The 57,671-nt window shown below is 66.7% G+C and carries 47 protein-coding genes (2 of these 47 running past the window's edge); 29 read left to right on the plus strand and 18 right to left on the minus strand.

Features of this window, described 5'->3' with window-relative positions; genetic code table 11:
• The 8 genes from ASG11_RS16230 to ASG11_RS16265 all read right to left on the minus strand — a co-directional run.
• Positions 1 to 464: the 5' portion of a hypothetical protein gene (locus ASG11_RS16230; protein ID WP_055782449.1), read on the minus strand. It extends 193 nt beyond the left edge of the window; 464 of the gene's 657 nt are visible here — the first part of the coding sequence; its start codon is at positions 462 to 464; its stop codon lies off the left edge, out of view.
• A 153-nt stretch (positions 465 to 617) separates the two neighbouring features.
• Positions 618 to 1,793, minus strand: a complete 1,176-nt coding sequence (locus ASG11_RS16235; protein ID WP_055782452.1) for a hypothetical protein — start codon at positions 1,791 to 1,793, stop codon at positions 618 to 620.
• 167 nt (positions 1,794 to 1,960) lie between these two features.
• Complete coding sequence (locus ASG11_RS16240) at positions 1,961 to 2,899, minus strand: CsgG/HfaB family protein (RefSeq protein ID WP_236697554.1); 939 nt, start codon at positions 2,897 to 2,899, stop codon at positions 1,961 to 1,963.
• Between the two features lie 65 nt (positions 2,900 to 2,964).
• Entirely contained in the window at positions 2,965 to 3,369 is a 405-nt protein-coding gene (locus ASG11_RS16245; RefSeq protein ID WP_055782457.1) for a curli assembly protein CsgF, read from the minus strand.
• Positions 3,370 to 3,820: 451 nt separating this feature from the next.
• Complete coding sequence (locus ASG11_RS16250; RefSeq protein ID WP_156363842.1) at positions 3,821 to 4,903, minus strand: helix-turn-helix transcriptional regulator; 1,083 nt, start codon at positions 4,901 to 4,903, stop codon at positions 3,821 to 3,823.
• Positions 4,904 to 5,272: 369 nt separating this feature from the next.
• On the minus strand, positions 5,273 to 6,595 hold the full coding sequence (locus ASG11_RS16255) for an acetyl-CoA hydrolase/transferase family protein (protein ID WP_055782463.1): 1,323 nt from the start codon (positions 6,593 to 6,595) through the stop codon (positions 5,273 to 5,275).
• 152 nt (positions 6,596 to 6,747) lie between these two features.
• Positions 6,748 to 7,761 (minus strand): alpha/beta hydrolase fold domain-containing protein, encoded by a 1,014-nt coding sequence (locus ASG11_RS16260; protein WP_156363843.1) that lies wholly within the window; start codon positions 7,759 to 7,761, stop codon positions 6,748 to 6,750.
• Positions 7,758 to 8,978, minus strand: coding sequence for an MFS transporter (locus ASG11_RS16265; protein ID WP_055782469.1), 1,221 nt, complete (start codon positions 8,976 to 8,978; stop codon positions 7,758 to 7,760). The genes ASG11_RS16260 and ASG11_RS16265 overlap by 4 nt, the downstream gene beginning before the upstream one ends.
• 71 nt (positions 8,979 to 9,049) lie before the next feature.
• On the opposite strand from ASG11_RS16265, the gene ASG11_RS16270 reads away from it, so the two are divergent.
• From ASG11_RS16270 to ASG11_RS16290, 5 genes are all read left to right on the plus strand, one after another.
• Positions 9,050 to 9,955 (plus strand): alpha/beta hydrolase, encoded by a 906-nt coding sequence (locus ASG11_RS16270; protein WP_055782472.1) that lies wholly within the window; start codon positions 9,050 to 9,052, stop codon positions 9,953 to 9,955.
• A 179-nt stretch (positions 9,956 to 10,134) separates the two neighbouring features.
• A complete protein-coding gene (locus ASG11_RS16275) occupies positions 10,135 to 12,441 on the plus strand; it encodes a TonB-dependent receptor (protein WP_055782475.1) in 2,307 nt (768 codons plus the stop codon).
• The gene (locus ASG11_RS16280; RefSeq protein WP_055782478.1) at positions 12,438 to 13,388 is read left to right on the plus strand and encodes an alpha/beta hydrolase; all 951 of its coding nucleotides are present in this window, start codon (positions 12,438 to 12,440) and stop codon (positions 13,386 to 13,388) included. Before ASG11_RS16275 ends, ASG11_RS16280 begins: the two co-directional genes overlap by 4 nt.
• Positions 13,385 to 14,932, plus strand: coding sequence for an alpha,alpha-trehalase TreF (gene treF / locus ASG11_RS16285; protein WP_156363844.1), 1,548 nt, complete (start codon positions 13,385 to 13,387; stop codon positions 14,930 to 14,932). The genes ASG11_RS16280 and treF overlap by 4 nt, the downstream gene beginning before the upstream one ends.
• Complete coding sequence (locus tag ASG11_RS16290; RefSeq protein ID WP_082472893.1) at positions 14,929 to 15,882, plus strand: alpha/beta hydrolase; 954 nt, start codon at positions 14,929 to 14,931, stop codon at positions 15,880 to 15,882. Before treF ends, ASG11_RS16290 begins: the two co-directional genes overlap by 4 nt.
• Here ASG11_RS16290 and ASG11_RS16295 read toward each other — a convergent pair whose 3' ends face one another.
• Entirely contained in the window at positions 15,883 to 16,851 is a 969-nt protein-coding gene (locus ASG11_RS16295; RefSeq protein WP_168371756.1) for a substrate-binding domain-containing protein, read from the minus strand.
• Between the two features lie 238 nt (positions 16,852 to 17,089).
• Between ASG11_RS16295 and ASG11_RS16300 the strand changes: the two genes are divergently transcribed.
• From ASG11_RS16300 to ASG11_RS16310, 3 genes are all read left to right on the plus strand, one after another.
• A complete protein-coding gene (locus ASG11_RS16300; protein WP_055782487.1) occupies positions 17,090 to 17,320 on the plus strand; it encodes a hypothetical protein in 231 nt (76 codons plus the stop codon).
• 62 nt (positions 17,321 to 17,382) lie between these two features.
• Entirely contained in the window at positions 17,383 to 17,727 is a 345-nt protein-coding gene (locus ASG11_RS16305; RefSeq protein WP_055782490.1) for a hypothetical protein, read from the plus strand.
• Positions 17,728 to 17,797: 70 nt separating this feature from the next.
• Complete coding sequence (locus tag ASG11_RS16310; protein ID WP_236697555.1) at positions 17,798 to 18,211, plus strand: hypothetical protein; 414 nt, start codon at positions 17,798 to 17,800, stop codon at positions 18,209 to 18,211.
• 42 nt (positions 18,212 to 18,253) lie between these two features.
• Here the strand turns inward: ASG11_RS16310 and ASG11_RS16315 are convergent, their stop codons facing one another.
• Positions 18,254 to 18,568: a hypothetical protein gene (locus ASG11_RS16315; RefSeq protein WP_055782494.1), complete on the minus strand. Its 315-nt coding sequence runs from the start codon at positions 18,566 to 18,568 to the stop codon at positions 18,254 to 18,256.
• Between the two features lie 57 nt (positions 18,569 to 18,625).
• Entirely contained in the window at positions 18,626 to 19,147 is a 522-nt protein-coding gene (locus ASG11_RS16320; protein WP_055782497.1) for a DUF1993 domain-containing protein, read from the minus strand.
• Between the two features lie 170 nt (positions 19,148 to 19,317).
• Here ASG11_RS16320 and ASG11_RS16325 point away from each other — a divergent pair, with 170 nt between their 5' ends.
• From ASG11_RS16325 to ASG11_RS16335, 3 genes are all read left to right on the plus strand, one after another.
• Positions 19,318 to 20,709, plus strand: a complete 1,392-nt coding sequence (locus ASG11_RS16325; RefSeq protein WP_055782500.1) for a M20/M25/M40 family metallo-hydrolase — start codon at positions 19,318 to 19,320, stop codon at positions 20,707 to 20,709.
• A 1-nt stretch (position 20,710) separates the two neighbouring features.
• Positions 20,711 to 21,907: an aromatic ring-hydroxylating oxygenase subunit alpha gene (locus ASG11_RS16330; RefSeq protein ID WP_055782504.1), complete on the plus strand. Its 1,197-nt coding sequence runs from the start codon at positions 20,711 to 20,713 to the stop codon at positions 21,905 to 21,907.
• 171 nt (positions 21,908 to 22,078) lie between these two features.
• The gene (locus tag ASG11_RS16335) at positions 22,079 to 23,686 is read left to right on the plus strand and encodes a phytoene desaturase family protein (RefSeq protein ID WP_055782507.1); all 1,608 of its coding nucleotides are present in this window, start codon (positions 22,079 to 22,081) and stop codon (positions 23,684 to 23,686) included.
• 121 nt (positions 23,687 to 23,807) lie between these two features.
• Here the strand turns inward: ASG11_RS16335 and ASG11_RS16340 are convergent, their stop codons facing one another.
• Entirely contained in the window at positions 23,808 to 25,109 is a 1,302-nt protein-coding gene (locus ASG11_RS16340; RefSeq protein ID WP_055782510.1) for an APC family permease, read from the minus strand.
• Positions 25,110 to 25,183: 74 nt separating this feature from the next.
• Between ASG11_RS16340 and ASG11_RS16345 the strand changes: the two genes are divergently transcribed.
• Complete coding sequence (locus ASG11_RS16345; protein WP_201781361.1) at positions 25,184 to 26,779, plus strand: tetratricopeptide repeat-containing sulfotransferase family protein; 1,596 nt, start codon at positions 25,184 to 25,186, stop codon at positions 26,777 to 26,779.
• A 121-nt stretch (positions 26,780 to 26,900) separates the two neighbouring features.
• Positions 26,901 to 29,393: a TonB-dependent receptor gene (locus ASG11_RS16350; protein ID WP_055782514.1), complete on the plus strand. Its 2,493-nt coding sequence runs from the start codon at positions 26,901 to 26,903 to the stop codon at positions 29,391 to 29,393.
• 121 nt (positions 29,394 to 29,514) lie between these two features.
• Here the strand turns inward: ASG11_RS16350 and ASG11_RS16355 are convergent, their stop codons facing one another.
• A complete protein-coding gene (locus ASG11_RS16355) occupies positions 29,515 to 30,426 on the minus strand; it encodes a crotonase/enoyl-CoA hydratase family protein (protein ID WP_055782516.1) in 912 nt (303 codons plus the stop codon).
• Positions 30,427 to 30,877: 451 nt separating this feature from the next.
• Between ASG11_RS16355 and ASG11_RS16360 the strand changes: the two genes are divergently transcribed.
• Both ASG11_RS16360 and ASG11_RS16365 read left to right on the plus strand, forming a co-directional pair.
• The gene (locus tag ASG11_RS16360) at positions 30,878 to 33,391 is read left to right on the plus strand and encodes a DegT/DnrJ/EryC1/StrS family aminotransferase (RefSeq protein WP_055782520.1); all 2,514 of its coding nucleotides are present in this window, start codon (positions 30,878 to 30,880) and stop codon (positions 33,389 to 33,391) included.
• Positions 33,388 to 34,437, plus strand: a complete 1,050-nt coding sequence (locus ASG11_RS16365; RefSeq protein WP_236697556.1) for a glycosyltransferase family 2 protein — start codon at positions 33,388 to 33,390, stop codon at positions 34,435 to 34,437. Before ASG11_RS16360 ends, ASG11_RS16365 begins: the two co-directional genes overlap by 4 nt.
• 146 nt (positions 34,438 to 34,583) lie before the next feature.
• On the opposite strand, the gene ASG11_RS16370 is transcribed toward ASG11_RS16365, so the two are convergent.
• Complete coding sequence (locus ASG11_RS16370; protein ID WP_055782523.1) at positions 34,584 to 35,198, minus strand: hypothetical protein; 615 nt, start codon at positions 35,196 to 35,198, stop codon at positions 34,584 to 34,586.
• 260 nt (positions 35,199 to 35,458) lie between these two features.
• Between ASG11_RS16370 and ASG11_RS16375 the strand changes: the two genes are divergently transcribed.
• The 3 genes from ASG11_RS16375 (at position 35,459) to ASG11_RS19050 (ending at position 37,920) form a co-directional block, all read left to right on the plus strand.
• Positions 35,459 to 36,130 carry a response regulator gene (locus ASG11_RS16375; RefSeq protein WP_055782527.1) on the plus strand — a complete coding sequence of 224 codons (672 nt, stop codon included), beginning with the start codon at positions 35,459 to 35,461 and terminating at the stop codon, positions 36,128 to 36,130.
• Entirely contained in the window at positions 36,127 to 37,521 is a 1,395-nt protein-coding gene (locus ASG11_RS16380; protein ID WP_055782530.1) for a sensor histidine kinase, read from the plus strand. Before ASG11_RS16375 ends, ASG11_RS16380 begins: the two co-directional genes overlap by 4 nt.
• A gap of 249 nt (positions 37,522 to 37,770) precedes the next feature.
• Positions 37,771 to 37,920: a hypothetical protein gene (locus tag ASG11_RS19050; RefSeq protein WP_168371757.1), complete on the plus strand. Its 150-nt coding sequence runs from the start codon at positions 37,771 to 37,773 to the stop codon at positions 37,918 to 37,920.
• A gap of 171 nt (positions 37,921 to 38,091) precedes the next feature.
• On the opposite strand, the gene ASG11_RS16385 is transcribed toward ASG11_RS19050, so the two are convergent.
• A complete protein-coding gene (locus tag ASG11_RS16385) occupies positions 38,092 to 39,642 on the minus strand; it encodes a PAS domain-containing sensor histidine kinase (protein ID WP_082472894.1) in 1,551 nt (516 codons plus the stop codon).
• Between the two features lie 148 nt (positions 39,643 to 39,790).
• Between ASG11_RS16385 and ASG11_RS16390 the strand changes: the two genes are divergently transcribed.
• The 5 genes from ASG11_RS16390 (at position 39,791) to ASG11_RS16410 (ending at position 46,981) form a co-directional block, all read left to right on the plus strand.
• Complete coding sequence (locus ASG11_RS16390) at positions 39,791 to 40,408, plus strand: TetR/AcrR family transcriptional regulator (RefSeq protein WP_055782536.1); 618 nt, start codon at positions 39,791 to 39,793, stop codon at positions 40,406 to 40,408.
• Positions 40,409 to 40,723: 315 nt separating this feature from the next.
• Positions 40,724 to 41,110, plus strand: a complete 387-nt coding sequence (locus ASG11_RS16395) for a hypothetical protein (protein ID WP_055782539.1) — start codon at positions 40,724 to 40,726, stop codon at positions 41,108 to 41,110.
• Entirely contained in the window at positions 41,107 to 42,369 is a 1,263-nt protein-coding gene (locus ASG11_RS16400) for an efflux RND transporter periplasmic adaptor subunit (RefSeq protein WP_055782543.1), read from the plus strand. The genes ASG11_RS16395 and ASG11_RS16400 overlap by 4 nt, the downstream gene beginning before the upstream one ends.
• 25 nt (positions 42,370 to 42,394) lie before the next feature.
• A complete protein-coding gene (locus ASG11_RS16405; RefSeq protein ID WP_055782548.1) occupies positions 42,395 to 45,571 on the plus strand; it encodes an efflux RND transporter permease subunit in 3,177 nt (1,058 codons plus the stop codon).
• A 12-nt stretch (positions 45,572 to 45,583) separates the two neighbouring features.
• Positions 45,584 to 46,981, plus strand: coding sequence for an efflux transporter outer membrane subunit (locus tag ASG11_RS16410; RefSeq protein ID WP_055782550.1), 1,398 nt, complete (start codon positions 45,584 to 45,586; stop codon positions 46,979 to 46,981).
• A gap of 141 nt (positions 46,982 to 47,122) precedes the next feature.
• Here the strand turns inward: ASG11_RS16410 and msrB are convergent, their stop codons facing one another.
• Complete coding sequence (gene msrB / locus ASG11_RS16415) at positions 47,123 to 47,572, minus strand: peptide-methionine (R)-S-oxide reductase MsrB (RefSeq protein ID WP_055782553.1); 450 nt, start codon at positions 47,570 to 47,572, stop codon at positions 47,123 to 47,125.
• A 149-nt stretch (positions 47,573 to 47,721) separates the two neighbouring features.
• Here msrB and ASG11_RS16420 point away from each other — a divergent pair, with 149 nt between their 5' ends.
• The 5 genes from ASG11_RS16420 (at position 47,722) to ASG11_RS16440 (ending at position 52,878) form a co-directional block, all read left to right on the plus strand.
• Entirely contained in the window at positions 47,722 to 48,081 is a 360-nt protein-coding gene (locus tag ASG11_RS16420) for a thiol-disulfide oxidoreductase DCC family protein (RefSeq protein ID WP_055782558.1), read from the plus strand.
• The gene (locus tag ASG11_RS16425; protein WP_055782561.1) at positions 48,078 to 48,572 is read left to right on the plus strand and encodes a DUF427 domain-containing protein; all 495 of its coding nucleotides are present in this window, start codon (positions 48,078 to 48,080) and stop codon (positions 48,570 to 48,572) included. The genes ASG11_RS16420 and ASG11_RS16425 overlap by 4 nt, the downstream gene beginning before the upstream one ends.
• A gap of 4 nt (positions 48,573 to 48,576) precedes the next feature.
• Positions 48,577 to 49,914 carry an ABC1 kinase family protein gene (locus tag ASG11_RS16430; protein ID WP_055782564.1) on the plus strand — a complete coding sequence of 446 codons (1,338 nt, stop codon included), beginning with the start codon at positions 48,577 to 48,579 and terminating at the stop codon, positions 49,912 to 49,914.
• Positions 49,915 to 49,992: 78 nt separating this feature from the next.
• A complete protein-coding gene (locus ASG11_RS16435; protein WP_168371758.1) occupies positions 49,993 to 51,534 on the plus strand; it encodes a carboxylesterase/lipase family protein in 1,542 nt (513 codons plus the stop codon).
• A 24-nt stretch (positions 51,535 to 51,558) separates the two neighbouring features.
• A complete protein-coding gene (locus ASG11_RS16440; protein WP_055782570.1) occupies positions 51,559 to 52,878 on the plus strand; it encodes a glycoside hydrolase family 1 protein in 1,320 nt (439 codons plus the stop codon).
• Between the two features lie 51 nt (positions 52,879 to 52,929).
• Here the strand turns inward: ASG11_RS16440 and ASG11_RS16445 are convergent, their stop codons facing one another.
• Both ASG11_RS16445 and ASG11_RS16450 read right to left on the minus strand, forming a co-directional pair.
• Positions 52,930 to 55,995: a TonB-dependent receptor domain-containing protein gene (locus tag ASG11_RS16445; protein WP_236697557.1), complete on the minus strand. Its 3,066-nt coding sequence runs from the start codon at positions 55,993 to 55,995 to the stop codon at positions 52,930 to 52,932.
• Positions 55,996 to 56,059: 64 nt separating this feature from the next.
• A complete protein-coding gene (locus tag ASG11_RS16450; protein ID WP_055782572.1) occupies positions 56,060 to 57,157 on the minus strand; it encodes an alpha/beta hydrolase in 1,098 nt (365 codons plus the stop codon).
• Between the two features lie 180 nt (positions 57,158 to 57,337).
• On the opposite strand from ASG11_RS16450, the gene ASG11_RS16455 reads away from it, so the two are divergent.
• Positions 57,338 to 57,671: the 5' end (the start) of a shikimate dehydrogenase gene (locus tag ASG11_RS16455; protein WP_201781362.1), read on the plus strand. It continues 536 nt past the right edge of the window; the window shows 334 of its 870 coding nt (coding positions 1-334); its start codon is at positions 57,338 to 57,340; its stop codon lies beyond the right edge, outside the window.

Below are 57,671 nucleotides of genomic sequence, written 5' to 3' on the forward strand. Positions count from 1 at the left end.
CCGACGTTGTGCGATCCGCTTTGATACGCGGTGAGCGAAGAATCGCCCCCCGACTGGCTCAAGTCCAGCGCGTTGTCCGCGCCGATCTGATAGGCGAGAACGGCGTTATTGCCCATCCCGCGTTGATCGAGCATCGTCCGGTTACCGGAGCCGGCCTGATAGAGCGCAGCCTCGGTCTGCACGCCCTGCTGATCGATCCGGGCGCTATTGTTCGCGCCCGACTGATCGACCGTCACGCGCAATTGCGCGCCGTTCTGTGTGACCAAAGCCTGGTTGCCGCTGCCGCTTTGCCGAACGACCGCGTTCTGGGTTGGCGCGGATTGCGAGACCGATGCCGCGTTCCCGGTGCCGTTCTGCTCGATCGACACCTTCGCGATCGGGCCGATCTGCTGAACGAAGGCGGGGTCGGTTTCCGGGCCGGCAACGGCCAGCAGCCCAAGCGCTACGAAAATGACGGGGGACATGGTCCTAACTCCCTGTACGGCGGCGCGGGGGCAGCGTTCCGGATCGAACGACTACGGAGACTGGAGCGGTCGAAGGTTCGCATCTGCGGAAAACGGCACTTCGAAAAAAAAGGATCGGGGAGGACCGAAGCCCTCCCCGACGTTTCGCAAAGCTCAATGGCTCTGCGTGACGCTCGACGTGTTGCCCGTTCCGGTCTGCGCGACATGCGCCCAGGTGTTGGCGTAATACTGACCAACTGCGGACGTGTTGTACGAGCCGGACTGCGTGACATCGGCCACATTGCTGTCGGCCGTCTGGTTGAGCGACGACGTGTTGTTGAAGCCTGCCTGAATGATCGTGCCCGTGCCGTTGGTGCCCGACTGGTTCACGTTGGACAGGCCATAGCCGCCCGATTGCTGCGTCTTGGCCTGATTGGTCTGGCCGCTTTGCGTGACATAAGACTGATTAGAAACGCCAGTTTGTACTACATATGCTGCGTTAAGTGCGGTCGACTGGTTGATGCTGGCAATGCCACCCGTCGAGCTCGTCTGGTAGATGCCGGCCGCTTGTAAAGAACCCGACTGCGATACGGCCGCATTGTTGTATGAGCCACTATCCTGATGGATGAAAGCATCGGCATTGGTCGCACTCTGGCCGACGTTGGCAGTGCTGTTCTGTTCATAGCCGATTTGGACGATAGCGGCGCGTTCGCCAGCATTTACCTGATTCACTGTCGCGCGATTGTAGGCGCCTTCGGCTTGTACGATGTAACTTGCGCTCTCCCCGAACCCGTCGCTGGGGCTGTTTATGCCCGTGGTCGAAACCGCCACTTCTATCTGCGATTGGTTAAGGCTCGCGAGCGAGCCGGCAAGCGCGTTGCCGCCGGAAACCGACCCGGCACCGTTAACCGCACCGATGTTACCGCTATGCGACGGCGTGCTGGTTCCCGACTGCGATGTGCTGGCGGTGTTCTGCGTTCCGGTCTGATATGTGAACGCATCGTTGTTGGCACCCGACTGGCTGGTCGTCGAGGTGTTGTTGGCAGACTGCAGGGTGAGCGCGCGCTGCCCTGCGCCGCTCTGCGATACGGAGGCGGTGCTGTTGTTTGCGTTGTTGCCGTTAAAACCCTGGACGATCACGCTGGTGTTCTGCGCGGCACCGTCGGTATGATCTTGATTGGTCGACGCCGCGTTGTTGTCGCCCGTCTGATCCACGGAAGAGGCAGCAGCGGCATTCCCTTGAGTCACGTTGACCGGAAAGTGGGGATAGTTCGGATTGGTCTGCGCCGACGCAGAGTTCGCGGCCAGGAATGCGGCCGCCGAGATCGTGGCTAGGATTGCAGTTTTCATTGGTATTCCCCTGATTGGAGTTTCGCCTGCTTAAAAACGGTGATCGTCCCAAAGAACTTTCGTTCTTGATCGCCGCTATTCCGGAAATCCTTCACACGGATTTCGAGAATCTCTTTTCGCATGAGCAATCAAAATCACTTTGATTCCTCTGCCATCGAACCGAAGCTTCATTTCTGTGCTCCCGCCGACTTCCGAACATCGGACGGATTTGTTCCGAGCACCGGCGTTTGCATTGCAACGGACGCAACTGGTTTGGCGGACGCCGCTTTCGTCTGGCGAGCGCGCTCGCGCTCGGCCTCCACCGCCGCCGGCGAAATCACGCCGTCCCGTTCCTGACGATATCGCCAGAGGAGCGGCCAGCCTGCCTTCTGATCCTGGAACGACCAGAGTTTGAGATCCACACCGTCCATCACCAGGGCGTAGACCGCCTTCTCGATCGCCTGGCGGAGAGCGAGCTGCCCCGGCTCGTTCGTGGTGTAGCCCAATTCGCCCTGAAGGATCTTGTCCGATGCGACGTACGCGAAGACGTTGAGATTCACCGCAACGGACGTGATCGTCTTCGACGTCGTCACCGTCGTGAGGATTTCACCGGTCTTGACCGAAACGGCGCGCAGATAGACCGTGACCGTATCCTGCTTGTATTTGCCATCGACGCCGATGCCGAGAATATTGGCCCCGGCGCCACTCGTCAGGGTGTTGGTATCGTAACTGATCACCCCGCCTTCGAGTAATACGCCGGCGAAGAGCAACGCAGGCAGCGCCTGGGGATTGACGTTCAATTCCCCCAGATACCGGGCGCGCATCTCGGTGATGATCTGGCGTTCGTTCAGCAGGTCCTTGAGCGACTCCCGTTCGACTACCGTAAACCACTTTCGCTCCCCCGCATCTTGCAGCGCCTTGACGAGAATCGAGGTGCCGCCCTGCGTGATCGCGCGCGACAAGGTCTGCCCGTTCTCGACCTTCTCGAACTTGCCGGTCTGATCGGTGAAGCCATAGACGGCCACGGAGATCGCGCGGGACGGCAATGGCAGTTCGTTGAGCGCGACCTGCGTCGGGGTTTTCGCCGGAAAGATCGGCGATCGCGTCATTGCGGCGCGCGGCGCCATCGATGCGCAACCGGACAACGCGACAGCCAGCAAGGCTGCGACCAGCGTTCGAACCTGCATGACGGCTACTTGCCGGCCGGCGTGGCGACGAAGGTCGGGACGACGATCTGGGTCGAGACACCGTTCGGATCGACGATCACGATCGTGATGTCGGTCAGCCCGCGCGTGAAATTGACGGTGGTGCCGCCGAACGAGATCGTGCCCGATTGCTGCGGATTGTTGCCGAAGATCGCGTTGGAAACCTGTTGCGCGACCCCGGCCAGGATCGTGCTTTGCAATTGCGCGGCGAATTGTTGCGCCTGGGTGGGCGGTGTCGTCGTCGACGATTTCGGCAGGAACTGGTTCTGCGCGTTCGCAATCGCGAGCAATTGCGACGAATTGAACGGATTGCCGCCGAACGCCGGGTTGATCGGCGTGTAGACGAGTTGCTGCGCCGAGGCGCTGCCGGGTGCCCATGCCGCGATGCCCATGGCCAGGACGATCGGGCCCGCGCTGCGTGGCCACGATCGGACACCAGCATCCCCCACCATATTCCTGAACATTGCCCCTGCCCCCACCTAGACGTTCGGTTTCGACCGATCCGATTGATGAACGAATCGTTAACGCAGTGATGGCGGGAGTCGCATCCCCAATTTTGGGGAGAACCTAAGACTGTTTCATCGCCCAGCTCGGCAATGTCTCGTTTTTGGACGCCATTACTAACAACTTCGTAATTGACGCGACGATCTTGTCTGCAGGGTCATCGACCGCAGTAACATATTTCGGACCATTTCATTTTATTTCACGACCTACCCAAAATTGGGGATCGGAATTTTCCCATCTTCTATTAGAGCAATCCTTGCGACCCACGGTCTTTTCCGAAGACCGAACTGGCCCCTGGATCGCCACTCGGTGGTCCCGGGGCCGTTTTTTCCGGTCGAGTCATGGCGACAGATTCGAGAACAACGAGACCAGCGACGATTGCCGCGTCGATCCCGTCTTGAGATAGATCTGCTTCAGATGCGACCTTACGGTGTTCAGCGACAGCTGGGATGACGTCGCGATGCCCGCGGGAGAGCATCCATCGGTCAACTGGCGCGCGATCCTGGCCTCGGTCGGGGTAAGATCGAACATCGCCTGCAAAAGGGCGTAGTCGGGGAGCGCCCGCCGCTGCGGATCGGCGATCACCACGATCGCTGCCGATCCCGAAAAGACGTCGCGCGCAGCGCCGGCGATCGGCATCAGATGCAGCACCAGGGAACCGGAGCGATCCGCATTGGGAAAGGGCAGCGATCTCCCGCGGCGATGCGCGCCCAACTCGTCGAGCGCATCGGCCAGAAGCCGGTCTGCGTTCGGATCACGCAACTTCAATCGGTTGCGGCTGCTGCCGACCTGATCGCCCAGGTCGCGTTCGAACAGACGGTTGGCGTCTTGCACGCGCCCGCGTCCGTCGAGCAACGCTGCGCCGGTGCCGATCACTTCCAGCGCATTCATCGCCCCTCGCCGTCGCTCGCCGATCATCCGGGTGCTGAGCTGAACCGCGCGCGCCAGGTGCGGGCGCAATCGATCTAGCGTATCGACGGCTCCCTGCGCCGCCTCGGGCGACCGAAACGCTTCGATCGAGACGATCAGGTCTTCCTCCGCCAGCCCGTCGATCATGGTTGCCGCGCCCGACTGGAATCCGCGAGGCGACAGGAAGTCGCGAAACATCGGCAGCGTGTCGATCTCGTCCTGAGTGTGCAGATCGAGATCGGTGAGGAAGCCCGCATGCGGCTCACGCGCGATATAGCGTGAGATGCGCGTATTCTCCGCCGGCCATCCCTGGGCGATGAAGTCCGCCGCGACAGGCTCGATCTGCTCGGAACAGATGTAGCGGAAATCGTCGGTTCGGGTGCTCAACAACATCCCCCCGCGCGCGCCTACCTCGCGACCGACCAGATCGAGCGCGTGCGGCCACCGTTCGGGCACGACGCCCGCTTCGTACACCGCATCGATGATCCCCTCGAACCCCAACCCACTTTTCACGCCCGCAAACTCCGATGCGATGCCAATTCCGTGGCAGGCACGGCCCCGTCTCCAGCCCCATTTTCGACTGTCTGCTCGCGTGCGCGGACGTCCGTGCTCGACACGTCGATAAGTGATTGAGCTTTGATCGCGGTCGGAGAATCAGCAAGTCGCAAGCCGTTGCATACCGATGCATTTCGCAGCGGGCGGCCACGATCCGGTCTCGTCGGTTACGATCGGCCGGTCAGCCTGCTCCGATCTCGGCGGGGAACACTCCGAAGCCGCTAAATGGCGGGCTCGGCGGATGGCGGGGTTACGACTGCGGTGGCGCTGGCATGCAGACCTGATGCCGCACACTTACCTGGCTGGCCTTCGATCCGATCCCGTGGATCAGATAACGCGATGCCGCGCATGCATCGCCCGTTCGAGCGCTTCCCGGTGCTGGGGTGCCGCCAGGGCGATCAGGCCGCGCGCGCGTTCGACGAGCGTCTTTCCTTTCAGATCGATCCAGCCATGCTCGGTTACCACGATATGGGTATCGTTGCGCGGCGTCGTGACCGGGCCGTCGAGCACGGGCACGATCCGGGAGACGGTCCCGTTGGCGGCCGTCGCGTGGCATGCGATGATCGACCGGCCGCCGCGCGAGGCATAGGCACCCCGCACGAAATCGAGCTGTCCGCCCGCTGCGCTGTACTGCGATCCACCGATGCTTTCGGAATTGCAGGCGCCGTCCAGATCGATCTGCAGGGTCGCGTTGACCGATACCATCCTGTCGTTCCGGGCGATCACCGCCGGGTCGTTGACGTAATCCACCGGCCGCGCTTCGATCAGCGGGTGGTTGTCCATGAAATCGTAGAGCCGCCGATCGCCCATCGCGAAAGTGAACACGCTGCGGCCGGAATCGATCTGTTTGCGACTGTTGTCGACCACGCCGGATCGCATGAGATCGGCAAGCCCCGGGGTGAGCAATTCAGTGTGGATCCCGAGGTGACGATGCGACCCGAGCGCGGCGCATACCGCCTGCGGGACCGCACCGATGCCCATCTGGAGGCAATCGCCGTCCTCGATGAGCCCGGCGATGATCGCGGCGATTTTCAGGTCCGCCGCTTTCGGAACAGCGGAGGGCAGTTCCAGCAACGGCACGTCGTGTTCGACGACCGCCGCGACGTCGCCGACATGGATCCGGCAATCGCCGGATACCCGCGGCATGTGCCGGTTGACCTCCAGGATGACCCGCGCGCCGCTGCGCGCCACGGACATTGCATAATCGGTGTTCGTGCCGAGGCTGAAATGCCCCGTCTCGTCCATCGGTGCGACCGTTGTGAGCAGGACGTCGACACGCACCTGCTCGCACAGGACACGGGGGACCTGATGGAACGGCGTAGGCAGCAATTCGACACACGGCCGGTCGCCGCCATGAGCGTCGAGCGTCCGCTCCACCGCACTGTGAAACAGGCTGACCGGGCGGATGCGGTCGCATAGACCGGGTTGCAGCACGGTGTCGCCGGCGATGCGGGTCGACAGAAGATAATAGAGCGACAGCCGGTCGATCTCCCCGCGCGCCGCGCGATCGGCGAGCGCTCCCAGCAATGCGGGGGGCTGCGACACGCCGAGCCCCATCGCGATCCTGGATCCGTCTGGGATCAGGGCGACCGCCTCGTCCGCCGAGGTACGAATGGCCGCAAGACGACCCGAAAAAGAGCTTTTCGACACGGATCCTCCTGTTGTCGCTGGCCACCGCGCTTACACGATCGCGTTCAATGGCCTATCCCAGGCCCGGGGCACAGCCCGCGTAATCCCGAGGCCCCTTCTCTTTTGGCGGCGCGGCGCGGTCCCCTGGGCCATAGCTGATCTCGTGCCACCCCTCATCGTGCCCCGAGCCGTTGCTTCAGGAAGTTCGCGATCAGCGCATTGGCCTGATCGGTCTCCGGTATCGCCATATATGCCCAGAAGGCGTGCGGCAGACCGTCGAACACGACGAGCCGCGCGTCCACGCCGCGCTCGACCAGAGCACGGCCGAAGATCGCGGTGCCGCTCAGCAATATGTCGCGCGTACTGCTGATGAGTAATGTCGGCGGGAAGCGCGACACGTCGCCATATTGCGGCGACAGGATCGGGTCCTTCGGGTCGGCGGTGCCGATATAGGGCGCGATCTCCGCCGCGAGCGTCGTCTTGCCCGTCGGGAGCGGCATCCAGGATTCCGAATCGCCGGCCTTGCTCATGTCGGCGCTGCCCGAGAAGAAACCGAGCGCGGCGGGCAGCGGCCGGCCGAGACCGATCAGCTTGGCGATCAGCTGCCCGCCAAGGACCGCGCCCGCAGACGTGCCGTAGACCGCGATCCGGCTCGCCTTGCGATCCTTTTCGAGCGCCGCGTAGACCGCGAGAGCATCGTCGAGCGCGGCCGGATAGGGGTGCTCGGGTGCCAAACGGTAGAGCACCGCGACGACCGGTAGTCCGGTCAGCGCAGCGATCGGGATCGTCTCGGTCAGCGACCCCGAATCGAGCTGAAAACCGCCTCCATGGAGGTTGAGCAGCACGGGCCCCTTGCCGAGCGCGGTCACTCCCTTGGGATAGATGATACGGACGGGCACGCCGGCCATCGTCGCCGTTTCGACGCGAACGCCATACCGCTTGAGCAACGGCGTCCCCATCGCGTCCTGCATCGCGCCGATCGCCTGCCGCTGCAGCGCAACCGGCGGCGTCGGATTGGGGACCGGGGACGCGGCCATCGCCTTGGCCATTGCCCGACCCTCGGGGCTGAGCGTTTCGGGCAGCGGCCAGGTCATGATGTTGCGGGCAGGTTCGGTCTGGGCGAGCGCAGCGGTGCCGGATGCGCAGGCGAGCAGGCCCAAGAGGCGGGCGATCGTGGTTCTTGTCACAAGGCAGCTCCGACAGAGAGGGGATGAGGATCGAGATCGTGCGTGCGGCTCGGCCAGGCGAGCGGGATGGCGAGGACCGCGAGCACGGCCATCACGAGATAGGCGGACGCCGTCCCGTAGGACCACAGCAATCCCGAGCCGGCGGTGGATGCGGCGAGCACGACGCCGAACAGCACCGCGTTCAGCCCCTGCGCTGCGGCGCTGGTCTGCACCGGTACGCGCGCCGCGATGACCAGCATGATGCCGAGGATCGCGCCGGTCGCGGTGACCCCCTGCAGCAATTGCGTGGCGAAAAGGGCGGTGAGACCCGGCCCGGTCGCCATGACGACCCAGCGCAGGGCGGCGGCGGCGGCGGCGATGCACAGCAGCAAATTGGGGTCGCGTCGTCCGAGCAGCTTCGCGCCGAACCAGAAGGCGACGATCTCGGCGCTGACCGCCACCGCCTGCAACACACCGATATTGGCGGTCGATATGCCCTGCGCCGCCCACTGGATCGCACCGAAGCTCGTCAATACGCCGTGGCTGCCCATGATCAGCGACGCGGCGATCATCGCACGCATCAGCTTCGCATCCGCGACCACGTCGCGCCAGGAACCGCGCGCACCTTCGTCGGCGCGCGACAACGTGCGATCGGGCGGCAGCAGCGGCGCCACGCCGGCGGGGAGCAGCAGCAGCAGCGCGCACACCAACGGCAGCGCCTCGATCCCGATCAGGCCGAACGCCCAGCCACCGCCGATGTTCGACACGACGACCGCGATCGAGCCCCATACCCGCATCCGGCCGAAATCGAGTTGCCGCGCCCGCACGGCCATCACCGCATAGGCGTCGGTCAACACCGGCAACTGGTCCCACATGATCGAGAAGATCAGGATGATCGCGATCCGCCCGGCATGGCCCGGCTGCCCGAGCAGCAGCGCGACCAACGCCGCTGACAGCAACGCCGTGACGGTGATCGCGTCGCGAACCCGACCATTCTTGCCCGCCCATGCCGAAAATGGCGCGACGGTAAGCAGTCGCAGGATCAACGGGATCGCCATCAGCACGCCGATCTCGCTCGGTGCCGCGCCCATCTTGGTCAACCATAACGGCATGAAGGCGAAGAAGCCGTAATGGAAATATAAAGCGAGATAGAGGCCGGAAACGCCGAGCGTCAGCCGACGCGCGGCCGGATCGGTGCCGACTTCGGAAAGCCCCGTCGGCGGAAGGATTTCGGTCATGTCACATCCTCGCCATTGCATTGCGCGTCACAGTGATTGATATCGATACCATAAAATTTGGGAGGAATGCCATGCTCGATACCGACATCGCGGCTTTGATCGGGACGCCCGCACCACTGCCGCCGCTCACACCCGAGATGATCCCCCTGATCCGCGCCGGGATGGCCGACGCCGGACGCGGGCTGCCCGGCGTCAGCCTCGCCGACGTGCGCGATCTCGACGCGGATGGCGTGGCGGTGCGGCTGTATCGGCCGGACGGCGACGCGGTGTTGCCACTGCTGGTGTTCGTCCACGGCGGTGGCTGGATGCTCGGCGATCTCGAAACGCACGATGCGATGTATCGCCATCTCGCCGACCGCAGCGGCTGCGCGCTCCTCGCCGTCGATTATGCCCTCGCGCCCGAGCATCCCTTTCCCGCGGGATTGGACGACGTAACCACCGCCTTCGCCTGGGCGCGGCGCGAGGCGCGCGCACTCGGCTGCGATCCGACTCGCGTCGCGCTGGGCGGTGAAAGCGCCGGCGCCAATCTGAGTGCCGCGCTGACGCTGCGCCTGCGTGATCTCGGCCACGCGCAGCCCCTTTTCCAGCTGCTCGTCCATCCCGCAACCGATCTGTCGCTGCCGTTGCCGTCCTTGGACGACATCGCCGTCCCCGGCCTGACACGCGACTATCTCGAAATCTGCCGCGCGATGTATGCCGGTGACGCCGACTATCGCATTCCGTTGATATCGCCCTTGCATGCCGCGCGGCACGACGGCCTGGCGCCTGCGATCGTGTTGACGATGTCCGAGGATCCGCTGCGCGACGACGGCGAGGCCTATGCCGCAGCACTCGTCCGGGACGGTGTCGAAACGCTGGCGTGCCGGCTGCCGGGCCTGCCGCATGGTTTCATGTTCCTGCCCGCGACGATACCCGCAGTGTCGCGCGCCTTCGACACCATGGCGCGCCTCGTGCGCCGCTACATGGCGGCGGCCTGATATCGACCGGTCGTGATCGATCACGCGCATCCTCCCTGCTACCGATATCAACTCTATCGTTGCCTGCCATCATACGCTTGAGCAATCAGACTGCAAGTCGGATTGACATCGATACCATTCATTTGTAGCAGGCATTATCGACCGGCGGCAATCCGGCTCATTTGTAAGGGAGGATCATCATGCGTTCAGCACTCGCCATCGCGCTCGCCGTCGGCAGCAGCCTCGTGCCCGTCGGCGCGTTTGCGCAGACCGCGCCCGGCACCCCGCCCGAGACGACCGGCGGGCCGACGGCCGACACGCTTGGCGGCCTCGAAGACATCGTCGTCACCGCCCGCCGCCGCGAGGAGAATCTGCAGAACGTTCCGCTCGCGGTGACCGCCTTTTCGTCCGAGGCGCTGCAGCAGAAGGCGATCACCGACCGCACCTCGCTCGCCGATAATACGCCGTCGCTGTTCACGATCAACGGCGGCTACCCGCGCGAATTCGCCTTCTTCGCGCTTCGCGGACAGGGGCCGGCCTTCGGATCGACACCGGGCGTCGTCAATTATTTCGCCGAAGTGCCCAACTCGATCAACGTCGACGGGCGCGTCGGCACCTATTACGATCTCGCGAACGTCCAGGTCCTGGCCGGGCCGCAGGGCACCTTGTTCGGCAAGAACGCGACCGGCGGCAATATCCTGTTCGAACCGGCCAAGCCCGTGAACCGCGTCGAGGGATATGTCCGTGGCGAATACGGAAATTACAATGACCGCCGCATCGAAGGCGCGATCAACGTGCCGATCGTCGACGACACGGTCCTGCTGCGCGTCGCGGGCGAGATCGGACGTCGCGACGGCTACACCAAGGATGTCGGACCGAATTTCGCCGGCAAGGACTATGACAACCTGCGCTACGAAAGCGTCCGCGTCGGCCTGACGCTGAAGCCGGCCGAGGGGGTCGAGATCTATACCGTCGGGCGCTATTATCATTCCGACACCAATGGCGGCGGCACGGTGCTCGGCGCATTCAATCCTGCGGCGGGGTTCGACGGCACCGCGTTCGGCCTGGGCTTCATTCCGGTGGTGGGGTTCTTCCCGGCCGTCGCCACGGCGGTCGCCGAGCAACAGGCGCGCGGGCCGCGGCGCGTCGCCTATGATCTCAACCAGTTCTCCAAGACGGAATATTGGCAGGTGATCAACCAGGCCTCGATCGAGCTGAGCGACACGATCAAGCTGCGCAACATCATCAGCTATTCGCAGTTCCGCAACCGGTACGGCTATGATTACGACGCGACCGTCTTCCCGCTCGCCGGGCAAAGCTCGACCGCGTACCCGACCAACGCGCCGAACTATTTCACCGAGGAACTGCAACTGCAGGGCAGCGCGTTCGACAAGGCGGTCGATTTCTCGGTCGGCGGCTATCTCGATCGGCAAAGCTGGCACGATCCCGCCGGGATCGAGCAATTCTACCAATTCCCGGTCGGCACGCTGCTGCCGCCCGCCTCGGCCTTCTTCACGCAGACCAACCGCAGCAAGGCGGTGTTCGGTCAGGCGACGGTCGATCTCGGCCGGGTTTCGCCCGCGCTTACCGGTCTGAGCTTCACCGGCGGCCTGCGCTATACCTGGGAGCACAGCTTCACCGGCCAGAATATCGGCGGCCAGGTGGTGAACGGCGACGCCGACAGCGACTATCTGAGCTATACCGCGACGCTCGACTACGACCTGACGCGCGGGGTGCATGCCTACATCACGGCGCGCGACGCGTACAAATCGGGCGGCGTCAATGGTCCGGTACCGGTCACGTCGTCGTTCCGCACCTTCCCGCCCGAAAAGCTGTCGGACGTCGAGCTAGGGCTGAAATCGCAGTTCACCGTCGGCACGGTCGACATCCGGGCCAATCTCGCGGCGTATCGCGGCATCTACGGGAACATCCAGCGCACCACCGTCGAAACGATCAACACGGCGGCCGGACCGCTGCTACTGAACGTCACGCGCAGCGCGGCCAAGGGCAGGATCCAGGGCCTCGAGTTCAACGGCGCGATCGTTCCGGTGCGCGGGCTGACGATCAACGGCAGTTATTCGTATATCGACGCGAAATACACGCGCGTCACCGACGCGACCGCCGGCGCGATCCTCGCCGGATCGCCCTTCCCGTACACGCCGAAGCACAAGATCTCGATCGGCGGCAGCTACGAGGCTCCGCTCGGCAGAACCGGCGATCTCGTACTGTCGACCAACTACACGCGACAGACCAAGGTCTCGACCGCGCAGACCAATGCGTCCTTCTACCGCTTCCTGCCGGCGTACGGTGTCCTCAACGCAGGCCTCGATCTGCGTAACGCGTTCCGCTCGGGGCTCGACATCGGCGTGTTTGCGACCAACCTCACCAATGTCGAACGCCCGGTCGGCGTGCTCGACGGGTACAACACGTCGATCGGCGTCGTCGGCCTGACCTATACCGAGCCACGGATGTACGGCGTGCGCGTCGGATATCGGTTCGGAAAATGACCGCGATGCCGTACCAGCCGCCGTTCGCCGAAACCATCAGCGCTGCGGCCCGCGCGGTGATGACCCCGATGCTCGATCCCGCGGCCCAGCCCGCCGTGACGCCGGAAATGCTGCTCGATCCGGTCACGCGAGACTTTGTGCGCGCCGGCGCGAAGGCCATGCTCGAACCGATCGAGACGGCGCGCACCGCGCGGTACGGGGTGGAGATCGACGACGATGAGATGGGCGCGGTGCCGGTCAGGCTGGTGCGCAGGACCGGCACCGGATCCGGCGATCGTCTGCTGATCAATTTTCACGGCGGCGGGTTCGTCGTTGATTCCGGTTCGCTGACCGAATCCATCCCGATCGCCGGGCTGACCGGTGTCGCGGTGGCGACGGTCGATTACCGCCTGGCACCGGAACATCCGTTTCCCGCAGCGGTGGACGATGCGCTGGCGGTGTATCGCGATGCGCTGACGCGTTACGCGCCGTCAGCGATCGGCGTGTTCGGCACCTCGGCCGGAGCGATCCTCACGTTGCAATTGCTCGCACGGGCCAAGGCCGAGGGGCTGCCAATGCCGGCCGCGGCGGGGCTGTTCTCCGGGGCCGGAGACCTGTCGGTGGTCGGCGATTGCGAGGCGTATCTGCCGTCGTTGAGCGACGGGCGGCCATCGACCGACATCCTCGCCAGCTATTGCGCCGAAACCCCGCGCGGCGACGCACTGCTGTCGCCGATCCGCGGTGACCTGACCGGACTGCCGCCGATGCTGCTGATGGCCAGCACGCGCGACCAGTTGCTCAGCCACACGCTGATCGTCGATCGCGCGCTGCGCGCCGCCGGCGTGCCGGTCGATCTGCGCGTCTACGAAGGGATGATGCACGCATTCTGGGCGTGGATCGAATGTCCCGAGACGGACACGGCACTCGCCGCGCAGGCGGACTTCTTCGTGCGGCATCTGCCCGCATGACGGACTCCCCCGCGGCACGGCTCGGCGACCTGTTCGCACGCGTGCAGGACGGCAGCGTCCTGGCCGACGGCAAGACGTTCGTCGATGCGATCCCCAGGCGCGCGATCGAAGCGATCCTCGCCGACGCCGCCGGACTGCCCGACGACCGGGACGCGCTTCGACGCTTCGTCCTGGCCAATTTCGATCTGCCGATGCCGGTCGACGCGGTCGCGCCGCACACGCCCGGCCAACCGTTGCGCGCCTATATCCGGGCGATGTGGCCGGTCCTCGCACGCGAGCCGGTCGCGCCGGTCGCGGGTTCGTCCGCGCTTCCCATCGCCCACCGCCATGTCGTACCCGGCGGGCGCTTCCGCGAAATCTATTATTGGGACAGCTATTTCACGATGCTCGGCCTGATACGCGACGGCCAGCGCGCGCTGGCCGAGGGGTTGGTCGATGCGATGACCGACCTGATCGAGCTTCACGGATATGTACCCAACGGCACCCGCAGCTATTATCTCGGCCGGTCGCAACCGCCGCTTTATTATCTGATGGTCGGACTGCTCGATGACGCACCCCCTGCGGTCGCGGCACGGCGGCTCGCCGCGATGAAGCGCGAACATGCCTGGTGGACCGCCGGAGCCGACGATCTGCCGAGCGAGCAGCGCCACGGGCACGTCGCGCGGCTGCGCGATGCCAGCCTGCTCAACCGCTATTGGGACGCGCAGGACACGCCGCGCGACGAAAGCTGGCGCGAGGACCGCGTGACTGCGCAGGGCAGCGATCGCACATCGCACGCCGTCTACCGCGATCTGCGCGCCGGGGCGGAAAGCGGCTGGGATTTTTCGTCGCGCTGGCTGGACGGCGCGGCTTTATCGTCGATCCGCACCACGGGGATCGCGCCGGTCGATCTCAACGCCTTCCTCTATGGCCTGGAAACCGCGATCGCCGGCGGCGGCGATTCCGAAGCCGCATCCTATGCCGCGCGCGCGGAGCGGCGGCGCAGCGCGATGCACGCCCATCTGTGGCATGACGCGGCCGGGCACTTCGCCGACTATGATCTCGATGCCGAGACGATCCGGCCCCAGCCGACCGCGGCGGCGCTCGCGCCCTTGTTCGTCGGGCTGGCGACGCCGCGACAGGCGGCGGACACGGCACGGTTCGTCGAGAGGGTGTTGCTCGCGCCTGGCGGCCTGCGCACCACCTGCATCGAAAGCGGCGAGCAATGGGACAGCCCGAACGGTTGGGCACCGTTGCAGTGGATCGCGATCCAGGGGCTGTGCCGCTACGGGCACCACGGGCTGGCGCGCGAAATATCGGAGCGCTGGATCGCCACGGTCGAGGCGACCTATCGCAGCACCGGCCTCGTGCACGAGAAATACGATATCGAGACCGGGGCGATCGGTCGCGGCGGCGAATATGTGCCGCAGATCGGGTTCGGCTGGACCAACGGCGTGACCGCGTCGTTGATCGATCGGATCTGGGACGACGCGACATCGTCCGGTGATCCGCCGCCCGGCCGCCCCGCCACCTCCACACCCAAGCACACCGGCAGCCGCACATGACCCGACCGATCGCCCCCACTCCGCCGCCGCTCGCCCGCTGGGTGAGCGCCGAAGCCGGTCGCCTGTTCGCCGAGCAGGTCGTCGGTGCCGTCGCGCCGGTCGGGGATCTCGACGCGACGCGCGCCCATTACGATGCGATCAACCGCGCCCGGTTGGACGTCGCGCTCGACGCCTTCCCGGTGGAGATCGAGCGCGGCACGCTCGGCGGGGTCCCCGTGGATACCGTCATCCCCCGGGGCGGGGCGACGAGCGACGTTGCCCTGCTATGCCTCCATGGCGGCGCGTTCATGTGGGGTGCGGGTGCCGGTGCCCTGATCGAAGCCGTGCCGATCGCCGCGATCACCGGCTATACCGTGATCGCGGTCGACTATCGGCTCGCGCCCGAACATCTCTTCCCCGCCGCGGTCGACGACGTGCTGGCCTGCTATTCGGCGCTGCTCGAAACGCGGCCGGCGACAGCGATCGGCGTGTACGGCTGCTCCGCCGGCGGCATGCTCGGCGCGCAGTTGGTGGCACGGCTGATCGGCGATGGGACCGCATTGCCCGGCGCGCTCGTCATGCTGCATGCCACGGGGCTGGAACTGGGCGGCGATTCGCTCGCGCTGGCGGCGACGTTCAACGGCGTGCGGGAGGAGGACATCGTGCCGAGCCTGCATAGCCTGCCGTTCCTCGAGGCGACCGACCCCAATGATCCGCTGGTCTTCCCGGGCGAGCATCGCGACGTGCTCGCAGCCTTCCCGCCCTCACTGCTGATCAGCGGCACGCGCGATTTCGCCGCCGGCTCGATCGCGACGATGCATCGGCGGTTGATCGCGGCGGGCGCTTCGGCGGATCTCGCGATGTTCGACGGCATGTGGCACGCGCATCATGTCGATACCGAGCTGCCCGAGGCGCGCGAGACGTTCGCGATCATGGCGCGCTTTTTCGCGCGGCACGTGTCGCGAAGCTGATCAGCCGACCGTCGATTCCCGGACGACCAGGTCGACCGGCAGCCGATTGGTTACCCCGCCCTCTCGCTCGCCGAGCTTGATCAGCAGCGCCTCGGCCAGCGCCCGGCCGGCACCGTGCCAGTCCTGCCGGATCGAACTGATCGGCGGACGGTGGTTGGCGGCCACCGCGATATCGTCGAACCCGATCACCGCGACGTCGCCCGGGATGGCGATACCCCCGGCGATCAGCGTGTCGCACGCGCCGGCGGCGATATAGTCGCTGACCGCGATGACCGCGTCGAACCGGGTGCCGGCCGCCAGTTCGCGCTCGATCGCCGCCGCCCCGCTCACGCGCGAGAAATCGCATTGCGCGACCGCGACGAGCATCGCCTCGCTCGAGGCGAGCAGGTCGCGCACGCCGTCCAGCCGGCTCGCCACTTCCGGATGCGTCGGATCGCCGAGGAACAATATCCGCCGTCGACCGGTCGCGACGAGATGATCCGCGGCGAGCCGCCCGCCCAGGCGGTTGTCGCTGCCGATCACGTTCGGATCGTCGCGATCCGCGGCGCCCCAGGTGACCATCGGCAGCCCGAACGCGGCGACCTCGCCGACACGCGCGCCCTCATTGCCCTGCCCGATCATGATGATGCCGTCGGCAGCGGTACCGAGCGCGCCGAGAAAATGGTCGCGCGTCGTCACCAGCATCGCATGATCGGCCGGGGTCAGCACCTCGAGCAGCCCGCCCAGCAGCAACAGCAGGATCGGATCGGCGATCGGCCGGTCGCCGTCGATCAGTTTCTCGACCACCACCGCGACCGTCCGGCTACGCCGCGTGCGCAGGTTGCGCGCGGCGACGTTGAGCCGATAACCGGCATCGCGCGCGACCGCGACGATCCGCTCCCGCACTTCCGGCCTCACCAGCGAACTGCCGTTCAACGCGCGCGACACCGTGATCTTGGACACGCCTGCCAATTCCGCGATCGCAGCCATGGTCGGGCGGCCCGCTGGGTCTGGTCCGGTCTTCATCATGACCGGGTACATCGCCAGCGCCGGGGATGCAGCAAAATTTCGAGGCCGCGACCCACGATGCCGGCGGAACCCGATCGCCGACACAGCCGGGGCTCACGCTCATGGACCGCGCTGAAGAGCATTGCGATCGCCGGCAGCGGGCGGATCGCTACCGACGTGACGACTTGCGCCAGAAGAACGGGAATGCTGATAGCCTCCGATGACCACCGGCCAGCTTCACACCCTGCTCATCGCCCGACTGACGCGCACGTCCGGCGGCACGGCACGGGGTTGGCGCATCGCGCTTGGGCCGATCAAGGTGCGGTCCGCCGCCACGCACGTTCATTGCAACTGGGAAGTCGAACCGTCGGGCACGGAGCGCGAAATCGCCGCGATCGAACGCCTGCTCGACCAGGTACGGCTCGATCACCCGCTCGTCACGATCGACTGACCGACTTCGCTCGCCGATACGGGCATGCGGACCCACAATCGGGCCGGCGCGTTGACGGCGCGATGGCTCACGATTCCAACATCATCCTCTGCGACGGCCCGGACAGCGCCCACGCCTTCGACAACATCGCGGTGAAGCCCCGCAACGGCGCGCTCGATGCGAAATGCCCGGTCTGCCACGGCTTCGGCGAGTGGAATGCGGAGATCGATCTGGCGAGCTTCCGCTGCAAGCGCCATATCTGCGATCACTGCCACGGCGCGGGCTGGATCGAGACCGGCACCGATCCCGTCGGCTTCCCGGACATCGAATTGTCGCCCGACGGCCATCCGCACTGGGTGGTCAATTACGTCCCACGCAACGATGTGGCGGACGACGACCCGTCCGGCGGCAACCTGCTCGCGTCATGAGCCGGTACGGTCGGCACGGCGCCCCGACATCTTGTTTTGCAGTCCGGCGTATCCGGGGTAAGACGAGCGCATGAACCGTTCCAAGCCATCGCATCGTCATCGCCTTCCGCTGGCCATCGCCCTGGTCGCGGGTGCGATCGGCTGGTCGGGCACGGCCTCGGCCCAGGACATGCCGGCACCGACGCCCTCGCAGGCGGTGCCGCCGCCCGCCAGCGACGCGATTCGCCTGAGCGACGCGGAACGCAATGCGATCCTTGACAGCAACACCGTCGAAAGCGCCGCCGTGGCGCGGGGCGAACTGGGGAAGTCGGGCCTCGCCAAGCTCGGCATCCACGGCGAGATGGGCGTCATGGTCGGATCGAACGGCACGCGCGGCATCTATGGCGTGGCCGAGATCCCGCTCGGTGAAAGCGCCAGCGCGGTCGTCTCGTTCGAATCCAGCCGCTTCGGCGGGTACCGGCGCCGGTCCTACACCGCCCCCTGAGCGCCGGCGGTTACGTCGCGCCGGCGCGAACGCCCGCCGTCGTCAGCAGTCCTTCAGGCCGTAACGCTTCCACGACACATCGGAGCGCACCCCTGCCTTCGCCTTGATCAGCGTGCAGGCCAGGTCGCGCTGATCCGGCAGCGTGCACTTCGCGACGATGAACGGCCCCTCGTTGCCGGCGGGCAGGCAGGACACTTTCTTGCCCATCGTCAGCCCCGCCAGCACGCCGCGCGCCTTTTTCGGCACGAGCGCGCCCGTTTCCAGCCCGGCGATGCGAATGCTGGTCTTGTCGCTGCACAGGATCGTCGTGCCATCCGGCACGGAAGCGACGAGACACAGGATCGTGGCTGCCATCATGATACATCGTCCTCGATATCGGCGCGCGCGGCACCGTGGTGAAAATCTCCGGAGCGGCTAGCGCTTGATCCGCGGCCGGCCCATGAAGTCCTGCTTGCCCAGCTTCACGCCCTGCGCCCGCAGGATGGCGTACGCCGTCGTCGCATGGAAATAGAAGTTCGGCTGCGAGAAAGAGAGCAGGAAGTTCGCGCCGGTGAACGGCAGGATCGTCTCGCCGAACGCGAATTGCGTATCGCTGTCCGCCAAGGCGTCGACGCTTTCGCGCTCCAGCCCCTTCAGATCGGCGATCGCTCCCTGCAGCACGCCGTGCAGCCCGGCAAAGTCGGTCGGCCAGGCCGACCGGTCCGGCGAGAAGCTGCCCGCCTTCACGCCGTCGATCCCGCCTACCGAATGCGCTGCGCAGGATTTCACCTGATAGCCGAACGGCAGCATGTCCGGCGCGAGCCGGGCATCGATCAGCTCCGCTTCCGCCCGGCCCTGCTCGACGCAGAACGCCTGCGCCTTGTCGAGCAACGCATCCACCGCACCCAATATCTGCAGGTTGGACGGAACGACGGCATCGTAGAGGGAAAACGGCATGATCCTGCTCCGGTTATTTTCTGGAGCTTATGCCTGCCCTTTACCACCACGTCCACGCGAACGTCGCAATCGGCTCCGTGCTACGGAGCGGAACGAACGCTATTTCTGCCGAGACAAGGCCCGCGCCGCGCTCTAGCCTGCTCGCCGATCTTTCGGGAAGGTGACGACACATGCGGCGACTGGCTTTGGCGACGGCGATCTTGGCGCTCATCTCCGGCAGCGCGCACGCCGCCGACACCGCCAGCCCCGCCGCGCAGGCGCAGGCGCTGGAGATCGCCAAGCGCGCCATCGCCTTCCGCACGGTCACCGGCCCCGGCAACCAGACCCCGCAGCTCGCCGCGTATCTCAAATCGGTGCTGGTCGCCGGCGGGTTCGCCGATGCCGATATCAGCATCACGCCTGTGGACGACACCGCCTATCTGATCGCGCGCTGGCGCGGCAGCGATGCGAAGCTGAAGCCGCTCGTCATCTCCGGCCATATCGACGTGGTCGAGGCGAAACCGGCCGATTGGCAGCGCGATCCGTTCACGCCGGTGGTCGAGAACGGCTATCTCTACGGGCGCGGCGCGACCGACATGAAGCTCGACGCCGCGCTCGCCATGGCCGCTCTGCTGCAACTCAAGAAGGACGGCTACACGCCGCGCCGCGACATCGTCCTCGAATTTTCGGGCGACGAGGAAACCGCGATGAAGACGTCGGCGCTGATCGCCGAGCAATTGAAGGACGCCGATATCGTCCTCAACATCGACGGCGGCGGCGGCGCGCTGGACGAGACGACCGGCAAGCCGCTCTACTGGACGTGGAACGGCGCCGAGAAGACCTATGCCGATTTCGAACTGACCGTCACCAATCCCGGCGGCCATTCCTCCGCCCCGCGCAAGGACAATGCCATCGTCCAGCTGTCGCGCGCGCTGGACAGGATAGGCGCGTACCAGTTCAAGCCCGAGGTCAGCGACCTGACCCGCACCTATTTCGCCACCGCCGCGAAATACGAACAGCCCGCCATTGCCGCCGCGATGAAGGCGTTCGCCGCCAATCCGGAGGACAAGGCCGCGATCGCCACGCTCACCGCCGATCCCGGCTTTATCGGCAAGATCGGCACGACCTGCGTCGCGACGATGGTGAATGGCGGCCACGCGCTCAACGCCTTGCCACAGCGCGCCAGCGCAAACATCAACTGCCGCATCTTCCCCGGCCATCAGCCCGCCGCGATCATGGCCGAACTGGAAAAGGTCGCCGCCGATCCCGCGGTCAAATTCAAGAACGTCACCGAAGGCGCGGTACCGAACGACGCCTCGCCGATGCGCGCGGATTTCGTGGCGGCGGTGCAGGCGGCGATGGGCAAGATCCATCCCGGCGTGCCGGTGTTCCCCAGCATGGCGTCGGGCGCGAGCGACAGCATGTGGTTCCGCTATCACAAGGTGCCGAGCTACGGTGCCAGCCCGGTCTTCATCAAGGGATCGGACGATTTCAGCCACGGCCTGAACGAACGAACGCCGGTCAACAACGTCGCGCCGGCGATCACCTATTATCTGTCGCTGTTCCGGGCGCTGTCGAAATAACATGGCGCACCGCGCACCCGATCTCCTGCCGGACACCGATCCCCCAGCCGATCCCGACGCCGACTGGAGCCTGCCCGGCTGGCTCTATACCGATGCGGAATATTTCGACGTCGAGGTCGCACGAATCCTCCGCCCGTCCTGGCAGATCGTCTGCCACGTCGGCGACATCCCAACGCCCGGCGATTACCACACGCTGGAGTATATCGGCGAAAGCGTCGTCGCCATACGCGGCGAGGACGATCGGGTCCGCGCCTTCGCCAATGTCTGCCGCCACCGCGCGATGCGGCTGGTCGAAGGCCCGGCGGGCTGCGCGAAGAAGCTGGTCTGCCCCTATCACGCCTGGGCCTATGAACTCGACGGCCGCCTGACCGGCGTGCCGATGCGCAAGGATTATCCCGCGCTGGACATGGGCAAGATGGGCCTGGTCCCGGTCGGCGTCGAAATCTGGAACGGCTTCGTCTTCGTCCGCCTCAAGGATGACGGAGGCCCCTCGGTCGCCGCGATGATGGGCCCCTATACCTCCGAGATCGCGCCCTATCGCTTCGACGATCTGCGCGCGATCGCCCCGGTCCGCACGCGCACCCGCGCGGTCAACTGGAAGAATGTCGGCGACAATTATTCCGACAATCTTCACATCCCCGTCGCCCATGCCGGCCTCACCCGCCTGTTCGGCAAGAGCTACGCGATCGAGGCCGCGCCTTATGTCGACAAGATGTCGGGCTATCTAGGCGATCGGCCCTCCGCCGATCCGTGGGAGCGGATCTATCAGACGCACCTGCCGCGCGCGGAGCATCTGCCGGAAAGCCATCAGAAGCTCTGGCTCTATTACAAGCTGTGGCCGAACATGGCGTTCGACATCTACCCCGATCAGGTCGATTTCATGCAATGGCTGCCGCTCACGCCGACGACATCGCTGCTGCGCGAGATGACCTTCGCGCTGCCCGACGACCGGCGCGAGATGAAAATCGTGCGCTACGCCAACTGGCGCATCAACCGCACCGTCAATGCCGAGGACACCTGGCTGATCGAACGCGTGCAGCAAGGCATGGCCAGCCACGCATATGAGGTCGGCCCGATCGGCCGCAGCGAAGTGTGCCTGCGCAGCTTCGCCCGCAAGATTCGCGAGCGGATCCCGGAGGCAAGGCTGCACCGTGCGCCGCAAGCCGGGTGGAGCAAGCGGCCAAGGGCGTTGGAATAACCCCGCCGCTCGTCCCGAGTAGCCATCGAGTAGCCCGCAGGGCGTATCGAGAGGGGCGTATCGAAGGACGGGTTCGGGGCAGCAACGGTGCTTCGATACGAGCCCTCGATACGGCCTTCGGCCTACTCGGTCTCTACTCGGCACGAACGGTCTTTTTGGGGTTGAGCGAACATGACCAAATCCTACGACGCACTCATCATCGGCGGCGGCCATAACGGCCTGGTCTGCGCCTTCTACCTCGCCCGCGCAGGTCTCAAGGTGCGCGTGCTCGAACGCCGCCACATCGTCGGCGGCGCGGCCGTCACCGAGGAATTCCACCCCGGCTTCCGCAATTCCACCGCCAGCTACACCGTCAGCCTGCTCCGCCCCAAGGTGATCCGGGACATGCGGCTGCACGAACGCGGCTGGCGCATCATCGAGCGCACGATCAGCAACTTCTTCCCGCATGACGACGGCTATCTGAAGCTCGGCGGCGGACAGGCGCGCACCCAGGCCGAATTCGCCCGCTTCTCCCCGAAGGACGCCGAGACCTTCCCCCGATACGAGGAAGCGCTGGAACAGGTCGCCGCCGTGCTGCGCGACATGGCGCTGAAGACTCCGCCAAACGCCGGCGGAGGCCTGCGCGCGCTGATCGCCGCCGCCGCCCAGGGCAAGCGCCTTGCCGGTATGAGCATCGAGGCGCAGCGCGACGTGATGGACCTGTTCGTCAAATCGGCGCGCGGCTTCCTCGACAGCTGGTACGAGAATCCCTTCATCAAGGCCGCGTTCGGTTTCGACGCGGTGGTCGGCAACTATGCCAGTCCCGATACGCCGGGCAGCGCCTATGTGCTGCTGCATCACGTCTTCGGCGAGGTGAACGGCAAATACGGCGCCTGGGGCCACAGCGTCGGCGGCATGGGCGCGATCAGCGATTACATGGCCGAGGCGTGCATCGAGGCCGGCGTGGAGATCAGCCTCGAAGCCCCGGTCGCCCGCGTGCTGGTGGACGGCAAGAAGGCCGTCGGCGTCGTGCTGGAATCGGGCGAGCAGATCGCCGCGAAGATCGTCGCCGCCAATGTCGGCCCGGCCTTGCTGTTCCGCCGGTTGGTGGACCGCGCCGACATGACGCCCGAATTCGCCCGCCGCATGGACAATTTCAAGGCCGGCTCGGGCACCTTCCGCATGAACGTCGCGCTCAGCGAACTGCCCGATTTCAGCGTCCTGCCCGGCGCGGTGAAGGCCGAACATCACACCGCCGGAATCATCATCTCGCCCACGCTCGATTACATGGACCAGGCCTTCACCGACGCGAAGGCGTTCGGCTGGTCGAAAGATCCGATCGTCGAGATGAAGCTGCCGACGTCGGTGGACGACAGCCTCGCCCCGCCCGGCCGGCACATCGCCAGCCTGTTCTGCCAGCAATTCGCGCCCGTGCTCCCCGACGGCCGTTCATGGGACGACGAGCGCGAGGCGGCGGCGGACAAGATCATCGATACGGTGACGCGCCACGCGCCCAATTTCCGCAGGTCGATCATCGCCACGCAGATCCACTCGCCGCTCGATCTGGAGCGCAAGTTCGGCCTGATCGGCGGCGACATCATGCACGGCCATATGAGCCTCGATCAGCTCTGGGCCGCGCGACCGGTCCTCGGCCACGGCGATTATCGCAGCCCGATCAAGGGCCTCTACATGTGCGGCGCGGGCACGCATCCCGGCGGCGGCGTGACGGGCGCGCCGGGGCATAATGCGGCGCACGAGATACTGCGGGACAGGAGTTTGCTGGGACGGGTTTTTGGTTAGAGAAGGATAACGTTAGGTTGAACACCCGCTCTCTGTTCGTCCCGAGCTTGTCGAAGGACGTGTTCCAAGGACAGCCGGTGATTGAGGAACACGTGCTTCGACAGGCTCGGCACGAACAATTCTATATCAGGCCATCGCGCTCGAAGGCCGTGCCAACGGTCGGCGCCCGCTTCGCCCACCAGTATAACGGCCAGCCAGTCAGCATCAGCGCGAAGCCCCACGCGCTGGCCTCCACGCCCGCGCCCCACATCGCCCAGACACTGAATCCGAGCCCGAGCGCAGCGGGCATCGCCGCCACCCGCCGGACCAGTGCCGCAAGGGAAATCGCGGCATACAACCACAGCGCGGCACAGGTCGTCAGCAACGCGGCGAACTGAAAGGCGCCGCTCAGCGATCGGCTCGCGGTGGAGAAGACGAGCAGGCTCGCAAGCCCGCTCGACACCAATTGCATCCGCACCGAAACGTCGCGCGCGTTCACCACCGCGAACCATTCCGGCAGCAGACCGGCCCGCCCCATGCCGAGCGGCACCTCGCCCTGGATCAGCACCCAGCCGTTGAGACATCCGACGGCCGCGATCGCCGCGAAGGCCGCGACGAACAGCCCGGCCCCGCGCCCGACGAACGTCTCCACGAACAGTGCGAACGGCGCGGGCGACGCCGCGACCTGCTCGGCCGGCAGCGCGAAGGCCATGCCCGAACTGACCAGGATGTAGAGCAGGCCGGTCAGCGCGATGCCCAGCACCGTCGCGCGCATGATGTTGCGCCCCGGATCCTGCACGCGCTCCGCCACGCACCCCGCCGCCTCGAACCCGATCAGCGGAAACAGGGTCAAGGTAATCGCCGCGGTCAGCCCGGCATAGCCCGGCCCGGTCCCCGGCCATGGCGGCGCGCTGCCCCGCCCCGACCCCCAGAGCCAGATCACGATCAGCACCACGACGATCAGCGGCACCAGCTTCAGTATCGTCGTCGCCACCTGCACCTGCCCGGCCAGCTTGGTGCCGGCCAGATTGGTCAGCGTCAGCAGCCAGATCAGCGCCACCGTCGCCAGCGCGCCGTTCAGCGGCGTCGCGCCCAGCCACGGCACGAACACGCTGAGATAGCTGATCGCCGCCCCCGCGATCGCCGCGATCGCGGTCCAGCACGATATCCAGTAGCTCCAGCCGACCAGCACGCCGGCCAGCGGCCCAAGCACCGCGCCGGTGACCGCGATCGACCCGGTCGCCTCCGGCATCAACCGCGCCATCGCGGCGACGGCATAGCCGATCGCCAGTACGCCCAGGATGCTGACGATCCACGCCACCACCCCAATCCATCCATAGGGCGCGATGGCGACGGGCAGCAGGAAGATGCCCGATCCGATCATCCCGCCCATGATCAAGGCGGTCGCGGTCCAGAATCCGAACGGTCGTGTCTCGGTCGTCATGTGCTGGCCCCCGCCGCTTGCCCGAAGACGCAGTCTAGGCACGGTTCGTGTTTCGACGCTAAGACTATTCGTTCATGACGACCGTCACCCTCCCCCACCGCGATTACCCGCAGACGCTGATCGACGCCGCGCTCGCGCTGCACGACAATCGCCTGTCGGACGCCGAGCCGCTGTTGAAGGGGCATCTGAAGGCCGATCCGTTCGACGTCCGCGCGATCCGCATGCTCGCCGAACTCGCCGGACGCATCGGGCGCTACAAGGATGCCGAAAACCTCCTGCGCCGCGCGATCGAACTGTCGCCCGAATTCACCGCCGCGCGCGCCAACCTAGCCATCGTCCTCTATCGTCAGAACCGCGCGCCCGAGGCGATCGCCGAACTCGATCGCGTGCTGGAGGAAGACCCGGACAATCCCGGCCACGCCAATCTCAAGGCGGCGGCGCTCGGCCGGATCGGCGGCTTCGACGAGGCGATCGACCTCTACGAACAGGTGCTGAAGGACGCCCCGCGCCAGCCCAAGGTATGGATGAGCTTCGGCCATATGCTGAAGACTGTCGGGCGACAGGCGGACGGCGTCGCCGCCTATCGCCGTGCGATCGAGCTCGCCCCCGAACTCGGCGAGGCGTGGTGGAGCCTCGCCAACCTCAAGACGGTGAAATTCGACGCCGCCGATATCGCCGCGATGCAGGTGCAACTCGCCCGCCGGGACATTTCCGACGAAGACCGCTTCCACCTCGATTTCGCGCTCGGCAAGGCGTTCGAGGATCGCCGCCAAGCCGCCGAGGCCTTCACCCATTACGATGCCGGGAACGCGCTCCGCCGCACGAAGATCGTCTACGACGCGCGCGAAACCACCGCCTTCGTGGACCGGTGCATCGCGCTCTGCACGCCAGACTTCTTCGCCGCCCGCACGGGCGCGGGCAGCCCGTCGCCGGACCCGATCTTCATCCTCGGCATGCCCCGCGCCGGGTCCACCCTGGTCGAACAGATCCTCTCCAGCCACTCGCAGGTCGAGGGCACGTCCGAACTGCCCGACATCCCCACCCTCGCGCGCCGCTGGAGCGACTATCCCGCCAACCTCGCGCAGCTTCCGCCCGAAAAACTCCGCGACCTCGGCGACGATTATATCGAACGCACCCGCATCCAGCGCCGCACCGATCGCCCGTTGTTCATCGACAAGCTGCCCAACAACTGGGCGCACCTGCCCTTCATCCACCTGATCCTGCCGAACGCCCGGATCATCGACGCGCGCCGCCATCCGCTGGGGTGCTGCTTCTCCAACTTCAAACAGCATTTCGCGCGCGGCCAGGCGTTCAGCTACGATCTCGTCGACATGGGCGGATATTATCGCGACTATGTCCGCCTGCTCGCGCACATCGATGCCGTGTTGCCGGGCCGCGTCCACCGCGTGATCTACGAACGGATGGTCGAGGATACGGAGCGCGAAGTCCGCGCGCTGCTCGCCGCCTGCGGGCTCGATTTCGAACCCGCCTGCCTCGAATTCCACAAGACCGATCGCGCCGTGCGCACCGCCAGTTCGGAACAGGTCCGCCAGCCGATCTTCCAGGACGGTACCGAGGCGTGGAAGCCGTTCGATCCCTATCTCGGCCCGCTCAAGGCCGCGCTCGGCAACATCCTGACCGCCTATCCCGAGGCACCCGAGTTCGACTGACTGAGCGTTGTAAATCTGTCACGTTAGCGTATCGAATCGCCGCGATCGCACGCTGCCCGTTGACGAATGTTGCACCCGCGAACACCCTCCTGCGCAACGATAGTTCGTCAAAGGGGGTTCCATGCTTCGAAACGCACGCCGTGCCGCGCTCTCCGCGCTGCTCGCCTCCGCCGCTCTCTCCGCTCCGGCCTTCGCGCAGGACGTGCCGGCCACACCGGCCGCCGCCGCCGAGGATAGCGGCGACATCGTCGTCACGGCACAGAAGCGGGAAGAGAATCTGCAGGACGTGCCCGTCAGCATCCAGGCGCTCGGCACGCGCAAGCTCGATCAGCTCAACATCTCGAACTTCGCCGAATTCTCGCAACTGCTCCCCTCGGTCGCGTTCCAGAGCCAGCAGCCCGGCGTCACCACCGTCTATATGCGCGGCGTGGCTTCGGGCGGCGACGGCAATCATTCCGGCTCGCTCCCCTCGGTCGGCGTGTATCTCGACGAACAGCCGGTCACGACGATCGGCGGCACGCTCGACGTGCACGTCTACGATATCGCCCGCATCGAGAGCCTCGCCGGGCCGCAGGGCACGCTGTACGGCGCGTCGAGCCAGGCCGGCACGATCCGCATCATCACCAACAAGCCCGAGCTGAACAACTTTTCCGGCCGCGTCGATGCCGAGGTCAACACCGTCGCGCATGGCGGACAGGGCGGCAAGCTGGAGGGCATGCTCAACGTGCCGATCGCCGACATGGCGGCGCTGCGCGTGGTCGGCTTCTATCAGCGTGACGCCGGGTATATCGACAATGTCGCCGGCACGCGCAGCTTCAACGTGTCCGCCCCCGCCACGCCGCTGGCGCCGGGCTATACCGGCACCGTCACCAACGCGCCCTTCGTGAAGAAGGATTTCAACACCACCGAAACCTTCGGTGGCCGCGCCGCGCTGAAGATCGACCTCGACGACACTTGGACGGTGACGCCCGGCGTGATCTATCAGGAGCAGAAGACCAAGGGCATCTTCGGCTACGACAAGCGCGTCGGCGACCTGCAGGTCCAGCGCTTCGCCCCCGATTACCGCCGCGAACGCTTCATCCAGGCGGCGCTGACGATCGAGGGCAAGATCGGCAATTGGGACGCGACCTATGCCGGCGCCTATCTCGATCGCACCACGCATTCCGGCACCGACTACACCGATTATGCCGAAGCGTATGACGCGCTCTATTCCTCGGTCGGCGGCGTCGCGGGCTATCTGTATTTCCAGAATGCCGCCGGCCAGACGATCGACCAGCGCCAGTATGTCGTCGCCTCGGATCACTTCAAGAAGATGAGCCAGGAATTCCGCGTCGCCTCGCCGCAGAGCGAACGTTTCCGCATCGTCGCCGGCGTCTTCTATCAACGCCAGAGCAATCTGATCCATCAGGATTATCAGGTCGCCAACCTCGCGCCCGCTCTGTCGGTCAACAACTCGCCAGGCACCTTGTGGCTGACGCAACAGCACCGCGTCGATCGCGATTACGCCGTGTTCGGCGAGGCCAGCTTCGACATCCTGCCGAACCTCACCTTCACCGCCGGCGGACGCGCGTTCATCTACGACAACACGCTGATCGGCTTCTACGGCTTCGGGCGCAATCCGGCCGGCCCGCCGTACAACGCCGTCGGCAGCAGCGGCACCGGAGTCGCCGCCTGCTTCACCACCACCGGCGCCACGCTGCGCAACAATCCCGGCGGTACGCTGCTTCCCGCCGCCGTCGCGGGTGGCCCATGCACCAATCTGGGCGTCTTCAACGGCAGCACGGTCGACCCCAAACAGGCCGATGGTCAGGGCTTCACGCATAAGCTCAACCTGACCTGGAAGCCCAAGGACGGCCTGCTCGCCTATGCCACATGGTCGCGCGGTTTCCGTCCGGGCGGGATCAACCGCCAGGGCACGCTGCCGCCTTATGATCCCGATTACCTGACCAATTACGAAATCGGCTTCAAGACCACGCCGATCGATCACCTGCGCTTCAACGGCGCGATCTACATGCAGGATTGGAAGGCGTTCCAATTCTCCTTCCTCGGTCTCAACAGTCTGACGCAGATCCAGAACGGCTCCAACGCGCGCATCAAGGGCGTCGAGGCGGATCTCAACTGGACGCCGGACCCATCCTTCTCGTTCACGGCAAGCGGCGCCTATACCGATGCGAAGACGCGCCAAAACATCTGCAACGCGGCCGATCCGACCTTCAGTTGCACCGCCGCCGGCAACTTCGTGCTCGCGCCCAAGGGCACGCGCCTGCCGATCACGCCGAAGTTCAAGGCCAACGCCACCGCGCGCTACTCCGTGCCGTTGGGCACGGACTTCAAGGCCTATGTGCAGGGGCTGGTCGCTTATCAGGGCTCGGCCTCGACCGACATCCGCACCGCGGCGGCCGCCGTGCTCGGGCGACTGTCGGCCTATACCACCGGCAATCTGTCGATCGGTGCCGAAACCTCGCGCTACACGTTCGAACTGTTCGCCCAGAACATCACCGACGAACGCGCCGAACTCTCGCGCTATCAGGCGTGCAGCGTCTGCAACCAGCGCAACTACACCGTCGTCGCGACCCCCCGCACGATCGGCATCCGCGCGGGCGCGAAGTTTTAGGAGGACAGACGCCCTTACCCATCCGTTCGTGCTGAGCCTGTCGAAGCACCGTTCTTCTCGTCCACCTCGGAATGGAAGAACGGCCCTTCGACATGCTCAGGGCGAACGGGGTAAAGGCCACTCAGCGATACTCCGGCGCGTCGAACCACGGGGCGAACTCGCCCCACGCTTCGGACACCCGGTCCGGGAACACCGCCGCGCGTTTCTCCAGGAAGCTCGACACGCCCTCGCGCGCATCGTCGCTCGCGCCGCGCGCCCAGATCGCGCGGCTTTCCAGCCGGTGCGCCTCCATCGGATGCGTCGCGCCCATCCCGGCATACATCATCCGGCGCAGCAGCGAGACCGACACCGCCGACGTCTCGGCGGTCAAGGCCTGGGCCAGCGCCCGCGCCGCCGGCAGCAGGTCTTCGGCTGCATGCACGCTCTTCACCAGCCCACCGGCCAGCGCCTCGGCGGCATCGAACACCCTGCCCGAATAGCACCATTCCAGCGCCTGCCCGATCCCGACCAGCCGCGGCAGGAACCAGGTCGAGGTCGCCTCGGGCGCGATGCCCCGACGCGAAAACACGAAACCGAACCGCGCCGCCTCGCTCGCCAGGCGAAAGTCCATCGGCAGAGTCATCGTCGCGCCGATCCCCACCGCCGGGCCGTTGATCGCGCCGATCACCGGTTTCCTGGAGGCGAAGATGCGCAGCGCCACGATTCCGCCGCCGTCGCGCACCGCCGGATGCGCATAATCCACGCTGCCATCCGCGCGCACCGGCGATTCCGCGCCGTTCCATCCGCCGCTGCTGTCGTAATCGAACGTCGCCGCGCCACCCGACAGGTCGGCACCCGCGCAGAACCCCCGCCCCGCGCCCGTCACGATCACCGCGCGCACCGCATCGTCGGCATCGGTCGCGTCGAACGCCGCGACCAGCTCGCGCATCATCGCGCCGTTGAAAGCGTTGAGCGTATCCGGCCGGTTCAGCGTGACCGTTGCGATCCCCTCCGCGACCGTCAGCGTGATCGTCTCGAATTCGGGCAGTGCCATGCATTTTTCTCCTGTCGTTGCCACCTTCCGGCCGATCGCATTCGGCCGGCGAAACGCATTTAGCCCTCCACGCACGTCACCCGGACCTGTTCCGGGGTCCACTGTGCCGCGAAATTGGCGATTGCGCCTCGGTAGCATCGAAAGCCGCCCGGTGGACCCCGGAACACGTCGGCTCCTGCCCCGTTCAAACATGTATCGTCATGCTGAACTTGTTTCAGCATCCAGGCGCGGTCAGCCGGTCCACGGAAGCCGTCTTTTTGGCAGATGATCGCGCCTGGATCCTGAAACTAGTTCAGGATGACGGGACTAGATGTCGCACTGGGAGAAGTACTGAACACGTCCGGGGTGACGGCTGGCTTGAGGCAGCCACGCGAAACCCGAAATGTGTTGAACGCCCCAAAGATTCGAGCCGTAACGGGTTTTTAGAAACTCCCGCCGCATAAGCGCGGCCATGACCCGCTACCCGCTCATCGCCCCCAACCCGCCCCGCCTCAGCGAACACGGAGACGCCCTCCGCCGCATCGAGGCATCGGGCGTGTTCAGCAACAACGGCGCGGAGGTGCGCGGGTTCGAACGCGACGTGACCGATCGGCTGTTCGGCGGGCACGGTGCCAGCCTCGCCGTCGCCAATGCGACGCTCGGGCTGATGATCGCGATAAAGCATGCCGCGATGCAGGCCGGTCGCCCCGATGGCCTCGCCGTGATGCCCAGCCTGACCTTCGCCGCGACCGGACAGGCCGCGCTCTGGTCCGGCCTCACCCCGCTGATCTGCGATGTCGATTCCGAAGACTGGAGCGCCTGCGCACTGGCCGAGGAACGCCTGCTCGAAACCCATCGGGACAGGATCTCGGTCCTGCTCCCCTACGCCACCTTCGGCAACGCGATCGATCTCGATCGCTACGCCTGGCTGCAACAGAAATATCGGGTCGGCGTGGTGATTGATGCCGCCTCCTCGCTCGGCACGGTCGACGATGCCGGCCACGGTTTCGGCCATGATGCGCCGTTCGCCATCGTCTATTCGATGCACGCCACCAAAACCTTCGCGGTGGCGGAGGGCGGGCTGATCCATAGCGGCGACGCGGCCCTGATCGATCAGTTGCGGGCGATGACCAATTTCGGATTCGAGGGCAGCCGCAGCGCCACCCTGCCCGGCATCAACGCCAAGCTGCCGGAGGTCGTCGCGGTGCTGGCGCAGGCCAAGCTGGAAGAAATCGAGTCGATCTGCGACGCCCGCGTCGCACTGGAGGTCGCCTATCGCGCCGGCCTGTCCGGTTTCCAGCTTCAGAAGGTACAGGGCCGCCGCCGCGCGATGCAGTTCATGCCCGTGCTGCTGCCCCGCGCGCTCGCCCACAAACGCGACGCGATCACCGCCGCGATGGACGCCTCCGGCGTCGGCACCGGGCGCTATTTCAGCCCGCACCTCGCCGAACAGCCATTGTTCAAGGCGACCGCGATCATCGATCCGACCCCCGTGTCCGACGATGTCGGCGGGCGCATGATTTCGCTGCCGATCACCGACGCGATGACCGCCGCCGACGCCACCGCCGTCGCCGCGATCTTCACCCGCATCTGCGCCGAGGCCGGCGCGACCGTTGCCGCCCCAGTGTCTGCCGGGGCCCGCACCCGCCCGATCGCCCGCACGCTGATCGTCGGCGGCGGCCCCGCCGGCACCGCCTTGCTCACCTCGGCCACCAAGCGTGGCCAGCTCGGCGCTTTCGCGAAAGGCCTCGTCGTGGTCGAGCGCGACGCCGCGATCGGCGGCGGGCGCCTCGGCCGCTACGCGATCACCTCGGACAGCACCGCGACCACCTTCCTGACGGCGGTGAAGGACAATCCCTATCCGGAGATCGCCGCGATCCTCGATCATCCGGCGGGCAAGGCCGTCGCGCGCTATACCGATGCGATCGGCGTGCCGTTGGTCGAGGCCGGTCCGCTGATCCGCGCCACCGGCGACCGGCTCGGCGATATCGTTGCCGCGAACGGCGGCGAGGTGCTGACCGGACACGAAGCGCTCGGCACGCGCCGGGTGGAGGGCGGCCTGTGGTCCACCCGCCTGCGCAACCGCGCCGACGGCAGCGAGTTCGATCAGCTCTCGCACAATGTCGTCATCGCCACCGGCGGCCACCAGCCGCTCGACCGCCTCGCCGCGCAGCAGGTCGCGGGCGCATCGCTCGTCGCGCAGGCCGGCGACCGCCTGCTCCAGTCGGACGAGGTGCTGGCCCTGGGCGGCATGGCCAAGGTCGCCGATCTCCTGTCGGGCAAGCGCGCGCCGAAGATCGTCGTGATCGGCGGATCGACCAGCGCGCTCGCCACGATCTTCCTGATCCTCAAGACCGCGCCCGCGATCCCGTTCGGCGAGAACGGCATCACCTTGCTTCACCGCCGCCCCTTGCGCCCCTTCTACCCCTCGATCGCGGCGGCGGAGGCGGAGGGCTTCACCGATTTCACGGCCGACGACATCTGTCCGGTCAGCGGCTTCGTCTACCGTCTCGCCGGCTTTCGGCTTGAAGCGCGCGAACTGGTCCTACGCATGCTCGGCGTCGACGGCCGGGTCGCCGATCCGCGCATCCGGGGCCACCGCATCGCCGGCCCCGACGACGCCGTCGCCCGCAGCGCTTTGGCCGAGGCGGACATCGTCATCGCCGCGCTCGGATACCGCCCGCACGCGCTGCCCGTCGCCGATACGAACGGCACGCCGATCGATCTCGCCGCCGCGCACGATCGCGCGATGGTCGACAAGCATTGCCGCGTCGTCGATGTCACCGGGGCTCCCATCCCCGGCCTGTTCGGCATCGGCCTCGCCGCCGGCTTCGTGCCCTGGGGCCGACTGGGCGGCGAGGCGAGCTTTTCGGGGCAGGCCAACGGCCTGTGGCAATGGCAGAACGATGTCGGCCAGATGATCGTCGATCAGGTGCTCGGCGAACTTATGGTCGAAGACGCCGCCCCGCGACGCGCCGTCGCATGAGCATGGCACCGACCGTCAGCGTCATCATGGCCGCCTATAACGGCGCGGCGCTGATCCCCGAAACCGTCGCCAGCCTGCAGGCGCAGACGCTGACCGATTTCGAGGTCGTCATCGTCGACGATTGCTCGACCGACAACACCCGCCACGTGCTGCGCGCGATAAACGACCCGCGCTTCCGCGTCATCGAGGCGGAGGTCAATCAGGGCCCGGTGCGCACCCGCAACACCGCCGTCACCCACGCGCGCGGCCGCTATCTCGCCGGGCTCGACCAGGACGATCTCTGCCTGCCCGAACGGTTCGCGAAACAGGTCGCCTATCTCGACGCCAATCCCGATACCGTGCTGGTCGGCACCGGCGCGGCCTGGCTCGACGACGGCATCGTCACCTCCGCCCCGCGCACCGCCGTCTCCACGCCCGCCCTGATCGAATGGCTGCTGCGGATCGAGAATCCGCTCGTCTGGTCCTCGGTGATGGTCCGCGCCTCGGCGGCCAGCGATCCGTTCACCGATCCGGTGCGTCTCTATGCCGAGGATTTCGATCTCTACCAGCGCATGAGCCGCATCGGCCGCATCGCCCGGCTCGACGAGGAACTGGTGATCTACCGCCGCCACGCCGGCGGCGCATCGCAGCGCTACACCGAGACGATGACCGCCAACGCCGCCCGCGTCCTCGCCGACAGCTATGTGTCCGTCTTCGGAGACGAATCGGACGCCGCCGCGTGGCTGATCGTCCGCCACATGATGGCGCACGCCCCGATCCCCGACCGCGCCACCCTCGCCGCGCTCGGCGAGGTGCTCACGAAACTGCAGGCCGATTTCCTCGCCACGCACGAGATCGACGCCGAAAGCCTGAAGATGATCCGCTGGGAAACCGCCCGCCGCTGGGGGCGTGTCGGCCGCATCGCGCTGCGCAGCGGCACGCTCACGCTCGCCGACATCGTGTCGGCCCGGCCCGACCATCTCGGCATGGGCTATCAGGGCATGGAGGAACTCGTCCTCTCCCGCCTGATCGGCACCGCCCGCGCGGCGAAACGCCGCTATAGTTGATCCTTCTGTTCCCCGGCGAAGGCCGGGGCCCAGTAGCGAAGGTTGCTGTAACCTCGCGCAGCGCTCGCAATCTGTCGGTCCGTAACTGGACCCCGGCCTTTGCCGGGGAACAAGAGGCCAGGCGCGAACGCCCGGCCTCTCCTATCCTACTTCGTCGCGACTGGTGCGGGCGTCGGTGCAGTCGCCGGTGCCGCAGCCGGCGCGGCGTTCGCCGCGACCGGCGGCGGCGGCGGGGGCGCACGACCGTCATCGCCATCCGGTCCACCGTCCGGCCCGCGATCGTCCGGCCCCCGTCCGTCGGGACCATGACGCGGCCCCTTGCGATCATGCCCGCCCGGACCACCCGGACCACGATCGGGACCATGCATCGGCCCGAGCGCCGTCACCTTGCCGTCCGCGCCGACCAGGAAACCGGCCCGCACGAAGCCGTGGTCGAAGCGACCCTGCACCGTCACCGCCTGCCCGGCCGCGACCAGCGCACCATCCTCGCCCTCGCGCCCGAGATCGACCAGCGCCCGGCCCGATCCATCCGCCAGCACCACCTTGTTGCCGTAGATCTGGTCGACCCGACCCTTGATCGTCACGATGCTGTCGCCAGATTTCAGCGAAGCGATCGCCACCGGCACCGCCGGGGCCATCGTCGCGCTCGGCCGCGTCGCCGCGACGGTGATCGCCCCGCCCGCGCCGCCGATGGCGAGCAGGCCGGCCGCGATCAGGCCGAACTTGCGCCGCGACGGGCGCTGTGTGGTATCTTCGGTCATAACATTCACTCCTCTTGGGGTTTCGACTGCACCCTCTCTAGACTCGCGGTCCCGACCCACACTGAACCGCGCCGTTCAGTTTCGGTTGGGGCGGCAGGATTAGGAGTTCTTCGTCACCCCGGACTTGTTCCGGGGTCCACCATGCCGCAAGCTCGGTCGTGCATAATTATCCGTGTCGAAAGCGGCTGGGCAGACCCCGGAACAAGTCCGGGGTGACGGCGATGGCAACCGGCAAACCGCAATCCAGCAGGAGTCCCAAAATGCGCGTATTGCTGGTCGAGGACGACACCACACTCGCCGACGGCATCGCCCGCGCCCTGCGCGCGGAGAATTTCGCCGTCGATGTCGCGGCCAACGGCGAAGACGGCGGCCATCTCGGCGCGACCGAACTCTATGACGTCGCGATCCTCGATCTCGGCCTGCCCAAACGCGATGGCCTGTCCGTGCTGCGCGACTGGCGCGCCGCCGGGCGCGACCTGCCCGTGCTGATCCTCACCGCGCGCGACGGCTGGTCGGAAAAGGTCGAGGGGTTCAAGGCCGGGGCCGACGATTACCTGACCAAGCCGTTCCGCATCGAGGAGGTCGTGATGCGCCTGCGCGCGCTGGTCCGCCGCGCCGCCGGCCATGCCTCGGCGCGCGTCACCTGCGGCCCGCTCGCGTTCGACGCGCAGCTCGGCACGTTCGAACTGGACGGCCTGCCGCTGAAGCTCACCGCGTTCGAATGGCGCGTCCTCTCGCAACTCATGCTCCGCCGCGAGGTCGTGATCGAACGCGCCGACCTGATCGAGCGGGTCTATGAAGGCGATGCCGATGTCGACTCCAATTCGGTCGAGGTGATCATCGGCCGCCTGCGTCGCAAGATCGGCGCGGAGATGATCGAAACGGTGCGCGGGCGCGGCTACCGGCTGACGGCGGGCACGACCGGCGCATGAGGCGCTGGCTTACCTCGCTGCGCGGCCGCCTGCTGCTGATCGCCTTCGCCTCGACGCTCGCCGCCCTGCTGTTCGCCGGCTTCGCGATCGGCCATGTCCTCGAACGCGTCGTGATGCGCAGCCTGGACGACCGGCTCGACGCGCAGATCCTGGTGCTGGCCCGCGCCGTCCGCCCCGACGGCGATCTCGATCCCGCGCGCGCGATCGACCTGCCCGATTTCGGTGTCGCCGGGTCGGGTTGGGCGTGGCGCGTCGACGGCCCCGCCGGCCATTGGACCAGCGCGGCGGGCGCACCGGATCTGCCGCGGGTCGAACCCCCGCATCCCGGTCGCGATCCCGACGATCGCGCCGAACGCGGCGATCGTCGCGAAGGCCCGCGCCCCGAGCGCGACGGCATCCGCCCCGGCGAGATCGAAGGCCCGGCCGGCGAACGCCTCCATTCGCGCCAGTTCGTCCTGGCCACGCCCGCCGGACCGGTCGCCATCGCCGCCTCCGGCCCGCGCCGCGTCGTCGCCGCGCCGCTGCGCGAGGCGTTGCTGCCTTTGCTCGCCTCGCTCGTCATCCTCGGCGCCGGCCTGGCACTCGCCACGCTCGTCCAGTTGCGCTTCGGCCTGCGACCGCTCGGCCGACTGCGCACCGCGCTCGCCGAAGTCCGCGCCGGGCGTCTGCGCCACGTCCCCGCCGACCAGCCCGAGGAACTCGCCGGCGTGGTGAGCGAACTCAACGCGCTGATCGACCAGAACGAGGCCGGGCTCGCCGCCGCGCGCCGCCACGTCTCGAACCTCGCGCACGGCATGAAGACGCCGCTCGCCGCGCTGGCGCTCAAGCTCGGCGAGGACGGGCGCGATCCCGATGGCAGCCTGTCGGCGATGGTCGCGGAGGTCGATGCCCGCGTCCGCCACCATCTCGGTCGCGCGCGCGCCGCCACCCCTGCCGGACGCAGCCGCACGCGAACCGCGCTCGCCCCCGCCGTCGCCGATCTTTCCGCCGTGCTCGATCGCCTCCACGCCGACCGACCGGTCACCACCGAAATCCACATCCCCGCCGATCTATCGCTCGCGGTCGACCCACAGGATCTGGACGAGATGCTCGGCAATCTGCTCGACAATGCCCGCCGCCACGCCCGCGCTGCCTTGGCGGTCACCGCCACCCCGCACCACCAGATGGCGGCGATCCGCATCGAGGATGACGGCCCCGGCCTCCCCGACGCTGCGATGCACGACGCGCTCGTCCCCGGCCAACGCCTTGACGAGGCCGGCGAGGGCTACGGCTTCGGCCTGTCGATCGTGCAGGAACTCGCCGAACTCAACGGCGGCACGCTCGCCCTTGCCCGATCGCAACGCCCAGGCTGGGGCTTGGCCGTTACCTTGACGCTGCCGGTCTCCACCTGACGCAACACTCGCTCGCGACACATGTTGAATCCCTGCATTCTCATATCGATCGCTACGCAATATTACTCGTCACCCCGGACTTGTTCCGGGGTCCACCAAGCGGCTTGATCGGCGCACGATGCTCGAACGGTGGATTGGCGGCGTGGTGGACCCCGGAACAAGTCCGGGGTGACGATCTTTAGGGATAAGCGGATCGGCGTAAACCGAACTTCGTTCCGTGATGATATCTACCCAAGCCGGAAAGCCGCCATGTCCATAGACGACCAGATGATCGACACGCCCGACGGCCCGATGACCTGGGCGCAATGGAAGAAGAAGAACCCCGTCCAGATCCCCTCGCGCCGCACCAAGGGCAAGGATCTGCCGGTCAAGGTGAAGCGCTTTACGGAGAAGCCGTGAGCGGCAGCGGCCTCCGGATCGCGAGACCTGCGCTCCAATTACCCCGTCATCCCCGCGAAGGCGGGAATCCATACTGGCTGCACGAAGTGAGGCTCACCGAGTGGAGCGAAGATGGGTTCCCGCCTGCGCGGGAATGACGGAGGACTCCCACTCCGGCACCCCCAAAAACCCTCACGCCGCCTCCCGGATCCGCTCCCCCGCCGCGCGGCGCAGCACGCGCGAGACATGGTCGATCGAATACGGCTTCTGGATCAGTTCGAACCCGTCCGTGCCATTCGCCGCCAGGATGTGGCTGTAACCGCTGGCCAGCACCACCGGCAGGCCCAGGTTCATCTCGCGGATCGCGCGGCCCATCTCCATCCCGGTCATCCCCGGCATCACCACGTCCGAGAATACCACGTCGAAGCGCGCGGCATCCGCCGTCACCTCGGCCAGCCCCTCGACGCCATTCGTCGCCAGCACCGTGGTGAAGCCCAATTGGTCGAGCGCGTCGACCGTGCTCGCCGCGACCTCGGCATTGTCCTCGACCACCAGCACGCACGGCACGGTCGTCGGATCTCCTTCCGCCGCCGGCGCGGCCGTCACCGCCTCGGCGCGCGCGATCCCTTTGACCTGTGGCAGGTACAGTGTGAAGCTGCTCCCGGCGCCGACCTCGCTCTCGACCTGGATGTCGCCGCCCGACTGCCGCGCGAACCCGAACACCTGGCTGAGGCCCAGCCCGGTGCCCGACCCGACCGGCTTGGTGGTGAAGAAAGGCTCGAAGATCCGCGCGCGCTGGTCCACCGCGATGCCGCCGCCGGTATCGGTGATCGTCACCGCGACATAGTCGCCCGGCACGGCGGCGCGTTCGCGCAATGCCGGTATGCCCTGCACCGCGCGCGCGGAGACGATCAGCCGCCCCTCGCCGTTCATCGCGTCGCGCGCGTTCACCGTCATGTTCACCAATGCCGTGTCGAACTGGCTCGTGTCCGCATTGATCGCGAACGATGCATCGGGCACGTCGATCTCGATCGTGATGCGCGATCCGGCCAGCGTCTGCATCATCTCACCGATCGAACGGATATTGTCGCCGACATCGAACACGGTCGGTTTCAGTGCCTGTCGTCTGGCGAATGCGAGCAATTGCTGCGTCAGCTTCGACGCCCGCCCCACCGCCTCGCCGATCGCCCCGACATAGCGCGCGCGCCGCTCCTCCTTCTGGTTGGGCAGCTTCAGCATCTCGACCGCCGATTGCACGATCGTCAGCAGATTGTTGAAATCATGCGCCACGCCCCCGGTCAGCTGGCCAACCGCCTCCATCTTTTGCGACTGCCGAAGCGCATCCTCGGCGGCATACAAGGCCGCCTCGGCGCGCAATCGGTCGCTGATGTCCTTGGCGTGGTGGAACGCGCCGATGATCGCGCCGCTTTCGTCGCGCAGCGGCGCATAGGAGATATCCCAATACGGCTTGTTGAGATCGGGGTCGCCGAATTCCTCGGTGACGTTGAACACCTCGCCGGCCAGCGCGCGCGCCATGAAGCCTCGGATCACCGGTGCCTGTTCGGGCAGGAACAGATCGGGGAAGACTTCACCGATCTGCACGCGGTGATTGTAGATACGGAAGAATTCGTCGCTATGCGCGCGGTTGAAGGCGATCAGGCGGAATTCGTGATCGAACGCGCAGATCGGTGCCTGATCGGATTGCCCGATCACTTCCCAAAGCCCCATGGAACTTGCCGACATGCGCACCTCGCCAACCCCTTGATCCGGCACCCTATCACGATTTCCGGGCACGCACAGCCATCGCGCGGTGCGGAACTTCGCACTGTGATCGAGTCAGGTACCGGGGATACTGGACCTTTTTAACCCGAACCCCTATATACCGATCGGTATGAAACAATGCTTCGCCTCTTCGCCCACCAAGGGCCGCCCCCGGGAATTCGATCTCGACGAGGCGTTGACGGCGGCGCTGCGCGTGTTCTGGCGCAACGGCTATGAGAGCGCCTCGATGGCGGAGCTGACCGCCGAGATGGGCATCACCAAGCCCAGCCTCTATGCCGCGTTCGGCAACAAGGAAGCCTTGTTCCACAAGGCGTTGGACCTCTACGAGCGCGAGAAGCTGGCCTATACCGTGGCCGCGCTCGAGGCGCCGACCGCGCGCGGCGTTGCGGAACGTTTCCTGCTCGGTGCGCTCGAAATTCACATGAACACCGGCGATCCCAAGGGCTGCATGGGTGTGATTTCCACGGTGACGTGCTGCGGGTCCGAGGCCGAGTCGATCAAGGCCGATCTCACGACTCGCCGTGCCTCGTCCGAAGCCGCGCTGATCGCGCGCTTCGAACGCGCCCAGGCGGAGGGCGAACTGCCCGAGGGGCTGACGCCGTTCGCGCTCACGCGGTTCCTCTACGCGCTGCTGCAGGGCATGTCGGTGCAATCGAGTTCGGGGGCCAGCTGCGTCGAATTGCGGCAGCTCGTCGACACCACGATGCTGGTCTGGCCGACCCGCTGAAATAAATATACCTAGCGGTACAGAAAGCCGTTGACGCGCTGCGGCACGGGATTATATACCGCTTGGTATCGAAGTTGGATCCTGATTCGGACCCGACAGCCGGCGAAGGAATTCCGCCCATGACCACGGCCACCTGATCCTCGCGCGAAGGGCGCAGCACGCAACCTTCGCCAACTTCCATCACCACCAACCACACATCCGGTCCGCTCTTCCCGCGGTTCCGGAACCGATTTTCGGCGCTTGGCGGACGCTCTCCGACGACGATCCGCGTCTCGGTGATCGCCTCGCTGCGCCCAAGCCGCAAGGGGACACGACATGGCTTATCTGGGTATCGAAGAAATGTATTCCGGCCCGTCTACGGAGGCGAAGGCCGCACCGGCCAAAGCCGGCTTCACCGCGCTCGAATGGAGCGTGATCGCTCTCGCCAAGAAGGATTCGATCGGCAGTCTGAAGGCCCCCGGCCGCATGTCCCGCGCGCTCGGCACGGTGTTCGGCCGCGGCGTCAATTCCCGCCTCGCGGAGCCGCGGCTCGAAATGCTCCGCCGCGTCGCGGTCTATGCCTGGCGGCGCGGTTACGCTCTGCCCGCGTCGGAAGTCTCCGCCTTCCTGCGCGCCGGCTTCAGCATGGCGCAGGCCGAAGTGCTGGTCGCCAGCATCACCGGCGGATCGGTCGGGCAGCTCGCCTGGAAGGTCGCGGCATGAACATGATCACCACGATCGAGGCCGCCGAGGGTGACACGCCCACGCGGCCCAGGCGCCTGTCGGGCTGGCAGCGCGGTGCATTGCTGCTCGTGCCGCTCGCCATCGTCGGCGGCGTGGGCGCCAAGCTGATCGACCAGTCCCCCGCGACCGCTGCCGTCGCCCCGCCCCCCGCCGTCACCGTGGCCACGCCTCTGGTGCGCGACGTCAACGAATGGGACGATTATATCGGCCGCTTCGCCCCCAGCCGCGCGGTCGAAATCCGCCCGCGCGTCTCGGGCGAAGTCACCGGCATCCACTTCCGCGACGGCGAGATCGTGCGCAAGGGCCAGTTGCTCTTCACGATCGATCCGCGCCCGTTCGCCGCCGCTCTGTCGGAAGCGCGCGCCAATGTCGCCAGCGCCGCCAGCGCACTGGCACTCGCCCGCGCCGATCTCGGCCGCGCGACACGGCTGGTGGATGACGAGGCGGTTTCGGCCGGCGAAGTCGATGCCCTGCGCGCCAAGGTACAGGCGTCGGAGGCTGCGCTCGCCGCCGCCGCCGCCCGCGTCCGCGCCCGTGCGCTCGACGTCGAGTTCACCCAGGTCCGCGCGCCGATCGCCGGGCGCATCTCGGATCGCCGCGTCGATGCCGGCAACCAGGTCGCCGGCGGCGAGGGCACCGGGGGCAGCGTACTGACGACGATCAACGCGCTCGACCCGATCTACTTCACTTTCGATGGATCGGAGGCGCTGTATCTGAAGACCCAGCGTGCCCGCCAGCCCGGCGCCGCCCCCGCCGCGGTCGAGATCCAGCTGCAGGACGAGACCGAGCATCGCTGGAAGGGCCAGCTCGATTTCACCGACAACGGCCTGGATCAGCGCTCCGGCACGATCCGCGGCCGCGCGGTGCTGGCCAATCCGGGCTATTTCCTTACCCCCGGCATGTTCGGCAACATGCGTCTGTCGAGCGGCGGCACGGTCAAGGCCCTGCTCGTCCCGGATTCGGCGGTGCAGACCGATCAGGCGCGCAAATTGGTGCTCACGGTGGATGCCAAGAACGCCGTCGTCGCCAAACCGGTCACGCTCGGCCCGGTGGTCGACGGCCTGCGCATCATCCGCTCCGGCCTCGCCCCCAGCGATCGCGTGATCCTCACCGGCACGCAGATGGCGATGCCCGGCGCGCAGGTTGCCCCCAAGCCGGGCAAGATCGCCACGCAGATATCGGCCGCCCCGGTCGCGACGCAGCCGCTCGCCGGAGACGCCACGCTGGCGACGCGCTGACACCCTTTCAAGCAGGACATTCCCCATGCGCTTTTCGCGCTTCTTCATCACGCGGCCGATCTTCGCCGCGGTGATCGCGGTCGTCATCACCCTGGTCGGCGCGATCGCCTATATGAGCCTGCCGGTGTCGCAATACCCCGACATCGTCCCGCCGACCGTCACGGTCAGCGCGGCCTATCCCGGCGCGAGCGCGGAAACGGTGGCCGAGACCGTCGCCGCCCCGATCGAGCAGGAGATCAACGGCGTAGACAACATGCTGTATCAATCGTCGCAATCCACCGGCGACGGCAAGCTGACGATCACCGTGACGTTCAAGATCGGCACCGATCTGGATGCCGCGCAGGTGCTCGTGCAGAACCGGGTCGCGGTCGCCGTGCCGCGCCTGCCGGAGGACGTGCAGCGCCTCGGCGTCGTCACGCGCAAGACTTCGCCGGACTTCCTGATGGTCGTCAACATGGTCTCGCCCGACGAGTCGCTCGATCGTGGCTACATCTCCAATTACGCATTGACCCAGGTCCGCGATCGCCTGTCGCGCATCGACGGCGTCGGCGACGTGCAATTGTTCGGCGCGCGCGATTATTCGATGCGCGTATGGATCGATCCCGGCCGCGCCGCCGCGCTCGATCTGACGGCGGGCGAGATCGTCGCCGCGCTGCGCGCCCAGAACGTGCAGGTCGCCGCCGGCACGCTCGGCCAGCCGCCTTATGCTCAGGGCCACGCCTTCCAGCTCAACGTCGAGACGCAGGGCCGCCTGACCGATCCCAAGCAGTTCGCCGATGTCGTGATCCGCACCGACAAGGATGGTCGCCAGGTCCGCGTCTCGGACGTCGCCCGGGTCGAACTCGGCGCGCAGGATTATGGTGCCAACACCTATCTCAGCGGCAAGCCCACCGTGATCCTCGCGGTGTTCCAGCGTCCCGGCTCCAACGCGCTCGCCGCCGCGCAGAAGGTCAGTTCCGAGATGGAGGCGATGTCGAAGCGCTTCCCCAAAGGCCTCGGCTACCGCGTGATCTACAACCCGACCGAATTCATCTCGCAATCGATCGACGCGGTGAAGCACACGCTGATCGAGGCGATGGTGCTGGTCGTGCTCGTCATTCTCGTCTTCCTGCAGAAATGGCGCGCCGCGATCATCCCGATCGTCGCCATTCCCGTCTCGCTGATCGGCACCTTCGCGGTGCTGGCGGCTGTCGGCTATTCGCTCAACAACCTGTCGCTCTTCGGGCTGGTGCTGGCGATCGGCATCGTCGTCGACGACGCGATCGTCGTGGTCGAGAATGTCGAACGCAATCTCGAACGGGGTCTCTCGCCGCTGGAGGCCGCGCGCACGTCGATGGACGAGGTCTCGGGCGCGTTGGTCGCGATCGTCCTGGTGCTGTGCGCGGTGTTCATCCCCACCGTGTTCCTCACCGGCCTGTCGGGCGCGTTCTACCGCCAGTTCGCGGTGACGATCTCGACCGCGACGATCATCTCGCTGATCCTGTCGCTCACTCTGTCGCCCGCGCTTGCCGCCCTGCTGCTGCGTCCGCATGCCGATCCGGCAAGCGACAACCGCGTCCAGCGTGTGGTCCGTCGCGCCGGAGACGCGTTCAACCGCGCCTTCGAACGGATGAGCCTTGCCTATGCCGGGCTCACCCGCCGGCTCGTGATGGCCCCCAAGCGCATGATGATGGTCTATGGCGGCCTGATCGCCTTGACCGTCGCCGTCTTCGCCTGGACGCCGACCGGCTTCGTGCCGGCGCAGGATCAGGGCTATTTCCTCACCGTCATCCAATTGCCGCCCGGCTCCTCGGTCGAGCGCACCGACGCGGTGATGCAGAAGGTCGCCAAGCGCATCCTGCCGCTCGCCGGGGTGAAGGGCGCGGTGATGCTCGCCGGGTTCGACGGCCCGTCGCAGACGCTCGCCCCCAATGCCGCGGCCGCCTACATCCCGCTCAAATCGTTCGAGGAACGCGAGAAGCTCGGCGTCACGCTCGCCAGCATCATGGGCGAGGCGCAGAAAGCCACCGCCGACATCAATGAGGCCCGCTTGCTGATCGTCCCGCCGCCCTTGATCCAGGGCATCGGCTCGGCCGGCGGCTATCGCCTGATGGTCCAGGACCAGGAGGGGCGCGGCTATGGCGCGCTGAACACAGTCTCGACGGACCTGATCGGCAAGGCCAACCAGACCAAGGGGCTGGCGCAGATCTACAGCTTCTTCGAAACGTCGACGCCGCGCATCTTCGCCGATGTCGATCGTGCCAAGGCCAATATGCTCGGCGTCCCCCCGGAACGCGTGTTCGAGGCATTGCAGGTCTATCTCGGCTCGGCCTTCGTCAACGATTTCAACCTGCTCGGCCGCACCTACCGCGTGACCGCACAGGCCGACGCACCGTTCCGCAACACCACCGCCGATATCGCCAACCTGAAGACGCGCTCGAACTCCGGGCAGATGGTACCGGTGGGGTCGGTCGCGACCTTCCAGGACAAGACCGGGCCGTACCGTGTCGTGCGCTACAACCTCGCCCCCGCAGTCGAGGTGGATGGCGATACCGCGCCGGGCTTCTCCTCCGGCCAGTCGTTGGTCGCGATGGAAAAGCTCGCCGACACGACGTTGCCCAGCGGCTACACGCACGAATGGACCGGCATCGCCTTCCAGCAGAAGCTGGCCGGCAGCACGGCGGCGCTCGTGTTCGGGATGGCGGTGGTGTTCGTCTTCCTGGTGCTGGCGGCGCAATATGAAAGCGTCACCCTGCCGCTGGCGATCATCCTGATCGTGCCGATGTGCCTGCTCGCGGCGATGACAGGCGTGAACCTGCGCGGCATGGATAATAACGTGCTGACCCAGATCGGGCTCGTCGTACTGATCGCGCTTGCCGCCAAGAACGCGATCCTCGTGGTCGAGTTCGCGCGTCAGGCCGAGGAACAGGATGGCCTGTCCCCGATCGAGGCCGCCGTGCGCGCCGCGCAGGATCGGTTGCGCCCGATCCTGATGACCAGCTTCGCCTTCATCCTCGGCACCGTGCCGCTGGTGATCGCGACCGGCGCTGGATCGGAACTGCGCCAGGCTCTGGGCACGGCGGTGTTCTTCGGGATGATCGGCGTCACCGGCTTCGGCCTGCTCTTCACCCCCACCTTCTACGTCGTCTGCCGCGCGCTGGCGGCCCGGCTCGCCCGCCGCCCGTCCGGTGGCGCGATGCCCGCCCTCCAGCCTGCCGAATAAAGGCCAGATCCCATGAAACGCGCTCTGCTATCCTCCCTTTCCGCGCTCACGCTCGCCGCCTGCGCCGTCGGCCCGAACTATGTCGCGCCGATCCCCGCGCCGAAGGCGACCGCCTCCTTCATCGGCACGACCAGCCCGAGCGTCGCCGCGACCACCATCGACGATCATTGGTGGCGGCTGTACAACGATACGGTGCTCGACGGCCTGGTCGCCGATGCGCTGAAGGCCAATACCGACATCCGTGTCGCCGTCGCGAGGCTGGATGCCGCCCGTGCGTCCTTGCGCGGCGCCCGGTCGGACCGTTTGCCGCAGACCACGATCGGTGCCGGGTACAATTATGGCCGCTCGTCGGCGGTACAGCGCCTGCCCGGCCTTGCCGTCGAAAATAGCAATGTCGATGTCGGCCTGAACGTCGCTTACGAGGCCGATCTGTTCGGCCGGGTGAAACGCAATATCGAAGCGTCGCGCGGCGATGTCGGCGCGGCGGAGGCGGATGCCGATGCGGTGCGCGTCGCGATTGTCGCCGCCACCACGCGTGCCTATGTCGATGCCGCCGCCTCGGCCGAGCGGCTGGCGGTGGCCGAGCGTGTCGTCGCCCTGCTCGACCGCAGCGCGACGTTGACCGGCAAGCGCGTGGCCGCCGGCCGCGCCGCGCCGCTCGATACGGTCCGCATTACCACGTTGCGCGATCAGCGCGCCGCCCTGGTGCCGGAACTTCAGGCCGATCGGCAGGCGGCTCTGTTCCGCCTCGCCACGCTCACCGGCCGCACGCCGCAGGAACTGCCGGCGATTGCCGGTGAGCGCACGACGACCCCGCGCCTGACCCAGCCGATCCCGGTCGGCGATGGGGCCGCGTTGCTCGCGCGCCGTCCGGATGTGCGTGCGGCGGAGCGGCGATTGGCCGCCTCCACCGCGCGGATCGGAGTCGCCACGGCGGATCTCTATCCCCGCATATCGCTTGGCGGATCGATCGGATCGACCGGTACCGGTTTCGGCGACATCTTTGGCGCGGGGCCGCTGCGCTGGCTGATCGGGTCGCTGATCACCTGGTCGTTCCCCAACACCAGCGCCGCCCGCGCGCGCATCGCCGGAGCCGAAGCCGACAGCCGCGGTGCGCTCGCCACCTTCGACGGCACGGTGCTGCAGGCATTGCAGGAAACCGAGACCGCCATGTCCACCTATGCCCGCGAACTCGATCGCCGCACCGCATTGCAGGCGGCGCGGAACGGCGCGGAAAAAGCCGCGCGCATCACCCGCGCCCGCCAGCGCGAAGGGCAGATCGACTTTCTCGACGTGCTCGATGCCGAACGCACCTTCGCCGACGCCGATGCCGATCTCGCCGCTGCCGACGCCCGGATCGCCGGGGCGCAGGTCGATCTGTTTCGCTCACTCGGCGGCGGCTGGAGCTAAAGCAAGACGACTACACCGTTCGTTTCGAGCGACGTCGAGAAACCCTCGCCGCGCGTGTGCGGCCTGTTTCTCGACTTCGCTCGAAACGAACGGAGAGAGTTGGGACGGACCAAAGTCGTCGCGCCCTAGCGCGCCAGAAGGTCAAGCGACGTCTTCGACCTGCGGCAGATAGTCGCCATAGCCCTCGGCCTCCATGTCGTCGCGGTGCACGAAGCGCAGCGAGGCCGAGTTGATGCAATAGCGCAGGCCACCGCGGTCGCGCGGGCCGTCGTCGAACACGTGCCCCAGATGGCTGTCGCCGTGGCTGGAGCGCACTTCGGTCCGCACCATGCCGTGCGATACGTCGCGGATCTCTTCGACATGCGCCGGCTCGATCGGCTTGGTGAAGCTCGGCCAGCCGCAATGCGAATCGAACTTGTCGGCCGATGCGAACAGCGGCTCGCCAGAGACGATATCGACATAGATGCCGGGCTGCTTGTTATCGAGATATTTGCCGGTGCCAGGCCGCTCGGTGCCGCTTTCCTGGGTCACATGGAATTGTTCGGGCGAAAGCGCGGCGATCGCTTCGGCGGTCTTGCTGTACTTGGTCATGAGCGAGGTCTCCTATTCACCGTTAAATGGGAAGCCGGTGCGGGAATTTCCATTCCCCGCCTCACGGTGCCGGGTGCGTCGCGGGTCTTGGGCGACGATATTTTGGCGTCGGCGATGCGTGACGCCCTTGGACCCCCTACATCCATGGCATGACCGAACTGACCGTCTGGCACGACGGTGCGTGCCCGTTGTGCCGCCGTGAGATTGCCCTGATGCGACGGCTCGACCGGAACGGCGCGATCCGCTTCGTCGATGCGACGGACGGCGATAGCTCCTGTCCGCTCGATCGCGCCGAGCTGCTGGCCCGCTTCCATGTTCGCGAAAACGGGGTGATGCTGTCCGGCGCCGCGGCGTTCGCCGCGATGTGGCGGGCGATCCCGCTGTTGCGCCCGCTCGGTATCGCAGCACGGCAACCTTGGGTACTGGCGCTGCTCGAACGCGCCTATCTCTATTTTCTCATGGTCCGCCCCCGGCTGCAACGCCTCGCCGGCCATGGGACGACAGCGTGAGGCCGCGCGCCGATCCCGTCGGCCCCGGTCAGGAAAGCGTCTGGTCCTATCCGCGCCCCGCCATTGCCGAACCGACCGCCTCGCGCATCATGATCGAGCATCACCGGCTCGTCATCGCCTCCTCCCGCGCCTGCATCCGCACGCTCGAGACCAGCCACCCGCCAAGCTATTACATTCCGCCCGAGGATATCGCGCCGGGCGTTTTGCGCCGCGCGGCGGGCAGCTCGTTTTGCGAATGGAAGGGTGCAGCGCGCTATTGGGATGTCGTGATCGGCGACGTGGTTCTCCCGCGCGTCGGCTGGAGCTACGCCGATCCCAGTCCGGCCTTCGCGATGCTGCGGGATCATGTCGCCTTCTACGCCGCCCCGTTCGATCGCTGCAGTGTCGATGGCGAGACGGTCGTGCCGCAGCCCGGCGATTTCTACGGCGGCTGGATCACCTCCGCGCTCGCCGGTCCGTTCAAGGGCGTACCGGGAAGCCAGGGCTGGTGACGGCATGAGCGACGACGATCACGACACCAAGGGCCGCGCCGTGCCAAGCGGGCGGCTGTCGCGCTTCGGCCATTTCGGGCGGCTGGCGGGCGGCGTCGCCGGCGGCATGCTGGCCGAGGGCGCGCGCCGGCTAGCCGAGGGCGAACGCCCGCGCATGCGCGACATGCTGCTGACGCCGGGGAATGTCGGGCGGATCGCGGATCGCCTGTCACACCTGCGCGGCGCGGCGATGAAACTCGGCCAGATGATCTCGATGGACGCGGGCGACATGCTGCCGCCCGAACTGGCCGAGATCATGGCGCGGCTGCGGCAGAACGCGCACCGCATGCCGCCGCAGCAGCTCCAGCAGGTGCTGGCGACGCAGTGGGGCAAGGACTGGCGCACGCGCTTTCTGCGCTTCGACGTCACGCCGATCGCCGCCGCCTCGATCGGGCAGGTCCACCGCGCGCAGACCCGCGACGGCCGCGATCTGGCGATCAAGGTGCAATATCCCGGCGTGCGCGAAAGCATCGACGCCGATGTCGACAACGTCGCGACGCTGTTGCGTGTCTCCGGCCTGTTGCCGCGCGAACTCGACATCGCGCCGCTGCTGCTCGCGGCGAAGGCGCAGTTGCACGAGGAGGCCGATTATTTGCGCGAAGGCGAACAGATGACCCTGTTCGGCACGTTGCTGGCCAATGCGCCGGACTATGTCGTGCCGACGCTCGACACGGAATTCACCACCGACCGCGTTCTGGCGATGGGCTATGTCGAGGGCCGGGCGATCGAGAGCCTGGCCGATGCGCCGCAGGACGTGCGCGATACCGCGATGGCGTCGCTGATCGCATTGCTGCTGCGCGAACTGTTCGAATTCGGCGTGATGCAGACCGATCCCAACTTCGCCAATTATCGCTATCAGCCCGAAACCGGCCGGCTGGTGCTGCTCGATTTCGGCGCGTCCCGGCCGGTCGCGGCACCGATCGCGGCCGGGTATCTGGCGTTGCTCCGCGCGATGATCGACGGGCGGCGCGACGATGCCCGCGAGGCGGCGGTGGCGGCGGGCTTTGTCGGTCCGGGCGCGGTGGCGAACCATCGTGCGCGGATCGACCGGATGATTGACATCGTCATCGCGGAACTGCGCAAGCCGGGCGCGTTCGATTTCGGCGACCGGGCGTTCGTCGGCGTGCTCCGCGACGAGGGCATGGACGTCGCCGCCGATCACTCGGCCTGGCACATCCCGCCGGCGGACATCCTGTTCGTCCAACGCAAGATCAGCGGCACGGCGCTGCTCGCCGCCCGGCTGAAGGCTCGCGTCGACGTGCGCGCAATGGTCGAGCCGTTTCTCGCGAAACACGTTGACTAATTCATGAATTAAGATCTTAATCTCCGCCAACGGATCGCGAGTGTCGCTCGACGAACCGCGCCGATGGAGAGGAACCCGATGCTGTTGCGCCTGCTGTCCACGATCGCGCTGTCTGCCGCGCTGCCCGCCGCGGTGATCGCCACCACCCCCGCCGATGCCCAGACGCAACCGCCCCGTGCGAAGATCGACATGGGCACGGTGTCGGGCACCAGCGAGGGCCAGCTCGACGTCTTTCGCGGCATACCGTTCGCCGCCCCCCCACAGGGGCCGTTGCGCTGGAAGGCCCCGCAGCCCGCTCTGCCCTGGACCGGTGTTCGCGCGGCGCGCAGCTTCGGCGCGGCCTGCCCGCAGGGGCCGGAGCATAAGGAGCCCTGGGCGCAGGTCGGCCCAATGAGCGAGGATTGCCTGTTCCTCAACGTCTGGCGGCCGAAGCGCGCGGGCAGATATCCGGTGATGGTGTTCCTGCACGGCGGCGGCTTCACCTATGGCGCGGCCGGGGTTCCACTCTACGACGGCGCGGCGCTGGCGGCGCGCGGCGTGGTGATCGTCACGGTGAATTACCGCCTCGGCCGGCTGGGCTTCTTCGCCCATCCCGCGCTGACCCGCGAGGATCCGGCCGGCCAGCTCGGCAATTACGCGATCATGGATCAGATCGCGGCGCTCAAATGGGTGAAGCGCAACATCGCGAGCTTTGCCGGCGATCCCGCGAACGTCACGCTCTTCGGCGAATCCGCAGGCGCCGGATCGGTCCAGATCCTGATGGGCTCGCCTCAGTCGGCCGGCCTGTTCCACAAGGCGATTTCGGAATCCGGCGCGGGCGGTAGCGCGCTGTTCCCGATCCGGGGCGGCGCGATCAGCGCCGAGAAGCTGGGCGAGCTTTGGGCCACCGGCCTCGGCCTGAAGGATGCCACGCCCGAGCAACTGCGCGCCATTCCGCTCGCCGATGTGGTGAAGAACGGCCGCGCCTTCCCGTTCATCGACGGCAAGGTCGTCGTGCACAGCCCGGGCGAGCCGTTCTTCCAGGGCAAGGAGATGCGCATCCCGCTCATCATCGGCGGCAATTCCAACGAATCCAGCCTGGGCGGCATGACCGAGGCCAATGCCAAGATCCTGCTCGGCCCGGCCTTCCCGGATCTGCTCGCCGGCTACGTCTCCTATACCGGCAAGGCACCCGCCGCGGCGGCGATCGACCTCGCCGAGGATGCCGGATTCGTGCTGCCGTCCTTCGCTCTGGCGGACAAGCATGCGGCGACCGGAGCCAAGGCGTTCGTCTATTATTTCGATCAGGTGCCGGTGGATCAGCGCGCCGGATCGGCCGGAACCGATCATGGCGGCGAACTCGAATATGTCTTCGGCACCAAGCCGGCGGAGCATCGCTGGGATGCGCAGGATGCCAAGGTATCGAAGATGATGGGCGATTATTGGGTGCGCTTCGCCCGCACCGGTGATCCCAACGGCGCGGGAGCCCCGCGCTGGCCGGCCGTGACGACGCAGCCGACCGCCTATCTGTCCATCGGCGCCGATACGAAGGCCGCGCGCCTGCGCCCGATCCAGGAAAAGGCCAAGGCGGCGACGATGGCCGATTCCTTGAAGAAATGGGCGGCGACCCCGGCACCCTGAAGCGCGACCGAAGGAGCGACGGAGATGGACTCGAACACCCAGCCCAACCGGCGGCAGATCGTCGCCGGGGCGGCCGGTCTGCTCGCCGGTGCGATTCCGTCGGCGGGTGCCGCCGCCGGGCGATCCGCGCCGAAGGGCTTTCTGTGGGGCACGGCGATCTCCGCGCACCAGAGCGAGGGCGGCAACACCATTTCGGACAGCTGGCTGCTCGAAACCAATCGGCCGACCGCGTTCAGGGATCCGTCCGGCGATGCCTGCGACAGCTATCATCGCTATGAGGAGGATCTCGACATCGCCGCGCGGCTCGGCTTGAATTGCTATCGCTTCGGCATCGAATGGGCGCGGATCGAGCCGGCCGAGGGCATGTTTTCACAGGCCGCGCTCGACCATTATGTCCGCGTGCTGGAGGCATGCCATGCGCGCAAATTGCTGCCGATCGTCACCTACAACCACTTCACCGTGCCCTTGTGGTTCGCAATGCGCGGCGGTTTCGAGGTGGCGGACGGGGCCGATCTGTTCGCGCGCTTCTGCGGCCGCGCCACCGAGCGGCTCGGCCGTCTGATCGGCATGGCCTCGACTTTCAACGAGGCCAATATCGTGCTGTTGCGCAAGGTGCTGCCGCGTTTCGCCAGCGATGCGGCGGCGGCGAACGCACGAGCGATGATCGCGGCGGCGGCGCGGCGCACCGCATCGCCGGGATTTTCGTCGATGCTGTTCGGCGATCCCGACAAGATCAGCACGGTGATGCTGGACGCGCATGCCAAGGGCTATGCCGCGATCAAGGCCGTGCGGGGCGACCTGCCCGTCGGCGTGACGCTGTCGATGCAGGAGATTCAGGGCATCGGGCCGGACAATCTCGCCGCACAGGCCGAACGCACGATGTATGGCGGCTGGATCGAGGCGGCGAACGCATCCGATTTTGTCGGGGTGCAGACCTATTCACGGCTCCGCATCGACGCGAAGGGGCTGATGAAATCCGAGCCCGGCGTTCCGCTCACCGACATGGGTTATGAGAATTACCCGCATGCGATCGGCGCGACGCTCCGCTACGCCGCGATACACATCGATCGTCCGATCTACCTCACCGAAACCGGCATCGCCGCCGAGGACGACGCGATCCGCGTGAAGTTCATCGCCGACACGCTTGCCGAGGTGCGCAAGTGTATCGACGAAGGGATCGCGGTGAAGGGCTATCTCTATTGGTCGTTGCTCGACAATTTCGAATGGACGTCGGGCTATGCCAAGAAATTCGGGCTGGTCGCGGTCGATCGCCAGACCTTCCGCCGCACGCTCAAGCCCAGCGCGCGCTATCTCGGCGCGCGGGCCAGGGCGAACCTGTTGTAGGAAAACGGACGGCGCGGCCACCGGTCGAAGACCGGGGCCGCGCAGTACCCTTTAGAAGCCGAACTTGACGCCCACGTAGAACGACCGCCCGATCGGATCGTAGAGCGCGACATCGGTGCCGTTCTGCGAACTCGCGACGATCGGCAGGCCCTTGTCGAGCAGGTTGTTGACGCCGCCACGGATCTCGAACCGCTTGTTCACCTTGGTCGACACGAACAGATCGAACAGCGAATAGGCTGGCACGCCGGCCTGTGCGGTGGCGGGCGTCAGCACCGAGCTGACGTCGGACAGCGGGCCCTGATAGCGCCAGCGCAGGCCGAGCCCGAATGCATCCGAACGATAGCCGATCGTGGTCAGCGCCTTCCAGCGCGGCGTCGCGCGCGGCGGTACGGCCCCGGTTCCGGCGCCACCATTGCTGACCCCGGTATAGTCGAGGAACGCCGTGTTCGGCAGCAGCTGAACCTTGTAGCTGCGCGTCCAACCGATCGACGTATCGGCATAGACCTTGCCCTCGGAACCCGCCACCGCCGCCGGCAGGCCGAGATGCGCCTGGATCTCGACGCCGTCGGTCTTCAGGCCCCCGAGGTTGAGATAAGGCGTCGAGACGGTGACGATCTGCCCCGTCGCATCGCGCTGGATCAGCTGGCAGTAGGGATTGGTGTTGGTGTAGCTCGGGTTGGAGCCGTCGAGGTTGAAGCATTTCGACAGGACGGTCAGGCCCGGCACCGACGAGATCACGTTCTTGATGTTGATGTTGTAATAATCGACCGACAGCGAGAAATCGCGGAAGAAGCCGGACTTGATCGGCGAATTGAGCACCAGACCGAAATTGTAGGTGTTGGCCTTTTCCGGGGTCAGGCCGGTATTGCCGGTGATCGTCTGGCCGGTCGCCGTCGTCGGGAAGGTATAGGAAGCGATCGCCTGGGACGGCACACCCTGCGCGACGCACAAGGTGCTGACCTGTGCTCCGTTCGCCCCGGTGCGCGCGGTCGAGCGGATATCGCACGGATCGCCGAGCGAGGCCGGTGGCGTGCCGATCACCAGCTGCGTGCCCGATGCCGGCGCGAAGAGTTCGCCGATGTTCGGCGCACGCACTGCGCGCTGATAGCTGCCACGGAACAGCAACGGCTCGATCGGGCGCCAGCGGGCATCGCCCTCGAAGCTGGTCACCGTGCCGGTGGTCGAATAATCCGAGACGCGGACGGCGCCGCCGATGCCGAGTTCCTCGAAGAACGGTTTACCCGAAATCAACGGAATATCGAGCTGCGCCGCCGCTTCCTTCAGCGAGATCGCACCGCGCGCCCCCTGCGAGGCGATGATCGACTCCAGATTCTGCGCCGCCAGATCGCTGTCGGGGACGTAGCTGTAGCTGTTGCGGCGATAATCGGCGACGAACGCGATCTGCGCCGGGCCGGCGCCGAGATCGAACAGCTTGCCGTTAATCTGCGCCTGCACCTGGGTCTGCGATACCTTCTCGCGCGAGAAGGCATCCTTGGTGATGTAGTTGACGCAGGCCTGCGACAGGCTGCGCGCATTGGCGTCGCCGAACGGGTTGAAACCGCCGGTGCAGAGCGAATTGCCGCCGTCCGTCGCGCTCAGCAAATTCTGCACCCGGCTCTTCACGATGGCCGAGTGGATCGTCTGGTTGTGGACGGATTCGTCGTATGCGCCGTACGCGTCGAAGGTCCAGCCGCTTGCGATCTCGCCGCGCACGCCGGCCAGATATTGCTGGACGGTATACTGCTCCTCGAAGTTCTTGTACGGCACGCCGACATAGCGGCCGTTCCAGGTGAAGCTGGCCGCGGCGTTCGGGCGCGATGCCAGGATCGTGCGCAGATCGGCCGGGATGAACGGGTTGGTGACGGGAATGCTGGTCAGCGTGCCGAACTGCGTCAGGCTGCCACCGCTCGCCGTATGCACGCTCAGATCAACATACATGAACTGGCCGTACGCGGTGATGCCGGGCGCGACTTCGTAATCCGCCTTTAGGAATGCCGTCTTGCGATCTAGACCGTTGTAGAAGTCGATCTGCTGCCCCACCGGCATGCGCACATTGTTGCCGACGAGCAGATAGCCCTGACCATTGGTCGGCCCGCGATAATTGATCGCGCCGGTCTGCACGAACAGCGAACGATCGTCGTTGAAGCCCAAGTTGAGCAGCGGATTGATCGTGCCGGTCACGCCGTACCGGGCGAACACGCCCTGCACGACCGCGGCGTTCGGCGCGTTGGTCGCGCTCGGCACGAAGGTGCCGGTGCCGATGAACGAAGACGGCGTCTTGTCGTAGAAGAAGCTGCGCGCGCTGCCGTTGATCGGATTCTGCTTGGCATAGCTGAACGCGGCGGTGACATGCCCGCGATCCTCCGCGAAGGTCGATCCGAAGGCGAGCGACCCGTTGAAGCGATAGCCGTCGCCGCGCTCGCTGATCGTGTTCAGCAGGTCGACCTTGATGCCGTCCAGCTTGCGCACCGTCTTGAAGTTGACCACGCCCGACATCGCGTCCGACCCGTACACCGCCGACGCGCCGCCGGTGATCACGTCGATCCCGTCGATGATCGCCTCGGGCAGGATGTTGATGTCGACGTTACCGTTGATGTCGGATGCCGGCAGACGCCGCCCGTCGAGCAGCACGAGGTTGCGGTTGGTGCCCAGACCATGAAGGTTGATCGAGGCGCGCCCGCCCGTGCCCTGCCCACCGGTGCCGGCATTGCCGCCGGTGGTGAAGCTCGGGAACTGGTTCAGCGCGTCCTGCAGCGTCGCGACGCCGGCTTCCTTGATCGCGGCGTCGCCCACGCTGATGATCGGGCTGACGGAAGTGTTGTTGGGGCGCTGGATCAGCGATCCGGTGACGACGATGTCGGATTCGCTGCTCGTGTCCGGCGTGGCGGCCGTGTCCTGCGCGACGGCGGCGCGGGCGGCGTCGGTCTGCGCCGCGGCGGTGGTCGCTTCGCCGGGCGTCGTCACCTGGTCGGCGGTCGTCTTCGGCCCCTGCGTGCCGATGTCCTGCGCGGCGGCCGGCGTCGCGGCCAGGCCGATCGCCAGTGCGGCGACGCCGATCGCGAGCGCGCGGGTCGATGCGGATTGCGCCAGGCTCCGGCGTGTCGTCATGCTCGTCATGGATTGTCCTCCCTCTATTGTTCGCCCGCCGGTTCGCCCGGCGTGGCGTCGTGATGGTCGTGTGTCAGCGGCCTTTGTCGCCGATCTGGGCGTCGATGAAATCGATGGCGGTGCGCAGCGCCAGCTTGCTCGCATCGCGCGTCGCCTCCGGCGTCTTGCCGATCCAGCTGTGATCGACGCCCGGAATCACGATCTTGCGCACCGCCACGCCTTTGGCGCGTAAGGCCGTATAGAACGTCTCCGTCTGCGCCTCCGGCACCGTCTGGTCGTCGCTGCCGTGCATCAGCAGAACCGGCGGGTCGCTGCGGTCGACATAGGTAACCGGCGAGGCGAAGGCGCGCTGCTCGGGCGTGCAATCGCCGGCCGGGCAGCCCAGGAACAGGTTTTCCGCGCTCGGACCGGGCGGCATGCCGGGCGGCGGGCTGCTGCGCTTGGGCATGCTCGCGAAATCGTAGATGCCGAACCAGCCGACCACCGCCTGCACGCAGTCCGAGGCCTGGTCGCTGCCCGCCGCGGTCGACGCCACGGTCTCGACATTGGCCGTCTTCGGCACGATCCGCGCACCGGGCTCCAGCGCGGCTACGTTGCAACTGACCCCGGCCAGCGCCGCGAGATGCCCGCCGGCCGACTGGCCCCAGATCGCGGCGCGTTGCGGATCGATATTGTAGGTCGCGGCGCGCGCGCGCAGCCAGCGGATGCCGGCCTTCACGTCCTGGATCGCGGCCGGGAACGGTGCCTCGCGCGAGAAACGGTAGGAGAGGCTGGCGACGACATACCCCTTGGCCGCGAGGCTCGCGAGCACCTTGGGCCAGTCGACATAAGCGGCGCTGCGGCGCGGTCCGCCCGCCATCCATCCGCCGCCATGCACGTAGACGACGAGCGGGCGCGGACCGGCCGAGGCGAAGCGCGCCGGCGGCAGGAACAGGTCGAGCTTGAGCGGACGATAGCCCGGCAGCGTCTGATAGGTGATGTCGGGATAGCCGGTCACGCCGTCGGCGAACGCGATCTTGGTGGTCGCGAACGAATCCGCGCCGACCGCCTGGACGCTCGCGCCGATCTCGGCCGCATCGGCGATATCCTTGCCGTTGCTCTGCGCCATCGCCGATCCGGCAAAAGACGTCAGCAGCACAGCCGTGGTGGCAATCGCGAGTCGCAGGCCCATCCCCATCCCCTTCACATCGACGCTCTGCGGCGTCCGTTCGGGCCTTCCCCGATCCGAAGATCGACGCCCGTTGACATTTGATGTACGAAATGGTTCGTACCGAGTCAATTCCGAATTCGAAACGGTTGGCAAGCGGCCCGGCAGACGGCCATGACTGTCAAATATGGGGAGGTTTCTGCAGTGACGGACACAATAGGGGCGGAGCAGCCCGCCGGCCCCGACGCCGCCACGTCACCGATCCTGACGGGCCTGATCGGGATGGACATCCAGGGGTCGCGCTCGCCCGAAATGCACGAGCGCGAGGCGGCCGCGCAGGGCATCGCGCTCACCTATCGCCTGCTCGATCTCGCGATCCCGCCGCACACCGGCGACGATCTCGCCGCCACGCTCGACACGGTGAAGCGCGAGGGGTTCGCCGGCGTCAACGTGACCCATCCCTTCAAGCAGCGCATCATCGCCCTGCTCGACGAACTCAGCGACGAGGCGCGCGCGATCGGCGCGGTCAACACGGTCG

This window comes from Sphingomonas sp. Leaf357, assembly GCF_001423845.1.
In the GTDB taxonomy this organism is placed as follows: Bacteria; Pseudomonadota; Alphaproteobacteria; order Sphingomonadales; family Sphingomonadaceae; genus Sphingomonas.

What these genes read in the sequence shown, in the direction of transcription:
- ASG11_RS19050 (WP_168371757.1), top strand. Translation starts at nt 37,771, where the DNA reads ATGTCCATAGACGACCAGATGATCGACACGCCCGACGGCCCGATGACC.
- ASG11_RS16375 (WP_055782527.1), top strand. Translation starts at nt 35,459, where the DNA reads ATGCGCGTATTGCTGGTCGAGGACGACACCACACTCGCCGACGGCATC.
- ASG11_RS16435 (WP_168371758.1), top strand. Translation starts at nt 49,993, where the DNA reads ATGCTGTTGCGCCTGCTGTCCACGATCGCGCTGTCTGCCGCGCTGCCC.
- ASG11_RS16370 (WP_055782523.1), bottom strand. Translation starts at nt 35,198, where the DNA reads ATGACCGAAGATACCACACAGCGCCCGTCGCGGCGCAAGTTCGGCCTG.
- ASG11_RS16270 (WP_055782472.1), top strand. Translation starts at nt 9,050, where the DNA reads ATGCTCGATACCGACATCGCGGCTTTGATCGGGACGCCCGCACCACTG.
- ASG11_RS16445 (WP_236697557.1), bottom strand. Translation starts at nt 55,995, where the DNA reads ATGACGAGCATGACGACACGCCGGAGCCTGGCGCAATCCGCATCGACC.
- ASG11_RS16450 (WP_055782572.1), bottom strand. Translation starts at nt 57,157, where the DNA reads ATGGGCCTGCGACTCGCGATTGCCACCACGGCTGTGCTGCTGACGTCT.
- ASG11_RS16385 (WP_082472894.1), bottom strand. Translation starts at nt 39,642, where the DNA reads ATGTCGGCAAGTTCCATGGGGCTTTGGGAAGTGATCGGGCAATCCGAT.
- ASG11_RS16300 (WP_055782487.1), top strand. Translation starts at nt 17,090, where the DNA reads ATGACCACCGGCCAGCTTCACACCCTGCTCATCGCCCGACTGACGCGC.
- ASG11_RS16235 (WP_055782452.1), bottom strand. Translation starts at nt 1,793, where the DNA reads ATGAAAACTGCAATCCTAGCCACGATCTCGGCGGCCGCATTCCTGGCC.
- ASG11_RS16315 (WP_055782494.1), bottom strand. Translation starts at nt 18,568, where the DNA reads ATGATGGCAGCCACGATCCTGTGTCTCGTCGCTTCCGTGCCGGATGGC.
- ASG11_RS16355 (WP_055782516.1), bottom strand. Translation starts at nt 30,426, where the DNA reads ATGGCACTGCCCGAATTCGAGACGATCACGCTGACGGTCGCGGAGGGG.
- treF (WP_156363844.1), top strand. Translation starts at nt 13,385, where the DNA reads ATGACGGACTCCCCCGCGGCACGGCTCGGCGACCTGTTCGCACGCGTG.
- ASG11_RS16340 (WP_055782510.1), bottom strand. Translation starts at nt 25,109, where the DNA reads ATGACGACCGAGACACGACCGTTCGGATTCTGGACCGCGACCGCCTTG.
- ASG11_RS16290 (WP_082472893.1), top strand. Translation starts at nt 14,929, where the DNA reads ATGACCCGACCGATCGCCCCCACTCCGCCGCCGCTCGCCCGCTGGGTG.
- ASG11_RS16245 (WP_055782457.1), bottom strand. Translation starts at nt 3,369, where the DNA reads ATGGGCATCGCGGCATGGGCACCCGGCAGCGCCTCGGCGCAGCAACTC.
- ASG11_RS16380 (WP_055782530.1), top strand. Translation starts at nt 36,127, where the DNA reads ATGAGGCGCTGGCTTACCTCGCTGCGCGGCCGCCTGCTGCTGATCGCC.
- ASG11_RS16365 (WP_236697556.1), top strand. Translation starts at nt 33,388, where the DNA reads ATGAGCATGGCACCGACCGTCAGCGTCATCATGGCCGCCTATAACGGC.
- ASG11_RS16440 (WP_055782570.1), top strand. Translation starts at nt 51,559, where the DNA reads ATGGACTCGAACACCCAGCCCAACCGGCGGCAGATCGTCGCCGGGGCG.
- ASG11_RS16320 (WP_055782497.1), bottom strand. Translation starts at nt 19,147, where the DNA reads ATGCCGTTTTCCCTCTACGATGCCGTCGTTCCGTCCAACCTGCAGATA.
- ASG11_RS16240 (WP_236697554.1), bottom strand. Translation starts at nt 2,899, where the DNA reads ATGGCGCCGCGCGCCGCAATGACGCGATCGCCGATCTTTCCGGCGAAA.
- ASG11_RS16345 (WP_201781361.1), top strand. Translation starts at nt 25,184, where the DNA reads ATGACGACCGTCACCCTCCCCCACCGCGATTACCCGCAGACGCTGATC.
- ASG11_RS16400 (WP_055782543.1), top strand. Translation starts at nt 41,107, where the DNA reads ATGAACATGATCACCACGATCGAGGCCGCCGAGGGTGACACGCCCACG.
- ASG11_RS16350 (WP_055782514.1), top strand. Translation starts at nt 26,901, where the DNA reads ATGCTTCGAAACGCACGCCGTGCCGCGCTCTCCGCGCTGCTCGCCTCC.
- ASG11_RS16265 (WP_055782469.1), bottom strand. Translation starts at nt 8,978, where the DNA reads ATGACCGAAATCCTTCCGCCGACGGGGCTTTCCGAAGTCGGCACCGAT.
- ASG11_RS16325 (WP_055782500.1), top strand. Translation starts at nt 19,318, where the DNA reads ATGCGGCGACTGGCTTTGGCGACGGCGATCTTGGCGCTCATCTCCGGC.
- ASG11_RS16360 (WP_055782520.1), top strand. Translation starts at nt 30,878, where the DNA reads ATGACCCGCTACCCGCTCATCGCCCCCAACCCGCCCCGCCTCAGCGAA.
- ASG11_RS16335 (WP_055782507.1), top strand. Translation starts at nt 22,079, where the DNA reads ATGACCAAATCCTACGACGCACTCATCATCGGCGGCGGCCATAACGGC.
- ASG11_RS16305 (WP_055782490.1), top strand. Translation starts at nt 17,383, where the DNA reads ATGGCTCACGATTCCAACATCATCCTCTGCGACGGCCCGGACAGCGCC.
- ASG11_RS16395 (WP_055782539.1), top strand. Translation starts at nt 40,724, where the DNA reads ATGGCTTATCTGGGTATCGAAGAAATGTATTCCGGCCCGTCTACGGAG.
- ASG11_RS16310 (WP_236697555.1), top strand. Translation starts at nt 17,798, where the DNA reads ATGAACCGTTCCAAGCCATCGCATCGTCATCGCCTTCCGCTGGCCATC.
- ASG11_RS16420 (WP_055782558.1), top strand. Translation starts at nt 47,722, where the DNA reads ATGACCGAACTGACCGTCTGGCACGACGGTGCGTGCCCGTTGTGCCGC.
- ASG11_RS16275 (WP_055782475.1), top strand. Translation starts at nt 10,135, where the DNA reads ATGCGTTCAGCACTCGCCATCGCGCTCGCCGTCGGCAGCAGCCTCGTG.
- ASG11_RS16390 (WP_055782536.1), top strand. Translation starts at nt 39,791, where the DNA reads ATGAAACAATGCTTCGCCTCTTCGCCCACCAAGGGCCGCCCCCGGGAA.
- ASG11_RS16410 (WP_055782550.1), top strand. Translation starts at nt 45,584, where the DNA reads ATGAAACGCGCTCTGCTATCCTCCCTTTCCGCGCTCACGCTCGCCGCC.
- ASG11_RS16430 (WP_055782564.1), top strand. Translation starts at nt 48,577, where the DNA reads ATGAGCGACGACGATCACGACACCAAGGGCCGCGCCGTGCCAAGCGGG.
- ASG11_RS16405 (WP_055782548.1), top strand. Translation starts at nt 42,395, where the DNA reads ATGCGCTTTTCGCGCTTCTTCATCACGCGGCCGATCTTCGCCGCGGTG.
- ASG11_RS16295 (WP_168371756.1), bottom strand. Translation starts at nt 16,851, where the DNA reads ATGGCTGCGATCGCGGAATTGGCAGGCGTGTCCAAGATCACGGTGTCG.
- ASG11_RS16280 (WP_055782478.1), top strand. Translation starts at nt 12,438, where the DNA reads ATGACCGCGATGCCGTACCAGCCGCCGTTCGCCGAAACCATCAGCGCT.
- ASG11_RS16330 (WP_055782504.1), top strand. Translation starts at nt 20,711, where the DNA reads ATGGCGCACCGCGCACCCGATCTCCTGCCGGACACCGATCCCCCAGCC.
- msrB (WP_055782553.1), bottom strand. Translation starts at nt 47,572, where the DNA reads ATGACCAAGTACAGCAAGACCGCCGAAGCGATCGCCGCGCTTTCGCCC.